Raw genomic sequence first — 57671 nt, 5'->3', positions numbered from 1 at the left:
TGAACAGGGCTTTATCAGCATTGGCTGCCAGCCTTGCACTCGGCCAACACTGCCTGGTCAGCATGAGCGCGAAGGTCGCTGGTGGTGGGAAGAACAAGACGGTAAGGAGTGTGGGTTACACACCCCCAGTGGCAACCTACGTGCTCGACCGAATACAGCCTCCAGCTCACCCAGCTTGCTCTAAACAACCGGACCTGAGCCGCCACCTAGGACCTAGGCTACTCGAGTGTCGGCTAGGTGGCCGGAAACACGTTCTGCGAGTCACTCTGTCTAGAACGTCGGCAGCTCTATTTTATCAAACAGATCTTGCTCGTTGCGTGGCCCTGCCGCTAACGCGGCATCAACCAGGTCACGATCCAAATGGGATGCAAAGCCCTGCAAGAAGTCATACATAAAGCCACGCATGAAGGTGCCTCGACGAATGCCGATCTTGGTCGTTGAGCTTGCAAACAGATGGCTTGCATCCAGTGCCACCAGATCAGTATCCAGCTCTCGGTCTACCGCCATATCAGCGACAATGCCAACCCCCATTCCTAGACGAACATATGTTTTGATGACATCCGCATCAGCAGCAGTCAGTACCACGTTAGGGTTTAAGCCTTCTGCATAAAACGCATCATCGAGCTGTGAGCGCCCAGTAAAGCCAAATACATAGGTCACAATCGGGTATTTAGCCAGCGACGCAAGGCTCAGCGTCGTTTCACTCGCCAGTGGGTGATCGCGCGGCACCAGCACACACCGGTTCCAGCGATAGCATGGCATCAACACAAGGTCACTAAACAGCTCCAGCGATTCGGTAGCGATAGCAAAGTCTGCTTGCCCCTCACTCACCATATGAGCAATTTGACGCGGCGTGCCCTGCTGCATATGCAACGCCACTTCAGGGTAGGTTTGGGTAAAGTTACTGATCACAGGCGGCAGAGCGTAACGTGCCTGGGTGTGAGTCGTGGCAATCGACAAGCTACCGCGACTCTCGTCACTATGCTCCTGGGCAACTTGTTTGATATTTTCCGTTAAGCGCAGTACTTGAGCAGCAAGCTCGATGATCGACTCGCCTGCCGGAGTCACTCTGCTGAGATGCTTGCCGCTGCGTGCAAATATCTCAACGCCAAGCTCATCCTCCAGTAGCCGAACCTGCTTAGATACGCCAGGCTGAGACGTGTAAAGGCTCTTGGCAGTCGCTGACACATTCAGGTTGTTACGGGAAATTTCCCAGATATACTTCAGCTGTTGGAGTTTCATGCACGTACCATCCCTGCTATCGCAGCCTTCACAAGCCAGACATGACAGTGCAAAGGTGCAGGTCAAAAAATATTATGTGATAAAAACTACGGTACAAATTACTCTACAGCATAACAGACCCTATCTAAACAGCATTTTTTTACTCCCCCTCCAATGGTCTGAAATTTGCCAGCCAGCAAGCCGAACGATAACATCAGCCACCACACGGGCTAAATACAGGCCTGTTAGGTGTGCCTAAACTCAACGCTCGATAAAGTATAACGCTGTAACTGGAGAACCCCATGGCCAATAATGTCGATGTCACCAACGCCAACTTCGAGCAGGAAGTACTCAATGCTGAAACACCTGTGCTGTTGAAGTTCTGGGCTCCTTGGTGTGGACCTTGCAAAGCCATGACCCCGGTGGTGGAAGAAGTCGCTGAAGAGCGTCAAGACAGCATCAAGGTGGTCAGTATCAATGTGGATGACGCCCCAGAAATCGCTGCGGAGCAAGGTGTTCGCGGCGTGCCTACGGTCGTACTGTTCAAGTCTGGTGCCAAGGTCGCGTCACTGGTTGGCGCTCAGAAAAAGAACCAACTGAGCCAGTTCATCGACCAGAACCTGTAAAGGACCTGTCACTGTCACAAACGCACCCTTGCGTTAGTCATCTCAGTGAAGGCAGTAACATCGTGCTTCCACGCCAATGGCTGGAGCACGATGTTTCATTTATGCCTCTTACCCCTTAACTCGACCCATTCGTCACCGCGTTTTCCCGCGATCCCAACAAGCGTGCTAGCCAGATAGTTTGAGGGTGGCTTTCCAGCGCGATCTTCAACGTCATCGTCAGCACAACGGATAACAGCATGCCTGCTGTACCAAAAATCCACCCCCACACCACCAAAGAAAGAAACGCCACAAACGTTGACAGCCCCAACGCGCGGCCCATGATTCGCGGCTCTACCAAGTTACCCATCACCACATTAATCACCAAATATGCGCCAGCAAGTATCAGTGCCTTGAGCGCCCCGCTTTCCGGCGACACCATCATTAATAGCACCGGCGGCACCGCCGCAATCGCCGAACCAATATTGGGAATGTAATTCAGTGCAAAAGCCAGCACCGCCCACAGCAGAGGAAACTCAGATCCGGTCAACAGGCAGGCAAACCAAACCAGCACACCCGTGGTTAAACTGACCAGTGTTTTCACTGCCAGGTAACGCTTCAACGTATGATTGAATTGACTGAAGCGGCGTAAGCTCGGGGCTGGGTTATCCAGCGCATTGGCGATCTTTGCTGGAAAACTGAGCATTTCGAACAAAAGAAACATCGCTAACAGGGCCACCAGCAGGCTCTGAACCAACAAATTCCCCATCTGACTAAGCAGCTCTGGTAACCAAGCAACCAGCTGTCCAATATCCATCTCTCCAGCGACCCAGTTAGCATCAATATCCAGGCCGACACTCGATAACTGCGTCAGAGCCGAAAAATAATATTCCTCAAGCGTCGCCTGAATGCCCGGCAAGGCTTCAACAAAGGTATCTACGCTGTTAGCTAATAAAAATGCCAATAAAGAAATCAATGCCCCGAGTACCACCAACGTCAGCCATACCGCCAATCGCGGATGCACCCCCCAGCGCTGCAAAGCATGAATGGGCGCACTACAAACCACAGCAATAAACAATGACAGTAACAGCGGCACGAGCAGATCAGCACCGGCTCTCATGCCAGCAATAATCACCACCAGCGCAGCCAGTGTCAGCATCAGGTTCAGAGGAACCGTAGCAGGTTGTTTCCTTTCAGGGCGGGTCATCGCAACAGGCTCCATCATTTCGTCGGCCTTATGATGCCGACTCCCTCCCCAACCCACAACGCATCTTAACAGCGCACACCAACAAACCGGAGACAGCCTACCGTGCAAACCCATGGAACCTACGGACAATAAAGCGCTCAAAGGGCTATCTCTTTTCACCACACGAACGACACTAGGACAACACCATGCTACCTCTTTCGACTCGCCCATTCTTAAGCGCCAGCATACTGGCCGCCCTGCTAGTTGCTCCGCTAAGTGTCTCGTCTGCTTGGGCAGACAGCCAAGCAGCAACACGCTTAATTGATGTTCAGGCCCATGCAGAGCAGCAGGTCATTCCTGACAAAGCCTCTCTCAGCGCACGACTGTGGGAACGCACCCCAGCCATTGCACAGCGTGATGACACCCAGGCAAATCCAGAAGCACTGGCCAAGGCTCGGACGCGCCTGGAAGAGCGAGCTGCTAACTTAATCCAGCAAATCGAGGCCGCAGGCCTAAGCCGTGATGCAATCACAGCAGGATCGCTGAACGTGCAGCCTGAGATCATCTACGAGCCTTCCAGCAAAGACTCCCAGCAGGACACACCAATGGCTCGCACACGTATCGAGCGGCCTTTCAAACTCGAAATAACCAACCTAGATCAACTGCCCACGCTACTGGATGCCCTGACCGAGGCCGGTGTCAATTCTCTCGATGGCGTCACCTACGACCTGCAAGACCGTGACGCAGCCAGTGACGCCACCCTGAAGATGGCTCTTGAACGCGCGCGCCACAAAGCCGAGCTGATGTCCGATACCCTAGGGGTCAACCTAGGCGCAGTGAACAGTATTAGCGAACAGCAAGTGCCTAACTACCAGCCACGCATGATGGCTATGGCCAGCGACGTCATGGAAAAAAGCGGCGGTGGTGCCGAATATCGCCCCGGCACTATTACCCTAGAATCCACCGTCAATGTCCGCTGGGAAATCAGCGAGTAGCCATAAAAAAACACCCCCTGCCAAAGCCTGTTGGCAGGGGGTGTTTTATGAGCCAGCTTATCGCTGAGAGTTGATCGTTTCGACACCGCCCATATAGCCGCGCAACGCTTCAGGTACATTGATTGAACCATCAGCGTTTTGATGGTTTTCCATCACCGCCACAAGGCAACGCCCAATGGCGAGTCCCGAGCCATTCAGCGTATGCAATAAACGGGGCTTCTTGTCGTCCGGGTGGCGGAAACGCGCCTGCATACGCCGCGCCTGAAAATCCTCACAGTTAGAAATAGACGAAATTTCGCGGTAGGTCTGCTGGCTTGGCATCCAGACTTCCAAGTCATATGTCTTAGCCGCTCCCGCACCCATGTCGCCAGTACACAGAGTCACTACACGATACGGCAATTCCAGCGCCTGAAGGATTGCCTCAGCATGACCACGCATTTCCTCAAGGGCGGCGTAACTGGTCTCTGGGTCAACCAACTGCACCATCTCAACCTTCTCGAACTGATGCTGACGGATCATGCCACGCGTATCGCGGCCATGAGACCCTGCCTCACTACGAAAACATGGGGTATGCGCCGTCAGACGCATTGGCAGCTGGCGATAATCTATAATTTCATCGCGAGCAAAATTGGTCAGCGGCACTTCTGACGTGGGAATCAAGTAGTAACCACGCTCATCGGTTAGCTGGAATAAGTCTTCCCCGAACTTTGGCAACTGGCCAGTGCCAAACAGCGAATCCGCGTTGACCATATAAGGCACATAGCACTCTTCATAGCCGTGCTCCTGGGTTTGCTTATCGAGCATGAACTGCGTCAACGCCCGATGCATACGCGCAATTGGCCCGCGCATGACCGCAAAACGTGCGCCAGTGAGCTTGGCCGCTAGGTCAAAATCAAGGTCTCTATTTTGCGCGCCAAGATCAACGTGGTCACGCACCTCAAAAGTAAAATGTGGCGGCGTGCCCCAGCGGTGCAACTCAATATTATCGTTTTCGTCACGCCCTTGTGGCACCTCGGAATGGGGCAAGTTAGGAATACCAAAAACAATGTCATCCCACTCAGCCTGAACGTCTGCAAGTTGGGTCTTTGCCGCATCCAGCCGCTCCCCAAGATCGCTGACCTCATCCAACAATGGCTGAATATCCTCGCCTGCGGCTTTGGCCTTACCGATAGCTTTGGAGCGAACATTGCGTTCACTCTGCAGCCGTTCTGTATCCGCTTGAAGCTCACGACGACGAGCTTCCAGAGCCGATAGTCGTTCGGTATCAAGCTTGAAGCCCCGTGTAGCCAATCGTTGAGCAACCCCTTCGAGGTCACTGCGCAGCAGTTTTGGATCGAGCATGATATCCAGTCCGTAACAGTGTAAAAACAATATGAATGCAGAAACGCCAACGTCGCGTCATTGTAGCAAAAGAGCACCGCTACGCCACGTACAGAGGTGCGCACAACTGTCATTACGCGGTAGAGTAGGCGTTTTCTTACCTTAATTTGCCCAAATATGCGGCAGCGACTGTGACCAAACGCCAACCATGATCGCACGACTGGACTCTCAGCAAACAAGCACCAACACACACTATTTGCGCTTTCTTACCGCACTCAAGGACACCGGTTTCAAGGGCGAAATTGCCTCGGCGCTTGCCGACCGCACCGTGTTGGCCACGGATAACTCAATCTATCAGCGCCTTCCCCAGGCGGTGGTTTACCCGCGTGATGCCAATGACCTTGAGCGCCTCGCCCGGCTGGCTGGGCACGACGAGTTTAGCGACATCGTACTCGCCCCTCGCGGCGGCGGCACCGGCACCAATGGCCAATCACTGACCGATGGACTGGTGGTGGACGTTTCTCGCCACATGAATGCCATTCTCGACATCGACGTTGAGAATCGCCGCGTGCGTGTGCAGGCAGGCGTGGTCAAAGATCAACTCAACGCTGCACTCAAACCCTTTGGGCTATTTTTCGCACCCGAACTATCTACCTCAAATCGCGCCACTATTGGCGGCATGATCGCCACTGACGCCAGCGGCCAGGGCAGCTGTGAATACGGTAAGACTCGTAATCACGTGCTCGAGCTCGATAGCGTATTGCTAGGCGGCGAGCGACTTCATAGTCGTCCTGTCGATGAAAATGAGCTGACTAACCTGTGCGCACGTAACGACCAGGTTGGCCGGGTTTACCGCCGCGCACGACGCATCATCGACAGCGAGCATGAGCGTATTGCTGACATATTTCCCCCGCTTAACCGCTGCCTCACCGGCTATGATCTGGCGCACCTGAGAACGCCAGACGGTAAGTTTGACCTCAACAGCGTACTGTGTGGCGCCGAGGGTTCGCTTGCTCTGACCAACGAAGCCGTGCTGAACGTGTTGCCAATTCCCGCGCACTCAACGCTGGTCAATGTGCGCTATGCGGGCTTCATGGATGCACTGCGTGATGCCAAAGCGCTAATGGCGAGCGCCTCCGCCCCAACCTCTATAGAAACTGTCGACAGCAAAGTGTTGGGCTTGGCCATGCAGGATGTGGTGTGGGATGGCGTTGCGGAGTTTTTCCCCAGCCAGCCAAACTCACCGACAACCTCTGGCATCAACCTGGTTGAGTTCAACGACGACTGCCCTGAGCGGTTAGCCGAGCGTGTCCACACGTTCTGCGCACATCTGGAAAGCGACTCAAGCGTTACCCGGCTGGGCTATACCCTCGCCAAGGGGCGAGAGCAAATCAGCCGCGTCTACGCTATGCGTAAACGTGCCGTCGGCTTGCTAGGTAACGTGCAAGGTGAAAAACGCCCGATTCCTTTCGTAGAAGATACTGCTGTACCACCGGAGAATCTGGCTGATTATATTGCTGAATTTCGTGCCCTACTTGACGCGCGCGGACTAGAGTACGGCATGTTCGGCCATGTTGATGCTGGCGTCCTTCACGTTCGCCCCGCTATCGACATGAAAGACCCAGCCCAAGAAACGCTCATTCGTGACATTTCTGATGACGTCGCCGCGCTGACCCAAAAGTATCATGGCCTGCTCTGGGGCGAACACGGTAAGGGCGTACGCTCAGAATACGCACCCGCTTTCTTTGGCGAACTGTACCCGAGCCTGCAACGCTTAAAAGCGGCTTTTGATCCGCACAACCAGCTTAATCCCGGTAAAATTGCAACACCGTCCACCCAGCCCGATGCGTCCATAGCGACTGACTCCTATATCAGCACTAATGAGGAGCAGCCTGTTAAGTGGGTCGATGCAGGGCTACTGACCATTGACGGTGTACCCACGCGCGGTCAGCTTGATCGTCAAATCAACGAACGGGTTTGGCAGGCTCACGCTGCTACCGTTTACTGCAACGGCAACGGCGCTTGCTACAACTACGACCCCGATGACGCCATGTGCCCCTCGTGGAAGGCAACCCGCGATCGTATCCACTCACCCAAGGGCCGTGCAAGCCTGGTTCGCGAGTGGCTACGTCGCCAAGGCCTCGCCGGGGTCGACCTGGTCGAAGTCGCCCGCGCACAACGCGCCGGTGGCATTTGGGGCACCATTAAACGCCTTCCCAAGCGTACGCTGAATACTCTGCGCCAAGGCCAACAGGATGACTTCTCGCATCAGGTTTACGATGCCATGGCGGGCTGTCTAGCGTGCAAGTCGTGCGCAGGTCAGTGCCCGGTGAAGGTCAACGTGCCAGACTCGCGCTCACAGTTCCTAGAGGTCTACCACGGCCGCTATCTGCGCCCCGCGCGAGACTATCTGATCGGCAGCCTAGAGTTCATGGTGCCCTCACTGTCTCATGTCGCGCCGCTGTATAACGCAGCCATGAACAACCGCCTAGTTTCACGACTGTTGGCTGGCCCCGTGGGCATGGTTGACAGTCCCAAGCTATCCCGCGCGCAGCTCGCCAAGCAGCTAAAAGCCTGGGGCGTCGCCATGGCAACCCCCACCTCGCTGGGTCGTCTTACTGAAGCTCAGCGCGCCCGCAGCGTGGTGCTGGTACAGGACGCCTTCACCAGTTACTTCGAATCCCAACTGGTGATGGATATTATTGAACTGCTCGGCCGGTTGGATGTTCAGGTATTCGTCGCGCCCTTCTCTCCTAACGGCAAACCGCTACAAGTACAGGGTTTTCTGAGCGCATTCCAACGCACTGCTAAGAAACAGGCCGCCAAACTCAACATGCTCGCTGGCTATGGCGTACCCCTCGTCGGAATCGACCCAGCCATGACCCTGACCTATCGCCAAGAGTACATAAAGGCACTGGGCGCAGACGCGGTACCCGATGTTGAGCTGCTCAGTGAATGGCTGGTAAGACTCGCCCCGCAACTAGGGGTTGACGTCACCGCAGGTAAGTACGCTATTCGCGACCCGCACTACCGGCTGCTAAGCCACTGCACCGAAAAAACCAATGTTCCAGTTGCGCCCAAACAGTGGCAGCAGTTGTTCGCCGCCTTCGGCTTAGAGCTTGAAATCGTCGCTACTGGCTGCTGCGGCATGTCGGGCACCTATGGCCACGAGGCGCGCAATGTCGAAACCTCAAAAACGATCTATGCGCAATCTTGGCAACCGCTGATAGAAGCCCCTGACAACACCGAACGCCTACTGGCCACCGGTTACTCATGCCGCAGCCAAGTTCAGCGGCTCTCAAACACCCAGTTAACACACCCACTTCAAGCGCTGCTCAACGCACTTAATAAACACGAATCGCTGTGACCCGCAGCAGTTCGGCTATTTGGCGCAAAAAAGCACGGCAAGAAACGTCTTGCCGTGCTTCGTCATGTGATCGTTACAGCTCTTGCCTCCCCCTCTCTCAAAGGCTCGGTTACCACGGCTAACTGCTGCCAACTTATTTTTCGAGCAATAAGGCAAGCTCGCATTACTCCCCAAAGTTTTGGCAGTCTCTGGAACCGTTTACCCCTGATCTGTGACCAGAGCTACAGCGCCTTCTTTGAACTCTACCAGGAACCTCACCCCGACCCTGTTGCTTTATCGATACCATCGCCCATTGCCATTGAGTGCCTATGCAAAATGCGCCAAAAAAAGGGCAAAACCAGACGCAAGAAATAAACAAGAACACTTATCATTAAAATAAGCGGTAATATAAAATACTTGTCTAATAGACGCCATTAAGGGGTCGTCTGGGCATCTAAGCCATCGACAAGCGCCTCAGCGAAGCGGAGAGCGGATGGCCAGCCTCCCCAGTGCCAATAATCGACGGCTAACGTCGTTGTGTCTTGGCTAGTTAAGGCGGGCCAATGCTGCCATATTCCCTGCTCCAGCAAAGTTTGTTGTGTGCCTTCGGCGGAGTAAGGACTTTCCAGCATGATCACACGGCCTTCAAGGCCAAATAGCTGCTCGGCGGTGACGGTGGCAAACCCCCACCGATTGACGTCACCCTCCCAGGCATTGTTGATTCCCAGTTGCTCCAGCACTAACCCTTCCAGGCTGCCTAGGCCATATACCCTGGCGTGGCGCTCATCCATCAGGCTCACTAACACTACCGATTGAGCGCTTCGCTCACTATGTTTGCGCTGTTCTGCCAACGCCTCAAATTGCGCTTCAACGCCTATTAGATAGTCGTTAGCGTGTGCTTGATCACCCGTTAACTCGGCTAACTGTGTCGTTAAGTTATTTAGCCGTTGTTGTAGTGCAGGAGGTGTCTCATAAACCACCCACTTTTTTAACATTGCCAAACGGCTAAGTTGGGGGATTAAGTTGGCATGAGCAGGCGGTGAGATAAGAATATGCGAAGGCGCAATGTCTTGTATCAACTCGAGGTTAGGTAAGTGGCGGCTACCCAACTCCATAGCAGTAGAAAGCACTTGGGAATCGCGCCACCATACGCGATAACCTGAGAGGCCGCCCACGGCTTGGGGCGGTTCTCCCAGGGCTTGCAATGTTTCAGCAATCGCATAGTCCAGTGTAACTACTGCCGTGTTAGAAGGTATCTCGCCCTGCCCCAACAACTGCGTGGAAACCATCATCAGCATGGCGGACAAAAACCCGCTCGCAGCCTTTTTCATAGGATGAGACATGCCTAGTTACCTTGGTGTAGCTCAATAAAACTTGCGTTAATAACTGAAGGACAAGGTGCCCTGCACAGTACGGTCGGTGCCCCAATAGCAGCGTGCGGCGTTGTTGCACTCTCCCACATACTGCTTATCGAATAGATTTTCCACGTTGAGGCCTATCCGCCAGTTCGCATCCAAGGCGTAGCCTAGGGAAAGGTCAGCCAAGGTCACCGCTTCGGTGGTCAGCATCTCGCCGTAGGCGAGGCTAGCGTCAGGATAGGAGTGAGAACTCCCCAGATAACGTACCCCTAACCCCACTTCAGCGCCTTGCATGACGCCTTCCAAGAACTCGTAATTCGCCCATAGCGAGGCTTTATGACGGGGCACGCCGACCACCTGATTATCTTCATAACGAGGAAACGCCACATCCTCAACAATACGCGCATCGGTGTAGGTGTAAGCGACGGCTACGCTGAACGCATCGTTAATATCGCTGACCAACTCTAACTCGACCCCATTGGAATCGGTACGCCCCACATTGCGGTAACCACCAATAGCGCTGTCATAGTTAATGTCATTTTTCATCACGATATCGTAGGTCGAAAGCGTAATCGCGGTGTCCATGTCAGGAATGTCGTAGCGCAGGCCCAGCTCATATTGGCGCCCAGTAATGGGATCTAGCGGTTCATTAGTGGTAGCAGAGACCTGGCGAGCTGGTACAAAGGTCGTGGCATAATTCATATAAGGCGATAAACCGGAGTCGAACTGATACATCAAGCCCACTTGCCAACTAAACTCCTCATCAGTCACCGAGAAACCACTACTGGGTGTAAGGTAGTTATTATATTCCGTCTTCGCCGAGTCAAAGCGCCCACCCACTTGGGCAATAAAGCCACCCATTTGGCTATGCAGCTGAGAGTAAATACCGGTTAACGCCTGCACGTCCTTGCCATCCTCAGAACGCTGTAGCGTTTGTGGTGGCGAACTCCACTGGGGGTTAAAGATATTGATCAACTGCGGCGTGCTGAACCCCACGTCCTGTGTCTGCGAAAAAGAGGTTCGGTCATACCCAAATCCGGCGAGCCAAGTGTGCTCAACAACATCGTTACCAAACTTGCCCACTATTCGGTTATCAATCGCCAGCGTTTTGCTATCGTTATCGCGATCACGCCCGTAAGCACCAACGACATTGTCATATCCATCACCTGGGTAGCTCCACCACACCTCCTGACGCTTCACCTGGGAGCGCAAATAGCGCGCGTTTTGTTGGAAACGCCAGTTATCATTGAAAGCATGCTCATACTCGTAACCTAGCGACCAGACTTCTCGATCGAAGGTGTCCCATTCAGGGTGACCTAGATTGGTGCTGCTGCTTAGCGTACCTGAAGGATGATCGAGTAGCGTACCCGCCGCAGGAAGGCCTAATTGCAACTCGCTATCATCTTTCTGGTACATACCCAACACCGTCAAACGATCTTGATCACTCAACTCAAACGTCAACGAAGGGGCTATATAGGTGCGATCATCATTTACGCTATCGATCTGGGTGTCCGACTCACGGTACAGAAATACAACACGCCCCTGTACCGACCCATCAGTATTCAACGGGCCAGAAACATCGGTCGAAATTTGGCGACGGTTATGACTACCATAACTCAGGTTTACTTCTCCCTCATGATCAACAGTAGGCCGCTTGCTGACTAGATTGACCAACCCACCCGGTACGTTTTCACCGTAAAGCGCCGACGTAGGTCCTTTAAATACCTCGACACGTTCCAGTCCATAGGGCTCAGCGGAAGTTGAATAAGCATTAGGTTGAACCCGCAGGCCATCCCGGTAGGTACCGTAGCCATAGTCACGCTGGTTCATGCCACGAATAAAGAAAATGTCCCCTGCCAAGCCGTCACCCACAGGAAAATCACTCGACGAAATACCAGGCACATAGCTAAGAATATTGCTTAGCGTGCGCGGGTTCTGATCGTCAATACGCTCACGTGTGATGACCGACACCGTGCGCGGCGTATCCTCAAGGGCGATATCCGCTTTGGTAGCCGTCAGGCTACGTTCTGCTCGGTAACCATAATCTGGCCCAACAGGAGACGCCCTCAACCGATCGGCTTCGACCTGCATCGTCGACAACGCCACATCCGCAGCCCGCTCTTCCAACCGGTAACTACCATCACCTTGCCGGGCTGCCGTTAAACCCGTTCCATCCAATAGCCGCTCCAGCCCTTCATCGACTCGATACTGGCCTTGCAGGCCGGGGCTTTGGCGCCCTTCCCCCAGCTCGCCAGCGCCGCTAATAAACACACCCGCCTGGGCAGCGAAGCGGTTAATTGTCGTGCTGACCGGACCGCTGGCAATGTCATAGTAGCGTGCTTGCTGCTGGGTGGTTTGTGCGATGGCGGGCTGCGATAGCAGCGGCACGGCTAATAGCCCAGCGGTGGCAAAATGAATCGCCAGCGCCAAGGCGCGGCGGTTAAGCATTGGTTGGGGCTTGGCAGTAAGTGGTCGAAGTGCCGTGCGCTGATGGAGCATGTTGGTTCCCCTTGCAGATACGTTTTACGTGCTTATAAAGGGGATCGCACCAGCACGAAAAAGGGGAACCAGAAAAACCAATTTTTGCTCTTTTTTATTCCTCACTGGAGCTTGCTTCGCCTGCCTCGATTTTGATCCACCAGGGCATGACTTGGCGCACCTTCACCGGTAGCGTGGTTTCGACCATGTTCATAGTGCGTTCTAGATCATCAAGCGGGAAAGCGCCGAGCAGGGTGAGATCCGCCACCTCTGGGTCGACCTCTAGGCGGCCATGGTGGTGACGGCTAAGCGCCGCGGCAAAGTTCTTTAGCGATATGTTCTCGGCTAACAGAACGCCATTGGCCCAGGCTTCCCGGCTGCCGTCGGCGGGGGTGAGCTCCCCGATACGGCCTTCAGTGTAGTGAGCTTGCTGCCCAGCATTGACTACCTGCCGCTGGCTCGCATGCAGAGCATCGCCCTGAGTCTGGATAGCCACAGCGCCATCAAACACCGCCAGCAACTCACCTGAAGGCTGTTCACCCACACTAAAGCGCGTGCCCAAGGGCGTGAGTCGTGCACTGCGGGTATCCAGGTAAAACGGCCGTTCGGCGTCTCTGCCAGTTTCTATCAGCACTTCGCCGGTCACCAGCGCCAAGCGGCGCTGCGCTTGATCGTAATCAACATTGAGTGCTGAAGCGCTGCTCAGCCAGACCTGGGTGCCATCTTCCAGCACGATATGAGTGATTTCACCGGTGGCGGTGTGATAATCAGCACCCCACTGCTGTACGAGTCGTGGCAATGGTGTGCTTTGCCACAGCGCGGTGGAGAGCACAGAAACCAGCGCGAGGCTTGCTAGCCCACCCAACAGGTGACGTCGCCCCCGCCGTCGTTGTCGCGCCAGGCTAATCACACTGTTCGCGGTTTGCCGCTCACCCTTGCCTAGATTGTCAGTGAAGCGGCGGCTGACACCTTCCACTTGCTCCCAGGCCCAGCGATGGGTGTCGTTGGCATCCCGCCATGTTTGCCAGCGTTGACGCTCCGTTGCCGACATCTCTCCCGCCTGCCACTCGGCAAACCATTCAGCAGCCTCTGCCAAGGCACGGCGTTTGGCAGCTTCATCGGGGCTAGCCGCAGAAGCCATTTAGAGGCTCGCCTCGAAGCCCGCTTCGATCAACGCGCACTGCAGCATGGCCTGGGCCATATATTTTTTGACCATGCGTTCGGAAACCCCCAACTCCTCAGCAATTTGCCGATAGGGCTTACCGTGTAGCTGCGAGGCCAAAAAAGCGCTAGCGACTTTTTCGGGCAGCCGCTCCAGCATGCGGTCGATTTCGCACAGTGTCTCGATGACGATTTGCTGGTGTTCGGCAGAGGGCAAGCTCGCCTCGGCGCTGGCCGCTAGAGCTTGCTGCCAAGCGCGCTCAATATCCTGCCGACGCCAGTGATCAACGCACAACCCTTTAGCCATGCGGCTCAGATAAGCCCTGGCACCGTCGAAACTGTCCAGATGGCGAGGCGTTTTCAGCAACCGCACAAACGCATCCTGCGCCAGGTCGGCCGCCGACTCACTGCATCCCAAGCGCCGGCTGAGCAACTGCTGCAACCAAGGCTGATGGTGGTGATACAACTGACCGAGGGAGTCTCGACAGCCAGTGTGATACGCCGAGGGCTTGGCGGGTTGTGGTATCACCGTATCGTTACGCATTACTCAGTCACCCTGGCCACCGCATCGCGACTGGCGGCTTCACGCTGCTCACCGGTAAGCTCGACGAGCTGTCCGCTGCGCATTTCCAGCAGACGGTCGGCCTGGTCGAAGTAGTGGTCGTCATGGCTGATCACCACCAGCGTTTTGCCCAGTGCCCGCAGTTGGGGCAGTAACTCACGGTAGAAAACCCGGCGGAACTGAGGGTCCTGGTCGGCGGCCCACTCATCCAGCAGCAGCAGGTCACGCTGCTCGGCCACGGCCAGCAGCATCGCTAAGCGCTTACGCTGGCCCTGAGAAAGGTTGACGTTGGTGATGCGATCGCCATCGAAGTCAAGCTTACTGTGCATCCCCAGTGCGGCAAGCCATTCCTCAACCAACGCGGGATCGGGTGACTCGCCCGCGGGGCCTATCAGCCGGTCAAATAGATGCAAGTCAGTGTAAATCGCTGAAAAGTGTTGGCGATAGCGTGTCCAGTCCTCTTCACGCAGTGGCATACCATCGACCTGGACGCAGCCGCTTTGCGGTTGATAAAGCCCTGTCAGCAGCCTCGCCAACGTCGACTTGCCACTACCATTACCGCCAATGAGAAACACCACCTCGCCGCGCTTTAAGGTCAAGTCGATAGGGCCGATAGCAAAGCCTGGACGTGTCTCTTCAGCGGGGTAGCGATAGCTGACCTGTTCCAGTGCTAGCACCTGCCAGTCGTGGCGCTGTGCGTCACTATCAAAAGTATCGCGGTGTTCTGCCAGATCGAGCGCACTGATTTTCTCGAATGCCACTCGGGCATTGATCAACGGTGGAAAAGCGCCTATCGCCTGAATAAGTGGCGTACGCAGAAACAGCAGCGTAAGAGAGAAAGTGGTGGCCACCTGAGCCGATGCCCAACCCAGGCCGTTGGCTAAAAAGAACACCACGCCGATGGCCCCCAGCATCATGATATTGAACCAGTTCACCGCGCTTAGATGGTAGGTATCGCCGCGGATGATATGGTGTCGATACGCTTCCGCGTTAGGGGTATAGACGTCGCAATACAACCATTCGGCTCGGTCGCGGTTAAGCGCCAGTTCCTTACGCCCCTCAATCACCGACTGGTAATCTACGTAGAGACGATCTTCAGACTCACGCAGCTTGGCCATATGCTGATAAACCCGAGCCACCAAACGTATGCCAATTAAAACCGTCACGATCACCCAAAGCGCGGTGACACCTAACATGGGAGCTGAAAGCCAACCGAGATAAACCGTGACACCTATCGTCAGCACCCCGCCTTGTACCAACTCTGGCAAACGTACAAAGGCAACGGTGATATAGCGCACATCGCTGGATAAGCTGGCCAGTAAGCGCGCACTACCAATCTGCTCGACCCGCTCGATATTGGTATCCAGAATCCGCTTAATCAATTGCCCCCGCAGCCGGTAGACAAAATAGTGTCCCAAAGTGGTCAGCGCCAATTGCGAGGCCAATGTTATGGCTAATAACAACACAATCAGCCCCAGAAATTCGGGCAAGATGCGCCAGGGATCGGTAAAGGTGCCCAAAAGCCGCTGATTGATAAAGGCGATAACACCGATACCCAGACCTGCACTGGCCAAACTAAGTAGTACCACAGCCAAAAATGGCCAGCGATAATCACGCCATACAATCCTCAACAGCTCCATGAACCGGGCCTCCTGGCACTTCGAAAAGTTAGCCGATATTGAAAAGCTAGCGCTGGCGTTTGGCCGGCTTATTCTCGGGTTTCAGCGGGCAACCACCGCAAAGCGGCTCGCCGGGTAACCGATACCTGATACAACATAGCCGTCGCACTCGGGTGGAGGTCTCACCGCCTAGTTCTAGATAACGCACTGGCTGGTAGAGCGGGTTGCGCCGTCCATCGGGCAACGTCTTGGTGGCCAGGTAATCCAGCAGTGGCTCACCCGCGCCAGCAAGTTCTGGATGTTGCGAGCAGGTTTTTCCCACGAATTCCACGTATTGACCGAGATTGTTCCAGAACACCTTGGCCGAGAGACCGGAGACCGCAGCCAGCACCTCAATGAGTGGCGCACAGTGGTCGTCAAATAGCGTGCTAAAGCGCGCCTGGGATGTTTGAGCGTTAAGCTTCACACCACCGTGTGGTAATAAGATACGCTCGGTCTGACCTTTATCGCCAAGCGCCAGCCGAAGTTCCTTTATGCCCACCGGAAGGTCGTAGCCCAATAGCAGGTTGGCCACCAGCGTCGGGATCGAGACACTACTGAAATGATACTTCGACCATACCGAGGCAACGGCCAGGAAGTCGGCATCGTCACCGTAGCGGCGGCCGAAGCGCGCCAGTTGCTCACTCAAGAAGCCTCGATCCAGCAATGCAACAGCTGCCAGCGTCGGCTCATCAGACTGACCAAACGCTGGAGCTTTCAGGTTATCCAGCGGCGGCTGGCGATAAAGCGCCAACAACGCCTCGGCAGGATCCACCGCAGCCAAAAGCTCACTCGGCTTGGTCGCCACGTTACTCATAGCCGCCGCAGCCCCCACATAAAGTAAGCGCCGCCAATTAGAGAGGCGACCAAACCAGCGGGCATCTCATAGGGGAAGATAATCTGACGCCCCACCCAATCCGCCAACACCATTAATAGCATGCCGATCAACGCGGCCCCCAGCAGGTGCTGCCCTGCCCGAGAGAAGCCGACCAAACGCGCCATATGCGGTGCCAGCAGGCCAATAAACGATAGCGGCCCCACCACCAAGGTGGCGCAGGCGGTTAGCAGTGCGACCAGCAACAGCAGCGCCAGGCGGGCACGGTTCAGCGTTACCCCAAGTGCCTTGGCCGTCGGTGCGCCTAACGGCATGATATCCAGCCAACGGGTAAAGGGTAGCGAGACCAGCGCCAATACCGCAGCGATACCCCCGACCACCACGGCATTGGTGATATCCACGTAATAGGTAGAGCCCGCCAGCCAGGCGATCACCTGCTGGCCACGTGGGTCTCCCCCTGCCAGCATCACGCTACGCACCGCATCAAACAGGGCGCTGACAGCTACCCCGGTAAGCAGCAAGCGCTCAGGGAGATAACCGCTCTTGCGGTTGATGCCCACCAACACCAACAATGTCGCGAAAGCGCCCAGAGTACCGACGCCAATCAGCATCATATTGGTGGGCGCGGGCAGTAAGAAGATCCCCAAAATCAGTGCAATGGCGCAGCCACCACTAATACCCAATACCTCGGGGCTGGCCATGGGGTTGGCGGAAAGGCGCTGAAGAATCGTCCCGGCAATTGCCAGCATTAGCCCACTCGCCGCTGCCGCCATTACCCGCGGCAGGCGCCACTGCATCACGTTCCAGTTATCTGGCGACAGTAAATACCAGCCATCGACCCCCTGCCCCACCAGCAAGCCAAGCAATGTGGCGCCCAGTAGCGCGAGGAGTAACCCCGTTGCTAAACGGGAAGGCGCAGGATGGCGATGGGCAAAAACGCCCGCCCCTTTCGGTGGTTGATCGCCCTGCAGTTTCAAACGTGGAATCAACCACATTAATAGCGGCGCCCCCAGGGCACCGGTAATCGCTCCAGTGGGGATAAAGGCCGCCAACATGCCACCGAAATGTTGCAGCAGTAGATCCGTGGTGACCAACAACACAGCCCCTAGTAACGTCGACCAAAGCAGACGTGGCCCTAAGCGCCGCGCACCGGCCATACGCACAATATTGGGCGCTGCCAAGCCGATAAAACCGATGATACCCACCACGCTGACAATGCTACCAGTAATAAATACCGCCAGCCCCATCCCCGCAAAGCGCAGATAGGTCAGCGAGACGCCGAGGCTCTTGGCACTGGCGTCGTCAAGCTCAAGCACCGCCAAAGGGCGCAGCAAAAACCAGGCGGCGACACAGATAATCGCCAGCCGTGGCCAGAGAACCGCAACGCCATCCCACCCGTTTTGCGCCAGCGAACCAGCGCCCCAAATAAGCAGCCCCGAAAGCGCCTCGTGGTTAAACAGCAGCAGCGCTGTAGAAAGCGCCCCTAAGTACAGATTAACCACCAAGCCCGCCAGCACCACCACGATCGGCGCCAACCCGCGCCGCCACGAGAGCAGGAAAACTAACCCAACCGCCAGCGCACCACCCAACAAGGCGACCCATTCACGCCCGGCGACAAGCAGCCCCGGCGCCAGCAAGGTAGCGGTCATCAACGCCAGGTTAGCGCCCGATGCCACCCCTAGGGTGGTGGGCGAGGCCAACGGGTTGCGCAGTACTTGTTGCATCAGTACACCCGCCAACCCTAAGCCGCCCCCTGCTAGCAGCGCGATCGAGAGACGTGGCCACCACGCATAGTGGAGCAACAACTCGTCAACATTCTCAAAAGAGGGCACTACTAACGCCTGCAACCCCAGTATAAAACCACCCTGCCCCTGCAGACCTAGCCAAAACAGCACCACCATCGGCAAGCTAAGCAATAGGCAAGCTTTTGCAGGCGACATTCCCCCCATTCGCTGGGTAACTTGCGCAGCGCTTAGCATAGCGAACAACCTCTTGTCATAGCCGGGCAGATCGCCACACAGGGCCTGATAGGCAGCAGAGTCATTTTCTTAGCCTTACTCTTTTCTGGAGTTGGTGGTTGAATTACCAACAACGATTCTAAATGATAATAATTAGCACTACAATTGACAGTTTGATTGATAGAGACAGTGAATATGGCATCCAAGCACAGCTATCAGCTTTTCGATATCACCCTCGCTCGGCGGACCCAAGTCAGCGCTTCGTTAGTCAAGTTTACCTTTACGGGCCCAGATGCTAACGCGGAAGGCCCCAAGCAGGGCTACGAGTGGAAGCCCCTCAAGGCGCCAAACCAAGACTGTCCACTGTCATCGCCACGTCATGAGTGGCTCGTTACCTTTATCAAACGATTTGATAACAGCCATACAAGCCCCCAGGAGAAACGACATGCTTGAGAGCGAAAACAGCTTGCTGGAAACAGTTAAGCAAGCAGCCTATGAGGCTGGCGCGCTGTTGCGTGAGGGGTATTCGCAAAAGGGACGGATTACATTTGAGCAAAAGGGAACATCTGATTTCGTTAGCTACTACGATACGGCAGCCGAAAGTATCATTATCGACTGCATCAACAGCGCTTTTCCCGATATCGCTTTCCTTGGCGAAGAAAGTGGCCTGACGCCCACTGATAGCGACTATAACGTGATTATTGACCCCCTTGATGGCACCAGCAATTTTCTACATGGCGTGCCTCACTTCTCGGTATCTATTGCGGTCACCAAAGGTAATGCGCTGATCATCGGTGTTGTCTATCAACCACTGCTTGATGAGATGCTCTGGGCAGGCCAAGGCGCAGGTGCCTTTCTCAATGACCGCCCGTTAACAACACCAGCCCCACGCCCGCTAACCGAGATGCTGGTGAGCACTTGTCTGCCCTATCACGCTAAAGGCGACTGCAGGACAGCGCTAAATCAACTCGCGACATTAATGCCCCAGGTGGCAGGTATCCGCAGCCCTGGCTCAGCGGCACTTGAGATCGCTTATCTCAGCCTAGGCCGGTTTGATGCTTTTTGGTCGCAAGGCGCCGCGCTCGACTTCTGGGATATCGCTGCCGGTATTGTGATAGCTCGGGAAGCTGGATACACCGTCACGGATATCTCTGGTGAGGCAAATCCTGTTCAATGGAACAGCCTAATTGCTGCGCACCCCGAACAGCATAGCCAACTGCTAGCATGTTTAGCCTCTTACTGATAAACGGCAAATGTCACTGCTGAGCTTCCACATTTTCCTGTTTTTTTGAGGCATACAAGCAGCCGCTGTAAACAGCCCACTTATTTTTTGTGCTTGCCGCCCTGTCGCGTTTTAAAGAGCCCCCGCGACATTTGACCTCGTGGCAATCGGGATGGCGGTTCGTGGCTGAGTACTTAGAGAGATTCACACACTGGCGAAAATCTTTTCATTTTTTTATTAAAAATGAGAACCATTAGCACTAGAATAGAGCTATTATTCATCCTATCGCTAGGAGTGATTCATGTTCGAGGTCAAAGGCGCTACCTTTGAAATCCATGGTAAGCAGATTCTAAACCCCATTGACCACAGCTTTCATGAGGGCAAGGTTTACGGCTTGATTGGCCACAATGGCTCGGGAAAGTCGACGCTGATTAAGCTAATGGCCCAGCAGCAACCCACCAGCCAAGGCGAGCTTCACTTTGACCAGCGCCCACTGAGTGACTGGGGAAATCGCGAGTTCGCTCGTCAGGTGGCTTACCTGCCCCAGCATTTGCCCAGTGCTGAAAGCCTGACTGGGCGCGAGCTGGTAGCTTTTGGTCGCTACCCTTGGCACGGCCTGCTCGGTCGCCATAACCAGAAAGACAAAGACGCCATTGATCGCGCCATCGCCCTTACCCACACAGAGGCCTTTGCCGACCGCTTAGTCGATACACTCTCCGGCGGCGAGCGTCAGCGAGTATGGTTGGCCATGCTACTCGCCCAGGGAAGTCGTTTCCTACTGCTCGATGAGCCACTAGCAGCACTGGATATTGCTCACCAAATTGAAGTGCTAGCGCTGGTTCGCAAGCTATGTGATGAGCTGAACCTTGGCGTCATTATTGTATTGCACGATATCAATATGGCATCACGCTACTGTGATGAACTGATGGCACTGCATAGCGGTCGCTTGCTAGCCCATGGCAGTCCGGATGATTTGATGAGCTGCAGCACCTTAGAAGCTATTTATGGCCTACCGATGCAGGTGATGAAACACCCCAATGGGGAGCACAATATTGCCGTGGCTCAATGAGTAAAGGTATGCCAACGCGCTAATGCCAGACGAGATCACTACCCAAATTAGCGCGCCTGTCTAATTGCTCCTTCTTAATACCGGCCTTGCTGGCTGACTCACATCGCACCGGTACAACGTTGTATTTCACCCGCCATTTGGTTAGATAGAAACAGTTCACCCCCTAATAGCAGCTCAGTATTCAGCAGTGAAGTGGCGGCAACAATACACCGTAGCAATGCCATACCGAATGATTCAGACACTACCTCTTACTCATCGGCTGTGGCGCACTGATGTCCTCTGGCTCTAACTCAGAAATTTCGAATCACGCCACGCAACATCTATTGAGTCAGCAGTCTGGAAGCAGACTATGCTAGGGTGGGACCCATGAAGAACCATAAGGTTCTGAAGGTCAAACCCTAGGTTGCCGACAACTAACAATCGGCAACTGTTCTATACGCCCATGCATGAAGGAGACTCAGTTCACTGCGGATCAAGTGTCAGCGGATGTCTCGTTCATCGTCTTTGAACTGGTGAACCACTAGAAAAACAGGTGAACAACAACAGCCCTGTTTGGAGACCTATCTTCAAGACATGAAAACCTCCAACACAGACAGCTACAACCGCGTATTCGTCATCATTCAGTCAGCCGCGGAAAATCAACTGGTATTCAGCGCTGTGGCCACACCTAGCGGGCTTGCGTAGAAATGAACGCTAAAGACCAATTCCAGCACGCTTTAAGCAACATTCAGGGCTCTACGTTGCAAAGACTGAAACTGCACTTGCTGGATGTCACCAACAAGACACTGCTGTACTTCTAGTAAACCGTCTGAACACGAGTGTCCAATGAACATCCGCTCTCTCGAAACCTTTTACTGGCTTGCCAAGCTGGGCAATTTCCGCGCCACCGGTGAGACACTACACGTCTCCCAGCCCACTATTTCTGCTCGTATTTCTGGGCTGGAAGATGAACTAGGGGTGGAGCTGTTCGACCGCTCCGGCCGCAGTGCGGTATTGACCGCAAAAGGCCGGGAGCTGCTGATATACGCTGAGAAAATCCTCGAGCTACATCAGGAGCTCTTGGAAAAAGTCGCCGACCCAGAATCCATCCATGGCACCATCCGGCTAGGCGTCGCAGAAACCATCGCCTATACCTGGCTGCCTAAGCTAATTGAACGGATCAACGAGACCTATCCGGCGATTAACCTTGAGCTGGATGTGGATGTCTCGCCCAGCCTAGCCGAGAAACTCATCAAACGGGAAATTGACATTGCCTTTCTGATTGGCGACGTGCGGCATGAGGGGTTTGTCACCAAACATTTCTGCAGTTATTCCCTGACTTGGGTCGCCAGTAAAAAAATGCCCCTGCCAGAGACACCCCTTAGCCTGTCCTCACTAGCCCGCATTCCTATCATCACCTACCCACGCATGAGTGAGCCGCACACCTATATCCGATCACTGATCCATCCGGTGGGACGCTCTATTCAAATTCACTCCAGCTCCTCGCTTTCCACCATTATCCGGATGACCGTAGACGGTATGGGGGTAAGTGCGCTGCCCAAAGAGATTGTCAGCAGCGAGCTTCAATCAGGAAGGCTACGAGAGCTTGAAGTGGAAGCCAATGTACCTGACTTAGTATTCAACGTCGCGTATATAACGGCTCCCGGCGGCCATATCGTGCGCGCCATTGCCGATCTTTCGCTGGCTCTGGTCGCGTCTAATAACGAATGAAAAATTACAGCCCACAATCGATCAGCTTTTTCGATCATTTTAAATATTAAATATCGATTGGAATTAATCATTGCTTTTGCCTTAACTTAGGAACAAACCATTACAAGGCAAAAAAATGATCAGCCACCCTCCCTCCCCTGCTCGGGCTGTCCGGCTCCAAGCTCGTGATGGTAGCCTCACTGGCCCAACCGCCGGACTAGCCAATGGTTTCGTTCAGGTCAATCTGGTGATCTTGCCGGAAGCCCAAGCGAATGGCTTTTTGCGTTTCTGCCAGGCCAACCCGAAACCATGTCCATTGATTGCCGTCAGTGAACCCGGCCAGCGAGGCTGTGAGATTTTAGCGGAGGATCTGGACATTGCCCGTGACGTACCATCTTACTGTGTCTACCGAGAAGGCGAGTTGGCAGGCACCTCCGGCGATGTGTCTGATCTGTGGCGGAAAGACCTCGTGACCTTTGCCCTAGGTTGCTCATTCAGCTTCGAACATGCACTGATACAGAACGGCGTCGCCGTTCGTCATATTGACGAAAATCGCAACGTGCCGATGTTTAAAACCTCAATTCCACTGCAAGCAGCCGGAGGATTTGCCGGCCAGATGGTGGTATCGATGCGCCCGTTCCTGGCCACTCGAGCCATTCGGGCCATTCAGATTACCACGCGGTACCCGCAGGCCCATGGCGCACCCGTGTACTTTGGCGATCCTGCGCAGATTGGCATTTCTGATCTGATGAAACCGGACTATGGTGATCCAGTATCCATTCATGCTAATGAAACGCCCGTTTTCTGGGCGTGTGGGGTCACGCCCCAACAGGTGCTAATGGATGCCGGTGTGCCATTCGCCATTACCCACAGCCCAGGCCATATGTTGGTAACCGACATTCCCGAGAGTCAGGTTGCCCTGCTGTAGTCCCTAGCAACAAAAAGAGAAGAGGAAACGTTATGATCAACAAAAAACAGACCATCACTGCGGCCGTATTTGTACTTTCTCTGGTGGGCCATGCCTCCGCTCAGGAGATTGATAAAACCAGCTTTGCCTACGTCGGTAGCTGGAGCAGCTTATCGCTGTATCAAAACTTTGAGAACCCGTTCTGGAGCAAGCACATTCCTGAAGCGTCTGGTGACAACCTGTCCACTACTGTGACCACCTTTGATCAGATGGGGTTAGGCGGTGGCGAAGTCTATCGCCTCATGGCCCGCAACGTCATAGAGGTTACGTCCACGGTTGCGGACTATGCGGTTCAGGATGCGCCAGAACTGGAAGGCCTAGACATGCCCATGATGGCACCTGATGTAGAGACGGCCCGTAAAGTAGCCGAAGCCTATTGGCCAGTTCTAGACGAAGCCTTCAGCGAACGCTTCGACGGTGCCAAAGTGCTGGCAGTAGTTCCCTATCCTTCCCAGGTTGTCTTCTGCAATGCTGAAATCAACAGCCTTTCTGATCTGGCAGGCAAGAAAGTACGTGCCAGTGGCCGGACAACCGCAGAGTTTCTGGAAGCGGTGGGCGCTGAGGGCATCACTCTGAACTACAGCGAAGTACCCGGCGCTCTTCAGCGCGGCGTCATTGACTGCGCGGTGACCGGCTCGCTCTCCGGTTACAGCTCCGGGTGGTACGAAGTAGCTACGCACCTATACCCGCTCCCAGTGGGAGGCTGGGATCATGTGGTCACCGCCATGAACGGCAAAAAATGGAACTCTCTGTCGCCGGAAACCCAAGAATGGCTGCTCAAGGAAGTAAAGGAAAATTACGAAACACCCGTCTGGGCCTCTGCAGTTGACGAAACCAAAGAAGGTATCGCTTGCCTGACCGGCGAGGGAACGTGCTCCCGCGGCGAGCCTGGCAACATGGTTCTGGTTGAGGCCACGGACAACGATTTCGAACAGGTATCCCGTCACTTGGAAGAAACCCTGCTGCCAAGCTGGGCGGCCCGGGTTGATCAGCGCTGGGTAGACCGCTGGAACGAAACAATCGGCAGCGTTACCGGCCTCAAAGCCTCCAAGTAACCCCTTACTATTGCAGAAACAAAGAACGGACTGCGCACACCAGTCCGTTCTGGAGACTCCTATGTTGGAACAGATAAATTCCGGACTCGACCGGATTCTCCAGAGAATCCAGTCCGGCTCGCTCTGGCTGGCCCGAGCGGGCGGCGTTCTGATTCTGCTTACAGTGATCCTAGTAACCGCCGAGATCGTGTTGCGGCAGTTGCTTGGCCGCTCAAATCTGCATGCGACCGAAATCACCGGTTATGTGATGGCCATCAGTACAAGCTGGGCGTTTGCATACACTCTGATGCGAAAAGCTCACATCAGAATTGATGCACTCTACCTGAAACTGCCGGTCAGCGCTCGGGGGGTACTGGACCTGATTGCCTTACTCTCTCTGGCATTGTTTTGCGTACTGGTGGTGGGTGCTGCCTTTGAGGTTGCTGAACACTCCTACAGTGGTGGGGCCCGAGCCAACACCCCGCTGGGAACACCGGTCTGGATTCCTCAGGCGTTATGGCTTCTGGGTTTGGTCTGGTTTTCCATTGCGGTTGTGCTGATGTCACTTCGCGTCCTCCTCGGATTACTTAGTGGCCAAGTGAACGACGTCCAGCGCCTGGCAGGTAGCCCAACGCTGGATCAACAGATCAGCGAAGAGAACAAGGAAACTAACTGATGATTCTGATCACTCTGGCCGTACTGCTGGTGTTGCTCCTGCTGAGTGTTCCAGTGGCCGCGACCCTGATTGTACTGGGGCTATTTCTGGACGAGTTCTTCTCACCATTCCCTCTAGTCAATGCAATGGGAGACGTTCTCTGGTCTGCCTCAAATAGCTTTCTACTGATTGCCATTCCCCTGTTTATTCTGTTAGGCGAGATCCTGGTACGCACAGGCATCGCCAAAGGTACTTACCGGGCTCTTGAAAGCTGGTTCTCCTGGCTTCCCGGTGGCCTGCTGCACGCCAACATAGGTACCGCAACGCTGTTCTCCGCCACCTCTGGCTCAAGCGTCGCGACAGCTGCCACCATTGGCACCGTTGCCATTCCACAGGGCAAAGATCTGAAGTATGACCAGCGCCTGTTTACCGGGTCCATCGCGGCTGGCGGCACCCTCGGCATCATGATTCCGCCGTCGATCAACCTCATTGTGTACGGCTTTCTGACCGAAACCTCCATCCCCCAGCTGTTCGCAGCGGGCATGATTCCCGGGCTGTTACTGGCCTTACTGTTCATCGTCGGCACCGCACTCATCTGCTTGTGGCGCCCCTCTCTGGGAGGGCCAAGCACCCATCACTCGTGGGGAGAGCGGCTCTCGGGCCTGAAGCATCTGGTCCCAGTTCTAGTGCTGTTTGGCATTGTGGTGGGATCAATCTACGCAGGCTGGGCAACTCCCACAGAAGCCGCTTCCCTTGGTGTCATCGGCGCCATGATGATTGCTGCGATTATGGGCAAACTGAGTAAATCAGTGATCTTGGAGGCCTTGGAAGGCACCATGCGAACCACCGGCATGATTATGCTGATCATCATGGCGTCGTACTTCCTGAATTTTGTACTGGCATCTGCTGGGATCACACAAGAGCTGACCTCATTCCTGGAATCCGCAGGCTTGGGTCCCTACTCAACGCTGCTACTAGTCATCTCCCTGTACATCATCTTGGGTTTCTTCATCGAAACCCTGTCGTTGATGGTAATCACCATTCCGATTGTGGCACCGATTATCATCGGCATGGGCTTTGACCCTGTCTGGTTCGGCATCCTTCTGATCCTGTTGATTGAGATGGCACTGATTACACCACCCGTCGGGCTCAACCTTTATGTGGTTCAGGGGGTACGTCAAGGCGGTTCCTTCAACGACGTGATGGTCGGAGCACTGCCATACGTCGCGATGATGCTTCTGATGGCGGTCGCGCTGGTGCTTTTCCCCTCAATCGCGCTATTCCTCCCAGAACTGCTGAATTAACCCTGATCAACGTATAACAACAGGAGACCCGTGATGACTGAATTTCAACTGGCTGAGACTGGCGAAACACTAAACGTTGCCATCAACGAGCTGATTATTGCTGGCTGGGCCGGGCGTGAGCAGGCCGGCATTGATGAGCATATTGAAGAACTCAAAGCCATCGGGGTTGCACCACCATCCAGCACCCCGCTGTTCTACCGAGCCTCGGCGAAGCTGGCCACGAACGACGGAAATGTTCAGTTTCTGGGCAACGAAACCAGCGGCGAAATAGAGGTGCTACTGATTGGCACCGAGCGTGGCACTCTCGTTGGGATCGGCTCTGACCACACCGACCGAGAAGCCGAAGCCTGGTCGGTCGCCCACTCCAAACAGGTGTGTGCCAAGCCGATCGGTCGTCAGGTTTGGTGGCTGGCCGATGTGATTGAACATTGGGATCAATTGCAGATGGCATCATTCGCAACCATCAATGGTCAGGAAGTGCCGTATCAGAAAGGTAGCGTGACGGGCCTGCTCCACCCTGAAGACCTGCTCTGCCGGTTCGGCCTAAACAAAACCGAACTGGCCCCGGGCCAGGCCATGCTCTGCGGGACGCTGCCCGTGATAGGCGGCGTTCGCCCAGCTCAGGTATTCCGGATGGTGCTGACAGACCCGGTCAAAGGCCGCGCTCTATCACACGCTTACACCATTGAAACACTATCGGTGGTGAAATGACGTTCAGGCCCGAGCATCTCAAACCGTTACCGGCGGAGTCACTCGCAGATCTGCTGAACGGCCTGGCAGCCGGCCAGTGGCAGGCCATCGACCTTTTGGAAACCTGCCTAGACAACATCAACCGCGGCGATGACCCAGTCCAGCAGATCTACACCGGGCGGTTTGACCGGCAGGCGGTCGCGGAAGCCCAGGCGGTGGATACGCTGCGGAGCGCCCAAGCTCCAGTAGGCGAGTTGGCTGGTCTACCCATCGCTCTGAAAGTGCTGTTCGACGTTGCTGGAGAGGTCACCCACGCCGGCAGCCAATGGTGGAAAACGCCCGCCAAAGCCGATGCCCTTATCGTATCTCGCCTGCGTAGCGCGGGAGCGGTAATCACCGGACACACCAACATGACCGAGTTTGCCTATTCCGGGCTGGGCATCAACCCTCACTATGGCACCCCCGACAACCCCATCGCGCCAGGCCGGATTCCTGGGGGCTCCTCCTCAGGGGCGGCGGTGGCGGTGGCCCGCAATATGGCCGCAGCAGCCATCGGATCTGACACGGGCGGCTCAGTTCGCATTCCATCAGCCTTCTGTGGCCTAGTCGGTTTCAAACCGTCACAGCAACGCATCCCTCGCAACGGCTCATTCCCGCTGTCCGACAGCCTAGATTCAATCGGCCCGATAGCCCGAACCGTGCACTGCTGCGCCCGGCTTGATGCCGTCCTAGCCGGCCAGCGTGCTCAAACACTAACTCCGCGCTCACTGGCCGGCCTGCGCTTTGCCGTACCATCGAATTACATGCTCGACGACGTTTCGCAGGAAATTGCAGAACCCTTCATCGCGAGCCTGAAGCGGCTTCGCGCGGCCGGTGCGCGCATCGACGAAGTAGTGGTTCCTGTGCTCAATAGCTTACCGGAACTGCTGGAAGGTGGCGGCTTTACTGCCGCAGAAAGTTACCACCTTCACAAGGAATGGCTAACCCCGCACGGAAACCAATACGACCCACGGGTTCGCGTCCGAATCGAACGTGGCGCCACTCTCAGCGCCACCGATTACATTGAATTACTCCAGCGTCGGCAACGTCGCACTCAACAGGCAGACCAATGGCTGTCAACCTACGACGGACTGCTTGCGCCCACCGTGCCAGTTGCGCCTCCCCGCGTTGAGGATCTCATTCAGGACGAAGATTATGGCCGCCTGAATCTGCTGGTGCTGCGCAATCCAACTGTCGCCAACCTGCTCGATTTGTGCGCAATTACCATCCCGAACCACGAACCGAGAGCGCTGCCATCAGGCCTGATGCTGATTGGCCGGAACGGCGCGGACAGGGACATACTCGCCATCGCAGCCGGAATTGAGGAGACTCTCGAAACCATATGCTGAGCGTTCTGGTTGCAAAACTGGTGGCGACCGCCGCGGTGGTTATCGGCGTGTCGGTGGCCGTCGGCAGAATGGGCCCACGGCTTGGCGGCATTCTGGCAGGGACGCCGATCATTCTGGGCCCTGGTTATTTCTTCATGTTGCAAGAACGTTCGACCGACTTCCTGCAGGCCGCTGCCCTGTCGACGCTGCATGCGCTCATTGCCACCCTGGTGTTTGTCATCATCTTTGTCCTAGCCGCCGGACGCTTTGGCATTGTCACCAGCTTGGTCCTGGCAACGGGCAGCTGGATACCCTCCTCCCTGTTGTTTTCTTTGCTTCCCGGGGGAGTATGGGGAGGCCTCTTGGTCTATGGGCTAGTTCTCCTGTCTGCCGAAATAATCCGCCGCCGATTGAACCTAGTGCAAACCGTAGTGGTTGCCAGATCCGGCTGGTTTGATTTACTACTGAGAGGCTTGCTGGCCGGTATCTTGGTGAGCATTGCAACCACTGTGGCGGCACAGTCCGGGCCTTTCCTTTCCGGTATATTGGTTGGGTTTCCGGTGGGGCTGTTCACCATTGGCTGGACACTGTACGAACGTTACGGCCCCGCCGTCGCGAGGGCGACCATGAGCATGGCTCAGAAAGGCATGCTCAGCCTCGTGGCCTTTACGGTGGCACTGGCTCTGACCGTGGAGACTCTGCCGCCCACGGCCACCTTCGCCACGTCCCTGCTGGCTTCCATCGCGGTGAGCCTGGGTATTTTTGTCATCAGCCAATGGCGTTACCGCGCACTGTAGACAGGAGAGGGTATATGAAAACGCTTTTAATCAATGCCGATATGGGCGAAAGCTTTGGCCCCTGGGTCATGGGTATGGATGAGCACGTGATGCCCCATGTCGACTTAGCCAATGTGGCCTGCGGCTTTCACGCTTCCGACCCCCACGTTATCCGGCGTACCGTGCGCTTGGCCAAGGCCTATCAGGTGAAAGTTGGCGCTCATCCATCCTATCCGGATCTGGTTGGTTTTGGCCGACGCTCTATCGCCTGCTCGCCGGACGAAGTGGAAGACCTAGTGCTGTACCAGATTGGTGCCTTGTCCGGGCTCTGTCGGGCCGAAGGCCTACAGCTTCATTACGTGAAACCTCACGGTGCACTCTATAACGACATGACCCGCGATCCCGAGCTGCTCGGAGCGGTGGTCAGAGCGGTCAAAGATTTCGATGATTCCCTGCCGTTAATGACGATGGCAGCCTGCGACACCTCAATGGCACAAGCCATTGCCGACCAGCACGGGGTCACCCTATGGTTTGAAGCCTTCGCAGACCGAGCCTACGACCCTCACGGCCACCTGGTCTCTCGACGGCTGCCGGGGGCGGTCCACGAAGATCCAGATGAAATCCTGGCGCAAGCCATCAAAATCGCCAAAGGCGAGCCACTGACCACCAGCGACGGCAGCAAGATTGTATTAAATGCTGACACACTCTGCGTGCATGGCGACAACAGCGAGTCCATTGCCGCAATCCAGTCCATCCGTGAAGCCATTCAGTCACTGAGAACTCAGCCATGAGCCTGCAGGCCGCGACAACCTTACCCCGGCTGGAGTCTGCAGGACTGGACGGCTGGATGGTTAGACTGTTCGACACCATTGATGAAGCCAACCTGCCTTGGATCACCGCGCTGCTGCAGCGCTGCGAATCAGCATTCGGAAAGGCAGTGGTAGACTTGGTGCCCTCCTACACTACCTTGTTGGTGGTTTTCGACCCCCTGCAGCTGAGCCCGTTTGAAGCGCAGCAGAAGATCATCAGCCTGCTGACGGGCCTGACACCGGAAGGTGGCACCGGCACCAGCCAGATACATGAACTGCCAACGTTCTACCACCCCAGCGTTGGACCAGACCTTGAGCGGGTCGCAAAAAACACAGGCCTATCAGTGGCCGACGTCATCGCGTGCCACAGCCAGAAAACTTACCGTGTTTTTGCCCTGGGTTTTGCGCCAGGCTTTGCCTTCATGGGCCTAACGAGCCCTCAGCTGGAGTGCCCAAGGCTCGACACACCCCGCAAAAGAGTCCCAGTGGGCAGCGTTGCCATTGCGGCACGCCAAACCGCTGCCTATCCCACAGCCACCCCGGGCGGCTGGAACCTTCTGGGTCGAACTAGTGCACGCTTGTTTGACCGTGAAAGAGAGGGTTTCAGTCTGCTGAACGTAGGCGATCAAGTACGCTTTGCCCCCGTCTCTCGCGACGCATTTGAACGCAACGGAGGCGATACCACACCCATAGAGGCTGCCCGATGACCACCCTCCCCCCGACTGATATCGCCATTCGAGTTCGCCAGGCTGGGTCGCTTACACTGCTTCAGGACCGGGGCCGCTTTGGCGTCCGGCATCTGGGGGTCACTCAGGGCGGTCCGGCTGACCTGTATTCCTGGGCCTGGGCCAACCACCTGGCCGGTAACCCCTGGGGCTCGGCAAGCCTAGAAATCACCTTTGGCGGGCTGCAGCTGGTGGCCGAGCGTGACCTTGAAATCGCCATTGCCGGGGCTGATCTTGGTGCTACTCTAGAGGGTAAACCGGCCCCGCTTTGGCGACGGATACGCTGGCCCGAGGGTCAGTCTCTGGTATTTAACACCCCAGTTAGCGGCCTGCGTGCTTACCTCTCCGTTCACGGCGGCTTTGCCGCTCCCCCTGCCATGGGCAGCGTGGCCTGTGTGGCCCGAGAGCAACTGGGCGGCTTCGATGGCTACGGCCGAAAACTGGCCGACGATGACCAATTGCGCATTTTCACACCAACCACCCCCGCAACACTGGGGATTACCGAAGCCCCGGCCCACGCCCGCCCGGATTTTCAAGAGCCGCCGCAGCTCGACCTGCTGCCAGGCGCTCAAATTGCCGAGTTCACCGGCAACAGTCTGTTTGATGCGTTCAACGCCTGGTGGCGGGTGGATGATCGGGCAGACCGCATGGGAGTGCGCCTGAAAGGCCCCAAATTAGAGTGTCGAACCCGCTCCCTGATTTCAGAGGGTATCAACCTCGGAAGTCTCCAGGTGCCACCCGATGGCCAGCCGATCGCGCTGCTCAACGACCGCCAGACCATCGGGGGCTATCCAAGACTGGGCGCGCTTTCACCGCTGGCCGCGTCCCGGCTGGGCCAGTGCCTCCCCGGGCAAGAAGTCAGGCTGATCGCCCGCAGCAGTGAAGCGGTGCTCCGAGAATACCGCGCATTTCTGGCCGCGTTTAACACCTGACTCCGCTGAGCCGAAGTCCCGTTACCTCACCCTAACACACTGCATGTCTGGGGCATCATACCCCCACACGATTGTGGCTTGTCCCTGATGTTCCCAGAACATTTCATTGCGCCCCTGATACTTGCTTCCGCTGGCGCTCGGTTGCAAGTACATGAGCGACACACTATCACCACGCTCGGCAACCAACGTCGATGGCTCGGTCTCAAAGAAGGTCACAATCACCTCATTGGCGGGATTGCCATCACAAGCGAAACGGACCGGTCCCTTGGATGGAACCAACTGATAGCTGGCCTGAAGTTCGGCAATGCGCTGCTGGTACGCATAGGCCACGCACTCAGACTGATCCTCCGCTTTCCAGCAATCATTGCGCCCTTTGATCCAGCCTCGCTGCTCTGCTTTGAGCACAGGAGGCTGCTGATTTCCCGCTTTTTCCAAAGCAGCGGCATAGACTCCCGAGAGCTCTCTGTCGAGCGCCGATAAACGCTCACTGGCACAAATCATCGCCTCGGTGCTTCCTGCCTCAACCCCCTCACAGGAAAAAGACGGTTGTGACTCTGCTTCCACCCGGCTGGTTTCGCCCGTGGCTGACTCCTGAGCCAATGACTCGATGTGACGGCACCAAGCGTCCGTGTCTCGTGCCGGGACGCCATCTTGGCCCCGAATGCCGAGTCGGAACTCAACCACCGACTTCCACTCATCTGAACCAATATCCGGACCGTGACCCTGGCCGTCGCCAGTGGGCACCTGGTTTTCAATGGCTTCGTACCCTGCCTCAGAACAGAGCCCGCTCTCACGCAACTCCGATTCCGAGCTGCCACCATTCAGGCTGGCACAACCTGCGCCAGCAGCCAGAATTACCAACAGGCTCAGCCTAGTTGCCATTGTTCTCACGTTAATACTTGCTTTTCCTAACATGGCCTTAACTCCTGTGTTTTTCCATAGATATGAGGGGGTCAGACTCGAGGCATCCTATTACTCTCTTCAGCAGAGCAGTCAGACGGGAGGCTTTTTCCACCCAGTTATCCAGAGGTTAAAATTTCGAGCAACAACGACTTACCCGCAGACACGTGTGCCAGCCAAGATGTTATCGCCGACATTGAGTGACATTCAGAAAAACATCCGCCGTAATGCTTCGCCGGGGTTGTTCTCACGCATAAAGGCTTCGCCCACGAGAAAACCATTAACACCATTCTCACGCATACGCAGCACATCGTTGCTGGTATGAATGCCCGATTCGGTAATCACCGTAACGCCTGCCGGTATGCGCTTGAGCAGCTCAAGGGTTGTTTCAAGCCGTGTATCAAAAGTGTGCAAGTCGCGATTGTTGATACCCACCATATCAATGTCCAGCGCCAGCGCACGGTCTAGTTCTGAGGCATCGTGCACTTCAACCAGCACGTCCATTCCAAGAGCATTCGCTTGAGCGTGCAGGTCGTGCAAACGCGCATCATCCAGTGCAGCAACTATCAGCAGAATACAGTCTGCGCCAATAGCCCGAGCTTCACTCACCTGATAGCCATGGCTGATAAAGTCCTTGCGAATCACCGGCAAGGAACAGGCCTCACGCGCTTCAATCAGAAAATCTTCATGGCCCTGAAAGAAGTCGGCATCCGTTAACACTGACAAACAAGCCGCACCACTTTCAGCATATTGACGGGCAATATTGCCGGGGGAAAAATCGTCCCGAATGACACCCTTAGACGGCGACGCCTTCTTTATTTCAGCAATAATCGCCGGATCATGCTCAGCAATGCGCTCAACCAGAGCTGCCACAAAGCCACGGGGGGCCGACTGCTGATCCGCCAAGCGCAACAGCTCAGCCTCACTAACCGCCAAACGACGCTCAGCAACTTCGGCATCTTTGCGCGCCATGATGCGGGTCAGGATAGTCGGGAGTTGATCTGAAGTGCTCATTTTACCCTCCTCGGGCGAATCACTGGGCAAACACACGGGTAAAGTGGGAAAGCTCTCTGAGCTTTTCCAGCGGAAGCTTTGAAGCCTGGGCGTCCTGAGCCATCGCCACGCCCTCCTTGAGGCTATCCGCCACGCCAGACACATAGAGCGCACCACCGGCATTCATTGCCACGATATCAGCTGCCGCCCCCTCTCCCACCAATGCCTGCTCAACCATTTTCAGGCTGCCTGCGGCAGAGTCCACCTTAAGCACATCCAGAGACTGACGCTCAATACCGAAGTCTTCCGGCGCAATGCGGTACTGGTGAATGTCACCGTCTTTTAGCTCGGCAACCTGTGTGGGTGCAGCCAGTGAGATTTCATCAAGGCCGTCTTCGGCATAAACCACCAAGACATGACGACTGCCAAGCCGACGCAGTACCTCTGCCATCAGCGGCACCAGTTCAGCAGAGTACACGCCCAACAATTGATTGGGGGCCTTGGCAGGGTTAGTCAGCGGGCCAAGAATATTAAACAGGGTACGCACACCCATTTCCCGGCGCGGCCCAATGGCGTAACGCATTGCCGGGTGGTGATTAGGCGCAAACATGAAGCCTACGCCCACTTCTTCGATGCAGCGCCTAACCTGCTCAGTCTGTAAGTCCAGCACGATATCAGCAGCAGCAAATAGATCCGCACTGCCAGACGCCGACGAAACGCCGCGCCCACCATGCTTAGCAACATGAGCGCCACCAGCGGCGGCCACAAAGCTGGCCGCGGTAGAGACATTGAACAGGTTGGCCCCATCACCTCCCGTACCAACAATATCCACAACGTTGTCACAGCTCAACGGCACGTCTTTCATTAGCTCGCGCATGACGCTAGCCGCCGCACTAATTTCCTCTGCCGTTTCACCCTTCATGGCCATACCCATTAAAAAGGCAGCCATTTGAGCATCACTGGCCTCACCAACCATGATCGTACGCATGACCTGATAGGTGGTCTCAAAGCTCAGGTTTTCATGGCGCATCACCGCGCCGATCACGTCTCGCATCTGCATGACTGTTTTGTCCTTTGGCGGCTCAGTGTCGTTTCAAGAAATTAGCCAGCAATTCGTGGCCTTGGTGCGAGAGTATGGACTCAGGGTGAAACTGTACGCCCTCAATATCCAATGTCCGGTGGCGCAACCCCATGATAAGTCCAGGTGTCACGTCATCATCGTCGGTCCAAGCGGTCACCTCCAAACACTCGGGCAAACTGTCCTGCGCCACCACCAGCGAGTGATAACGCGTCACTGACAACGGGTCATCAAGACCCTTAAACACACCCTGGCCCTGATGCCGAATGGCCGACGTTTTGCCGTGCATCACCTGAGGCGCTCGCACCACTTGACCGCCATATACTTGACCAATGGCTTGGTGCCCAAGGCAAACCCCAAGAATTGGCAACTGCCCAGCACAATGCCGAATAGCATCCAGAGAAATTCCCGCCTCATTGGGCGTACAAGGCCCCGGCGAGATAACCAAGTGGCTCGGTGCCAGCGCTTTAATCTCTGCGAGACTGATAGCGTCATTGCGGCGCGTCACTACCTCTGCGCCCAGCTCACCCAGGTACTGCACCACGTTGTAGGTGAAGCTATCATAATTGTCGATCATCAATACTTTGCTCAATTCAACCTCCCGAGTCATATTTCCTGCGTCTCTATACAGGTTGAACAAGCTATTGCTTGAGATTGTCCAGACCACGCTCAGCCATGGCAACGGCGCGAAACACCGCGCGCCCTTTATTCAATGTTTCCTGCCATTCAAGCTCCGGCACCGAGTCGGCCACAACGCCCGCACCAGCCTGAACATGTAGCTGGCCATCCTTGATAACTGCCGTACGGATGGCGATAGCGGTATCCATATTGCCGTGCCAGGAAAGATAGCCAACAGCACCCGAGTAAACGCCACGCTTGACGGGCTCCAGCTCATCAATAATTTCCAATGCGCGCACCTTGGGCGCCCCAGAAAGGGTCCCTGCAGGAAACGTCGCACGCAGCGCATCCATGGCAGAAAGGCCGGGTTTAAGCTTCCCGGTTACGTTAGACACGATATGCATAACGTGGGAGTAACGCTCCACCGCCATCTGATCAGTAACTTGTACCGACCCCGTTTCGCAGATGCGCCCCACGTCGTTGCGCCCCAGGTCTATCAGCATGAGATGCTCAGCAATTTCTTTGGGATCTGCCAGAAGCTCAGCCTCCAACGCCAAGTCTTCCTGTTCGGTAGCACCGCGAACTCGAGTACCGGCGATCGGCCTCAAGGTAACTTCGCCATCCTCAAGTCGCGTCAAAATCTCTGGTGAAGAGCCAACGACCTGATGGTCGCCAAGGTTAAGAAAAAACATGTAAGGCGACGGATTAAGGCTGCGTAACGCGCGGTATAAATCTAGCGGTGGTGCCTGGTAAGGAATCGACATCCGTTGAGACGGCACGCATTGCATGACATCACCAGCCAACACATATTCTTTGATGGTTTCAACGGCTGACTTAAAACCGTCTTCGGTAAAGCCAGACGTAAAGTCCCCTTCCTCCACACTGACACCGCCGCCACCAGGGCTGCTGGCATCTATCGTGGCGCTGCGGAGTCTAGCCTCCAACCTTTCAAGACGCTGCACTGACAGCTCATACGCACCTTCATCACTTGGGTCGGCATGCGTCCAGAGAGTCAGACGACCAGAAAGATTGTCAAACACCACCAGCTCATCACAGACCATCAGCAGAATGTCCGGCACGCCAATCGGGTCGGGTTTATTCTGCGCGTTGCTATTGCGGAGACGCGGCTCAATATAGCGAATGATGTCGTAACCAAAATAGCCGACCAAACCGCCATCAAAACGTGGTTGATCATCCAGCCGAGGCACCTTGAAACGCGTCTGGAAATCTTCGATCCAATCTAATGGGTCATCAACGCTGGCCGTTCCCACCACGTCATTATCAATATAGTGACGGACTTCGAAACCATGCACTTCAATGCGCTCGCGGCATGGCAAACCAATAATTGAGTACCGCCCCCATTTTTCACCGCCCTGCACAGATTCCAGCAAAAAGGTCCAGGGCACATCGGCCAGCTTTAAGTAAGTTGACAGCGGCGTGTCAAGGTCAGCCAAAACGTCGCGGGTAACGGGAATACGGTTATAGCCAGCTTCAGCCAGCTGATGAAAACGCTCAAATGTCATCATGATGCAGTGATCGCCTTGCCAAAAAATTGATGGAAATGCCACATACCGGCGACAAGCCGGAGACGAGCATCACCATCGCCAGCCAGCACGATAGAAACTCAACGTGGAATGAGTTGGTGTGGGGCAAAGCAGCATTGCTTGCATCATGAGATATCCTTCACCGAATAAAATCTATTACAGACGTTTATAGCAGCAAGCTATGGTAAAACGTTACCCAATAACCTGCCGTAAGAAACGCTAAACGAGTTGCGCCAGCGATTCAAGCACACCATCCGGATGGCTCAACTCCACCGACTCACCATGATTATACCCGTAAGGCACCGCAAGCGTACGAAAGCCAGCCGCTTTGCCCGCTACGATGTCATGACGTGAGTCACCAATCATGACGCAGCGCGATGGCGCTATTGAAAAAAACTCTGCCGCGTAGAGCAGCGGCATGGGGTCTGGCTTGCGCTGGGCCAGGCTGTCGCCGCCTAAACATAAAGAAAAGTGCTGCTGGAGGTTTACGTGGGCTAACAACGGAGCAATAAAGGCTGTTGGTTTATTGGTAATCAGCACGAGAGTCAGCCCCGCATCGCGCAAGCCATCTAGCGCGCCTTTCACGCCAGGATAAAGGCAGGTCTGTTGGCAAGAAGCACGCGCATAGTGCACGAGAAAAGCCGCATACGCCTGATCTAGCCACGCCTCGCTAGCCGCTTCGCCCACCGCATCAGCCAAAGCGCGTTGCATCAGTACTTGAGCCCCATTGCCCACCCAGTGACGCACTTTCACCACACCTGGCGCTGGCAAACCCAGCTGAGTCATCGCAGCGTCAACCGCAGTTGCCATATCAGGCACAGAATCAATCAAGGTGCCATCGAGATCAAAGGCAATCAGCTGGGCATTCTTAAGCAGTGGGTGCATCCGTCGTATTCCATGGCAAAGAGTGGGCATATCACGCCTGCCCGATGATAGGCTAGAAACCAGTTTTCAACGATACCCATCACGTTTCAATTAATGAGCTTCCAATGAGGAGTTGCGCATGAACAAACCAACTATCGTTGTTGTCGGTGGCGGCGCTGGCGGCCTTGAACTAGTAACCAAGCTCGGGCGACGGCTCGGGCGACGCCAACGAGCCAATATTGTGTTGGTGGATCGCAACGCAACCCATATTTGGAAACCCTTGCTGCATGAAGTAGCAACCGGCGTATTGGACTCAGGAGTTAACGAGGTCTCGTACCAAGGACATGCACTCAACAATGGCTACCACTTCCAGCGTGGCACACTGACAAACCTGGACCGCGAAGCACAACGCCTCACCTTGGCCCCAGTGATGGACGAGGGAGAGGAAATTCTGCCCTCTCGCACGCTTCACTATGACCACTTGGTACTGGCCATTGGCAGTGTTAGCAACGACTTTGGCACCCCCGGTGTCACGCAGTTCTGTCATTTTCTCGATAGCCTTCAGCAAGCCGAAGGCTTTCGTAAAGACATGTTAAATACTTTTCTGCGCTACCGCTCAGCTGAACAGGACTCTGGCTCTCAGATGACGGTCGGTATCATCGGCGCGGGCGCCACAGGCATTGAACTGGCCGCAGAGTTATATGAAGCTACAGGCATGCTACATACCTACGGGTTTACCCAGCTGGATAGCGACCACCTCAATGTTCATCTGATCGAAGCATCACCCACGTTGCTGGGTATGCTGCCTGAACGAATCGGTAATGCCGTGCGTAAAGAACTTGAAAAACTCGGTGTCACCATCCACCTCAACACCCGTGTCACCGAAGTCACAGAAAACAGCATCATAACGGCAGAAGGTGATGAGCTGAAGGTCGACCTGGCGGTCTGGTCGGCGGGCATCAAAGCACCTGATTTTTTGTCAAAACTAGGGCTGAGCACTGAGCGCAACAACCGCATAAAAGTTCACGATACATTGCAAAGCATTGATGATGAAAACATCTTTGTTCTTGGTGACTGTGCAAGCTGCCCACAGGGCGAAGACCGTACCGTCCCTCCCCGGGCTCAGGCCGCGCATCAGCAAGCTAGTCTGTTATACACCAACTTACGCGCAAAACTGGCAGGCAAGCCGCTAAAATCATTCACTTTTCATGATCACGGCTCGCTAATTTCTTTGGCTCACTTTGAAGCAATCGGCAACCTAATGGGCGGAAAGTCAGCACGCAGCCTGTTCGTTGAGGGCCATCTCGCGCGGTTCTTTTATGCCTCTCTGTATCGTATGCACCAACGTGCTATTTTCGGCACCACCAGAACAGGGCTGATCGTTTTAGTCGACCGCTTAAACCGCTACCTCAAGCCGCGGCTCAAGCTGCACTAATACCTGATCAAACAGAACCGCCACCACGGCGAGTCAACCAGGATCGCTTATTAGCCGCCGTCAGCGCTTTGACGGCGGCTTCAAGCTTAAGCGCCTCGCTGCGCGTTCCCACTTTTTCATGATGTACCAAAGCAAGCGGCCCTTTGCCGCGCAGCGCTTTCGCTCCTCGGCCAGCCGAGTGCTCCGCCAAACGCCGCTGCACATCGGTAGTAATGCCGGTGTACAGCGCCCCCGACGCCATCTCGATTACATAAAGATGCCAGATAACGTCGGGCTGCTGGCTCAAGACAACGCAGCCAACTGCTTATGAAACGCGTCTATCACGCTGTTATAACGGTTTGGGTCCGTTTCATTACGTGCGTTAAATACTGCTGAGCCAGCCACAAAAGTATCCGCCCCGGCAGCAGCAATTTCGGCAATATTTTCAACTTTTACGCCGCCATCTACTTCTAAACGAATATCACGCCCACTGGCATCAATCCGGCGACGCACCTCACGTAACTTGTCCAGCGTTGCAGGAATAAACGACTGGCCACCAAACCCAGGGTTGACGCTCATCAGCAAAATCATGTCGACCTTGTCCATCACATAGTCCAGATACGACAGCGGCGTCGCCGGATTAAAGACCAGCCCCGCCTGACAACCGCCATCACGGATCAGCTGCAGTGAACGGTCGATATGATCAGAAGCTTCCGGATGAAACGTCACGTAACTGGCACCCGCATCAATGAAGTCGCCAATCAATTGGTCCACGGGGCGCACCATTAAGTGCACATCAATCGGCGCAGTAACGCCATGCTGACGCAGCGCCTCACAAACCATGGGGCCAATGGTCAGGTTAGGCACATAATGATTGTCCATTACATCGAAATGAACGATATCCGCACCAGAAGCAAGCACATCATCCACTTCTTCGCCCAAGCGAGCGAAGTTGGCCGAAAGAATCGAGGGCGCAAGGCGGTAATCGGGGCAAGAGCCAGTCATAGCGGGGCATTTCCTGTTAGTCGCTGAGCCAAAAACAGCTATTTTAACAGCTCACACACACTGACTGGTGAAACTTGTTTCAGTCACCCTGATCTTCTGATAATACTGAGAGCGGCATTTCTATCACTTTCGGATAACAACAAGGATCGACTCATGTCTCGATACTCCGTTGCGGCTCTCTCTTCGACACAGCGCCCGATGCAAACACTCAAGCGCCTATCAGCGGGCGTACTGGCTGGCACTCTGCTACTGTCACCGTTAGCGATAGCTCAGCAAGCCATTCTTGAAGGTGAGCGTTTTCATCCACAGGAAAGTGCTTATGGCATGGTGTCCACCAGCCACTTTCTGGCCTCGGAAATATCCCGCGACGTGCTGGCCAAGGGGGGTAACGCAGTGGACGCTGCCGTCACTGCTGGCTTTGCACTGGCGGTAACCCAGCCGCGCTCAGGTAACATCGGCGGCGGCGGCTTCATGTTGATTTCTGATGAGTCCAGCGGTGAAGTCATCGCTATCGACTATCGTGAAACCGCACCCGACTCGGCCACCGAAACCATGTTTCAAGACGAGGACGGCAACGCCGTCACCGAGCGCTCACGCTATACGCACCTCGCCGCAGGAGTGCCTGGCACAGTCGCCGGCCTTGCCCTAGCGCTTGAAGAGTACGGCACCATGAGCCTGGCTGACGCACTAGCACCAGCCATTCGCTTGGCGGAAGACGGTTTTGCCGTGCCATTACGTTTCGTCAAGGGGCTTGATGATGCCCGCGAACGTTTCGAGCCTTGGGATACCAGCATGGCGACTTTCTTTAAGCAAGATGGCTCGTCTTACGCCGTGGGCGACGTCTTCCGCCAACCTGCGTTGGCCGCCACCCTCAAGCGAATTGCCGAGCACGGTGCCAGCGAGTTTTATGAAGGGGAAACCGCTCGCCTGATCGTCGCAGAAATGGATAAGCATGGTGGCTTAATGACCATGGAAGATCTGGCCAGCTACGAACCCGTGCTTCGTGAACCCAGCCACGGCACCTACCGCGGCTATGATGTCTATGCCATGAGCCCGCCCTCTTCGGGTGGTGCCCACATCGTTCAAATGCTCAATATCCTTGAAGAGTACCCAATTGGCGAAATGGGCTTTGGTGCCGCCGACACCATGCATGTAATGGCTGAGGCCATGAAGCGCGCCTATGCAGACCGTTCTGAATTTCTTGGTGACACCGACTTCGTTGATGTACCCCTCGCAGGCATTACGTCTAAACAATATGCTGACGAACTACGCGATCAGATCACCATGGATCAGGCCACGCCTAGCGACACCATCAAAGCAGGCAACCCTACGGCCTATGAGTCCAACGAAACCACTCACTTCTCAATTGCCGATAACAATGGCTTAGCGGTGTCCAATACCTACACCATCAATTTCAGCTATGGTTCTGGCATCGTGGTAGAGGGTGCAGGCTTCCTGCTCAACAATGAAATGGACGACTTCTCAGCCAAACCCGGCGTGCCCAATGCTTACGGCCTGATTGGTGGCGAAGCCAATAAGGTGGAGCCTGGCAAGCGCATGCTGTCATCAATGACGCCCACCATTGTCAAAAAAGATGGCAGTAATTTTCTCGTCACCGGCAGTCCGGGGGGCTCGCGTATTATCACCACCACCCTACAGGTGTTGATGAACGTCATCGACCACGACATGAACATTCAATCAGCAGTTAGCGCACCACGTATGCACCATCAGTGGCTACCTGACGAAATCCGCGTTGAATCAGGCTTCAGCCCAGACACCTTAAAACTGCTGGAACAGCGAGGCCATGTCATCAGTTTGGAACCTGCCATGGGTGCTGCTCAATCCATCGTCATTGATAACGACGTCTTTTACGGCGGCGCAGACCCGCGGCGTTCTACATCTTCGGCGATCGGCCTGTAACCTGGTCTATCGGCATTAGCTAGAAAAGCAGCGCTATTGACTGACCGTTCAACGGCCTTTCAATAGCGCTGCACTCTTGAAACTACCTTAGAAACGCCATGTCAGCCCAAGCATTGGTCCGTGCATATTCCAGTTTAACTCGGTGCCACCACTGCGATAATCAAAATCCAGAAAACGATAGCCCCCAGACACAAACAAGCTATCGCTCATGTGGTAGTTAGCTGTCAGCACGCCTTGAACAGTGTGCTCCGACCCCACGCCAAAACCGCCAACATCAAGATAAGCAATTGTTGACCAGCGCGGCGCCAGCTGGATATTGCCGCGCAGTGCCACAATGGGGTCAGTAAAATTCTTTTCGATACCTGCCCCAAATGCTCCTGCAACCTTAATGCTGGAGCGGATATTCCAGTGCCTTGCTCCAGCCAGCGCATCCAGAGCCCAAGTCTCTTCTTGTAGAACGCGCCACCCAGCGGCCAGTGTCATTGAGCGCTGTTTCAGCTCACCCTCGGCTGAAATACCAGGCCGGATATTCCCATCTCGAGAACTGGATGAGTAGCTGATATCTGCCAGCATTACCAAGCGATTCTTCCGCGCAAAACCTGACAGGAAAAAAGCCCCATCAACATCTTTTCTGCTTTCAGAAAAACTCCTGCTGAAAGAGAGGCTCGGCCCATTCTTGAAGGGGGTAAGGTCTCCGCTAACACCAATTGCCCAGACATAAGGTGTAACTTGCCCAACCCATTCGTCTTGCGCGGCCACAGGGATAGCAGACACCATCGAAAACAACGCAAACACACATGACGTTACAAGTTTATTCGACACAAACCACCTCATTAAAAGAATTGGTATTCTGGGTTTATAGAGTCATTGCAGCATTTTGACTTAATAACAGAGACACCGCCAAGAAGGCTTTTCATTAAATCTGCTTTTTCTTTATCAAAATTGCTGGAAGCAATAGCAAAATAAGAAACACGCCGAAACTCTCCTGGAAAAACATCAGGAAAGAACACCCACACTCCTGCTGCTGACACTGACCCCAATACACATATTCTAAAATAGAATAAAAAACATATAATCAATTTCTTTTAAGGCTGATATGGTAGGCCATCACTTGCCCCCTGCCTTGAGGTTCTTATGCCAACGTCATTGTCTGTTACACGCACCCTCCCCAGTCTAGCCATTGCGCTCGGGCTGACATTGTCGGCGGCAGCACCTGCCATGGCAGAAGACCGCGAGCTGCTTAACTCGTCCTACGATATTGCTCGCGAGCTGTTTGCCGAGGTCAATCCGCTATTCAAAGCCAACTGGGAAGCCCAGAACGAAGGCGATACCTTGACCATCAAACAGTCTCATGGTGGCTCATCAGCCCAGGCGCGCGCCATTATGCAGGGCTTACGCGCTGACGTAGTAACCTACAACCAGGTTACCGATGTTCAGGTACTGGCTGACGACGGCATGGTGGCAGAAAACTGGCAGCAACAGCTCGACAACAACGCCTCGCCCTATTACTCCACCACCGCCTTTTTGGTACGCAAAGGCAACCCTAAGGGCATCGAAAGCTGGGACGATCTGGCTGCCGAAGGTGTCGAGCTGGTTTTCCCCAACCCCAAAACATCCGGCAACGGACGTTACACCTACCTGGCGGCCTGGGGCTCAGCCAATGAGCAGTTCGACGGCAATGAAGAACAAATACAGGCGTTCATGAGCGACTTTCTTGGCAATGTAAAAGTGTTTGACACCGGCGGCCGCGGCGCGACTACCAGCTTCATTGAACGTGGTATTGGCGATGTTCTGATCAGCTTTGAGTCTGAGGTCAACAACATTCGCGGCGAGTACGGCAGCGACGATTACGAGGTTATTGTGCCGCCCGTCAGCATTCTTGCAGAATTCCCGGTGGCAGTTGTGGAAGAAAATGCCGAGCGCAATGACAACCTCGACTTGGCTCGTGACTATCTGGATTTTTTGTATAGTGAAGAGGCCCAACGTCTGCTAGCCGGATTCAATTACCGAGTCAACAATCAAACCGTCGTCGAAGAGTTCGCCGACCAGTTCCCAGACACTCAACTGTTCAAAGTCGAAGATGTGTTCGGTGGTTGGGATCAGGCCATGAAAACCCATTTCGCCAGCGGTGGTCAGCTCGACCAGTTGCAGCGTCGCTAAGCCTGAGTAGCGCAGCCCATGAGTCCTTCCACTCTCTCCTTCATCTCGGCGCGCCCCATGCGGGTGCTGCCGGGATTTGGCCTGTCGTTAGGTATCAGCCTGACCTTTGTCTCGCTGGTACTATTGCTCCCTCTGACGGGTCTGGTAGGCCAACTCTCCAAGCTATCGTTGGCTGAGTACTGGCATGTCATCACCGAGCCTCGCGTGGTAGCCAGCTATGTCACTACCATAGGAGCAGCCGCCGCGGCGGCTTTGATTAATGCCGCCTTTGGACTGCTATTAGCATGGGTGCTGGTGCGCTATGAGTTTCCCGGCAAACGCCTGCTGGATGCCTTGATGGATTTGCCTTTTGCGTTACCCACCGCAGTCGCCGGGATCACCTTGGCCACACTGTATTCCAGCAGTGGCTGGATGGGTAAAGCACTAGCACCATTTGGCATCGAGGTCTCCTACACCTGGGTTGGCATCGCTCTGGCCATGGCATTTACCAGTATTCCGTTTGTGGTGCGCACGGTGCAGCCAATACTCGAAGACCTCCCCGCCGAGGTGGACGAAGCCGCCATGACCCTAGGCGCTCGGGATGGCGTAGCCTTTCGCCGCGTGATTTTGCCACATTTGTGGCCAGCCCTCGTCACCGGCACAGGGCTGGCCTTTGTGCGCTCGCTAGGTGAGTTCGGTGCCGTTATTTTCATTGCCGGAAATATGCCGTTTGAAACCGAGATCACCTCGCTGATGATTTTCGTCAAACTGCAAGAGTACGACTATGCCGGAGCCTCAGCCATCGCCTCAGTAGTGCTGGCAACGTCTCTCGGGCTGCTACTGGCAATCAACCTGTGGCAAGGCCGTTTCATTCGCCGACTGCACGGAGGAAATAGCTGATGCAACGGATCGGTGATGCACCGGCGCTGCGCCGGCTACTGATTGGCAGCGCCGTCATATTAGCAGCCTTGTTTCTGCTGCTTCCGCTGGTGGCTATTTTCAGCCAAGCCTTCGCCAAAGGCTTAGGCACGTTCATGGTCAACATCACCGACACCTATACACTGTCGGCCATCGGCCTGACGCTGTTCATTACCGTGCTGACCATTCCCGTCAACTTGGTATTTGGCGTCATGCTGGCTTGGCTAGTCACCCGGTTCACTTTCCCTGGGCGACGGCTACTACAAACGTTGATCGATATTCCGTTTGCCATTTCACCCGTCGTCGCAGGTTTGGTCTATCTGCTGCTGTACGGACGCAATGGCTGGATCGGTAGTTGGCTTGACACCCACGACATTCAGTTGATGTTCGCTTGGCCCGGCATTCTGATGGTCACGATATTTGTCACCTGCCCCTTCGTGGCACGCGAGCTGATTCCATTGATGCAGGCTCAAGGGTCGCGGGATGAAGAGGCGGCAGTCACTCTAGGTGCCTCGGGGTTCACCTTGTTTCGCCGGGTGACGCTACCCAACATTCGCTGGGCGCTGTTGTATGGCGTGATTCTCACCAACGCCCGCGCGGTGGGCGAGTTCGGTGCAGTATCAGTGGTGTCGGGTGCCATTCGCGGCCAAACCAACACCCTGCCGTTACACGTTGAACTGCTATACCAGGACTACAACACCGTCGGCGCTTTTGCCTGCGCCGCCCTGCTAGCCTTAATTGCCCTGCTTACACTGGCCGCAAAAGCTGGCCTGGAATGGCGCACTGCGCGCCGGGAGAGCGTGTCATGAGCATTCGCATCGAGAATATCCAGAAGCACTTCGGTCGCTCACGCGCCCTGTCGCCGATCGACCTGGACATCCGCGACGGCGAGTTAATCGGGCTGCTGGGCCCATCCGGTTCGGGTAAGACCACGCTACTGCGTATTCTTGCCGGGCTTGAAAACGCCGACCCACACCCATCGGCACGCATTCACTTTGGTGAGCGAGACGTCACCCGGGTGCATGTCCGTGACCGACGCATCGGCTTTGTTTTTCAGCATTACGCGCTATTTCGCCACATGACAGTGGCCGACAACGTGGCTTTTGGTCTAACAGTTATGCCACGTAAATCACGCCCTTCCAGCGCTGAGATTCGTAGCCGAGTCTATCAGCTGCTGGAAATGGTACAGCTCGCACACTTGGCCGACCGCTATCCCGCCCAGCTATCAGGCGGCCAACAGCAGCGCGTCGCCTTGGCCCGAGCCTTAGCGCTGCGCCCTGATGTTCTGTTACTTGATGAGCCTTTCGGTGCTCTGGACGCCAAAGTACGCCAAGAACTCCGCCGCTGGTTGCGACACCTCCACGACGAACTGAATTTCACCAGTGTTTTCGTGACCCACGATCAAGAAGAAGCGTTAGAGCTGTCAGACCGCGTCGTAGTGATGAGCGAGGGTCGCATTGAACAAATCGATACACCCGAAGCGCTATATCGTGCACCGGCTAACCGCTTCGTATTTGAGTTCCTAGGTGATGTGAACACCCTGGAAGGCGACGTACGCAATGGCGTTCTGACCTGTGGCGACGCCCGACTCAACGCCGAGCTGCCCCAGGGCCCGCAAACACTCTTGATGCGCCCTCATGAGCTGACACTAGGCCACGCCCCGACATCAGATGCTCATCTGCCAGTGACGGTTACTGCCGTGGTTCCAGTCGGTGCCGACCTTCGCGTTGAGCTAAGCGCCGACTGGCTACCCGCACCTTGGTTAGTCAGCGCGCGCCACAGCGATGTGGCCGAACTATCACCCCAGCGTGGACAGCGCCTATATGCCAGACCGCTGCAATGGCATCGCTTTGATGCCGACGGGCAGCGTTTAGACGCCCCGGAAGAGCTGCGCCTGAGCGCTTGAGAAACAGTAACACCGAGATAACGCAAGACAGTTAGCCAGCCGACTGCTAGGCTCATTTTCTAACGAAAACCTGCGCGTAGAAGGACGTTTTATGGCTCCACGACGTTTTGCCTTACTGGCCTGCCTTGCCATCACAGTGATCATCAGCGGCTGCGCCAGCCCTCACTACCTACAACCCATGCCCACACGAACCGTTGCGGTTCCGCTGGTTGGTCAAGGGCAAATGGTTGCGGTCTCTACAATATATGAACCTCAGAGTCGCATTATCGGCACGCGCACCGGCAATGCGATGTCAACGTCGACCATCACTATTGAACCGGCTCAGCTCAAGGCCAGCTTACAGGCAGAAGCCGAGCGTGCAGTGAGCGACATGGGCTTCACCCCCAGCGCCACCAGTTCAGCCAGCGGACCCAAGCTCACCTTGACGTTAGAGACTCTTGGCTACGAACGCGGGGCTGGGCGCGCACTGATTGACGAAGCCAGCATTCAGGCGGTATTGATTGCCGAGGCAGCCAACCAAGGCACCACTTACACCGGCACTTATACCGTCACCCGTAACCAAAGCTTTGCGGTGGGCATGCGACCAAGCAAAAAAAGCAATTTACAAATGATCGAAGCGCTACTTGCTGACGCCCTAAACCGTGCGTTCAGCGACCCAAAACTGGCGGGCGTACTAGCCAGGTAATCGTCAAGTCGCTAGAACGCTCTCTGCTGAGGACCACGCCGCACCAGCGACCAGACATGTTCGCGAAATCCGCTGCCAGGTTCCTCAGCACCATCACTCAGGTGTTCAAGACGAAAATTAGGCGCAAACAGTTGCTCCATTTCCGCATGGCTCACCGAGTAAGGTGGGCCACCCGCATCACCTGCCGGACGCGTTAGCCCAACAACTAGGCCTTTGGCACCAGGCGGCAGCAACTGGGCCAGATGAAAGGCATAGCGCTGACGAGCAGCTTCAGGTAAGGCAACCAGCGCAGCACGGTCGTAGAAAGCGCCCACACGGGCGGCTTCACGGATGTGGAAATGAAAAATATCCCCACACCACAACTCCACACTGCCCTGACGGCTAACGTCAAAACTGTTATGGCGGTAGCGGGAAATCTCACCTTCACCATCAGCCAGAAATTGCTCAATAGCCTGAGATGCCAGCTCAATGCCAAGCACTGGGTAGCCCTGCTTGGCCAACCAGCGCATATCCAGACTTTTTCCACACAGTGGCACCAGCACACCGCTAGTCGGTGGCACCTGCAACTCAGGCCAATAGCGCACTAAGGCAGGGTGCACTTGAGTACGATGAAAACCGATACGCCCTTCTTCCCAACGCTTAAACCATTCATCACTCATAGCATCAGAACCAGTTACTGCTACGACGGCGACGGCGTGGCAAGTGCGGCACAATTAACCCCAACACAAGTCCGGCTCCCGCTACGCCACCGCCATACATGAAGTAGCGCATCAGCAAATCATTTTCTTCCGTATTAAGATGAGCTTCCAGCTGACGCACTCGAGCTTGCGCGGCCTCAGCTTCTGTAGCCAATGCATTATTTTGCGTTTCCAACTGCGCAATACGCTTCTCACGGATTTCCAACGTCTCGTTTAGTGAGCCAAGACGCCCATCCCACGTGCTATTGATACCAGCCAACTCACTCGTCAAGGTATCAACCCGCGCCTCAAGCTCTGGCACCCGAGCCTGAGCACTAGGCGTCTGCTGAATATCGCTGCTAGGAACCCATACCTCGTCTCCACTTTCACTGCGAACGTGCGTGTAATCCCCGCTAACCTCCAACACTGTCACAGGAGCACCAGCTTCCAAGCGGCCAACGATACGATAACCATCCGTGGGGCCGCTGCGCACGAACGTTGTAATTTCGTCAGACACCCAGCCCTTGTCAGAGCTGTCCTGCTGAGCTTGAAGCGGAAGCGCCAGGGTCAAGGTCAACATTCCTAGCCCGATTGTCTTAATATATTGCCTCATGATTGCGTCGTCCTGATGTTTTCTTGCCTATCCAAGGCATATCACGCATGCCTCTGTGCTGAACTGACACGCGCCTACTTTATGGCGAAAATTAGCGCTTGGGCCATGCTAACAAAACACGCCACACACCCTTGGCAATTTCAAGTAGCTGACAGCGCTGGCCAAGGCCCTTACGGTTTACCCACAGCTTCTGTGGATAAACGGCAGGAAAACTCATGCACACATTGCCCAGGCCCGCATACCAACACGCCTTGCCGAAGTTGCTCAATTTTTGATCACTCGCGTTTTATTTTTCTACCCTGCCGCGCCATTAGAGCATCTGTTCTGGCGGGAAGCGTAGCATAACAGCAGTGGACTCTGCCGCTTTCAAACTAGCCCCCAGCGCAAGCCCTGCGTATAATATGTGGCCTTGTCGATGAAGGCGCTCGGCCTTCCAGAAACTCCAAGACTCAATACCGAGAATTTTATCAAGCCTATCCACTTGCTGTTGGCGCACCTCAAGATGTGCCATGGCCCGGTTCTTATGACAGTGACAGCGATATGACGAAGAAGCTCTTCATCAAAACCCACGGCTGCCAGATGAACGAGTACGACTCCGCTCGTATGGCGGACCTACTCGGCGAGTCTCATCAGCTTGAAATTACCGATAACGAACAGGAAGCTGATGTCATCCTGCTCAACACCTGCTCAATCCGTGAGAAGGCGCAGGAGAAGGTATTTCATCAACTGGGGCGCTGGAAAAAGCTTAAAGCAGCCAACCCTGACCTAGTGATTGGCGTAGGCGGCTGTGTCGCCAGTCAGGAAGGTGATGCCATTCGCAAGCGAGCCCCCCACGTCGACCTGGTATTTGGCCCCCAGACGCTACACCGCGTTCCAACCATGCTGGATGCCAGCCGTAACGACCAGATTTCCGTCGTTGATGTGACCTTTCCCGAGATCGAGAAGTTTGATCATTTGCCCAAGCCCAGCTCCGATGGCGCAACGGCGTTTGTATCAATTATGGAAGGCTGCTCAAAATACTGCACCTTCTGCGTGGTGCCCTACACCCGAGGCGAAGAAGTCTCTCGGCCGTTTGAAAACGTCATGGACGAAATCATTCACCTAGCCGATCAAGGCGTACGCGAAGTCAACCTGCTTGGCCAGAACGTTAATGCTTATCGTGGTGAAAACATGATGGGCGACGAAATCGACCTAGCCGAATTAATCAGCTGTGTTGCAGCAGTGGATGGCATCGACCGAGTACGCTTTACCACCTCTCATCCGGTGGAGTTTACCGAAAGCCTTGTCGACGCCTATTTAGACATTCCTGAACTGGTCAGCCATCTACACCTGCCAGTGCAGTCGGGCTCTAACCGCATTCTGAGCGCCATGAAACGCGGCCACAGCGTTGAAGAATACATCGATAAGATGGAGCGCATCCGCGCCAATCGCCCAGATATCAGTTTCTCATCCGACTTTATCATCGGCTTTCCAGGCGAAACCGAGGAAGACTTTGAAGCCACGATGGACCTGATCCATCGCATCGGCTTTGATCACTCGTTCAGTTTTGTCTATTCACCACGCCCTGGCACCCCTGCGGCTGAGCTTGAAGATGAAACGCCTGAAGAGGTAAAAAAGCAGCGCTTGGCCATTTTGCAGGCACGCATCATCCAGCAGACCGCGCAAATCAGTCGGCGCATGGTGGGAACAACTCAGCGTATCCTGGTCACTGGGTTCTCACCCAAAGACCCGGGCCAGCTCTCTGGACGCACTGAAAATAATCGGGTGGTGAATTTTCGAGCAGCTAACCCAACCGAATTAATCGGCCACTTTGTTGATGTAGTCATCAACGAGGCCTTTCCCAACTCACTACGCGCTGAGCTAGCCTCACCCGAACGTTTTTGAGTCTCTGCGCGGCTGCAACACACTATTCCATGCTGAGCACATTGCCCCAACACCCGTTGGGGCAGTAAGCTGGACGCCACTACACTCCTATTCATGGGCAGCCTGTCTTGAGTCAGTCAACTACTCCAGCCAATCGTGTCACTACTCTCAACCTGGAACCCAACGACCCGCGTCGTTTGGCCAACCTATGCGGGCAACGCGACGAACACTTGCGCCTAATCGAATCGCGCCTAGGTATTACCCTACGCAATCGCGGTAATGCATTTCAATTAGCTGGGCCAGCTCACCGGCTCAGAGCAGGTGCCAACTTGCTTGAACACCTGTATCGCGAGACCGAGTCCAGCGACCTCAGCCCCGAAACACTGCACCTTTATTTGCAGGAGTCAGGGGTCGAAGCATTGGAAGATGATGAAGGCAGTTTGGACGCCGACGTGCTTCTGCGCACACCGAAAATGTTGATCAAACCCCGCGGTATCAACCAACAGTCCTACGTCACCAGCGTACGCGCCCACGATATCAACTTCGGTATTGGGCCGGCGGGTACCGGCAAAACTTATCTGGCCGTCGCAGCAGCAGTGGAAGCACTGAATCAACAGCAGGTACGCCGTATTCTGTTGGTGCGCCCCGCCGTTGAAGCGGGGGAAAAACTCGGCTTCTTGCCTGGCGACCTGGCTCAGAAAATTGATCCCTACCTGCGCCCGCTATATGACGCCTTGTATGAAATGATTGGTTTCGAGCAGGTCGCCAAGCTAATCGAGCGCCAAATCATCGAGATAGCTCCACTGGCCTACATGCGCGGCCGTACCCTTAACAACGCCTTCATCATTCTTGATGAGAGTCAGAATACGACTCGCGAGCAGATGAAGATGTTTCTGACCCGCATTGGCTTTGGTTCTACCGCAGTGATTACCGGAGATATTACCCAGGTTGACCTGCCCAGAGGCCAGAGTTCAGGGCTCATCCAGGTACTTGATGTACTGCGTGAAACACCCGGCATTAGCATGACCCATTTTTCGGCCAAGGACGTCGTACGCCACCCACTGGTACAGCGCATCATTGAAGCATACGACGTATTCGAGGCCGAGCAGGAAGCTCAGGAACGTGCCCAGAAAGAAACGCGCCAACAAGAGCGCGACGCACGCCGCCTGAGGCGCGAGCGCGATGAGGATGCCAACCCGTGAATGCTGTGCAGATTGACCGCCAACACGCCAGCGGCACTGGCGACATTCCAACAACTGAAGCTCTAGAGCGTTGGCTGATGGCCGTGCTGGGCCACCACCCTGACGAGCAACGTAATGAGCTAACGGTGCGCTTTGTGGATGAGGAAGAGAGTCACCACCTGAACCACACTTATCGGGGCAAGCCGTCTTCCACTAATGTTCTGTCTTTTCCTTTTGACGGCCCACCCGGCCTTGCGTTACCACTACTGGGTGACTTGGTTATCTGCGTACCAGTGATTCAACGCGAAGCTCAGGAACAAGCCAAAAACCTATGCGACCACTACGCCCATATGGTCGTACATGGCACACTGCATTTAATGGGTTACGATCATGTGGGGGATGACGAAGCCAACGCCATGGAGGCATTGGAATGCGTTATTCTTGCCGAGCTGGGCATTGCCTCTCCTTATCAGGCACCCACAACAGAATCAGCCCCCGATACCGAGGATAAGAGAAACAACTCATGAGCGAAGACCGACCGAGTGGCCAGGGCAATAAAAACTGGTTCGACAAGTTGTTCAGTGCACTTTCCGGCGACAGTGATGAACCTAGCTCTCGGGCTGAGTTGCTGGAGTTCCTGCGACAGGCCGGTAGTCGCTTGAAGCTTGAGCAGGACGCTATCACCATTATTGAAGGTGCGTTCAACATTAGCGACCAGCAGGTACGTGAAGTACTGGTACCTCGCTCTCAGGTCACCGCTATCACACTCGATCAACCGCTGGACGAATACCTCTCGGTCATACTGGAAGCTGGGCATTCTCGTTACCCTGTCATCGGTGAAAACCTTGATGAAGTCAAAGGTGTCTTGCTGGCCAAGGACTTACTGCCTTTGCTACAGAGCAACAGCAGCAATACTCCCCTGCCCTTTACGTTGCAGGATGTCTTGCGCCCCGCCATGTTTGTGCCCGAGTCCAAACGGCTCAATAGTTTATTGAAAGAGTTTCGCGACACACATAATCATATGGCGATTGTGGTGGATGAGTACGGCGGCACTGCCGGCATCGTCACCATTGAAGATATTCTTGAAGAAATTGTCGGTGATATCGAAGACGAACATGATGCTGACGACGAAGACGATATTCGCGCCCTAGGGGAAGGCCGCTATGCCATCCGCGCACTAACCCCCATCGATGACTTCAATGAACGCTTCAGTACTGACTTCTCTGATGAAGAGTTTGATACTGTCGGCGGCCTAATGATGCAAAGCCTTGGCCATCTGCCTAGCCGCGGTGAACACACTGAAATCGATGGCTGGCGCTTTACCGTGCTCAATGCAGACAATCGCCGCATTCGGTTGGTTGAAGCAGAGCGCCACACCAGTGACACAGACACAACCGCTTAGCAGCCCTATCGAGAAGCCCATGACTGCCTTTCTTTATCGCCCAGTGGCGAGTTATCTGGCGGCCCTAATTGCTGGGCTACTGACGACACTGTCTGCTGCCCCCTTTCACCTGTGGTGGCTGGCGCCTATAGCTGCTGGTTTGGTCTATGTCGGGCTAGGGCAACTAACCCCCCGCCAGGCTGGATTTAAAGGCTGGTGCTACGGCTTAGGGTTGTTCGGCTCAGGTGCGTCTTGGGTCTATGTGTCAATTCATGATTACGGCTATACCGGCATGCCGCTGGCATTAGCACTCACCACCCTGTTTGTTACCGCCATGGCGCTATTCATTGCCGTACCACTGTGGCTTTATCGGCGCTTCACAGGAAGCCGACTTTCTGTTCTAACATTTGCTGGTGTCTGGGTGCTGAGTGAAGCACTACGTACGTGGCTATTTACTGGCTTTCCGTGGTTGTTGCTGGGTAGCGGCCAACTGGACGGTCCTCTGGCGGCATGGACACCGATTGGCGGCGTTTATTTACTCTCACTTGTGACAGCATTAAGCGGTACCTTAGGTGTCACTTTACTACGCCGCCATTACTGGGCTGCGCTACCTCTGACAACACTTTGGCTACTACCACTAAGCCTCTCCCTCTCCAGCGTGCCGCCCTGGACCCACCCTACTGGCGAGCCCGTGCGCGTTGCTCTACTACAGGGCAACCTTGATCAGGCCATTAAGTGGACCCAAGAAGGCCAGCGCACTGCTGCCAACACCTATCTGACACTAACGGCAAACCTCAATGAACCCGTTGAGCTGGTTATCTGGCCAGAAGCAGCGCTGCCTATGCTACAGAGCCAGGCTCAACCCGTTTTTGAGCGCGCAACACAATTGTTACCAGAAGGCAGTGGGTTAATTTCAGGCATTCTGCGCCGAGATGCACAAGGTAACATCTATAACAGCGTTATCAGCATGGGCGCTGCCCAGGGCAGTTATGACAAACGCCATTTGGTGCCTTTCGGCGAATATCTGCCACTGGATAACCTGCTGCGCGGAACGCTTGATTTTTTTGATCTGCCGCTCCCCGTCGTTACGCCCGGCCAGAGTTATCAGCCCGTTATGCACGCAGGCGAGACCCGCATCGGCAATGCTATCTGCTACGAAATCATCTATGCCGACCTCGTGGCCAAACAGGCCCGCCACAGCGACGTTATCTTAACGCTATCCAATGACAGCTGGTTTGGTGGCTCTATCGGCCCGCTACAACACCTGCAAATGGCTCGACTGCGCGCATTAGAAAATGGCCGCTATGTCGTGCGTGCCACCAGCAATGGTGTAACCGCTATTATTGATTCCCAAGGCAACATTACTCAGCAGCTTCCCCAGTTTGAAATGGCCACACTGATTGGTGAGTTTCAACCCATGCAGGGGCTGACGCCATTTTCACGAACAGGCAGTTGGCCAGTATGGTTGATGGCGGCATTAATGCTGCTGCCTGGGCTGCGTTTGCGGCATAACGCGTAGAGTGAAACCAGAAAGCGCCCAGCCGACTTATCGACTGGGCGCTTTATCTAACGAGGCACTGTCATCTCACCAGGTGCCTCCTGCGTTACGGCGAAGCCTGGGCTTCCCCTATGATCTCTGGAATCGACACCTTCACATAGCGCCCCGGCGCAGCTTCTAGAATATCTAGCTGACCATCGCCGGGCTGACGCGCATCTACCATCTTTTTAGGGTCTGCATCAGCATAACCATTGCTGGTCATCCAGTTCTGCCAGTGTGGCCACCAGCTTCCCTCGTGGGCCTCTGCCCCCTCAAGCCACTGCTCATGCGTCTCGGGCAGCTCGTCATTAGTCCAGTAACCGTATTTGTTCTTGTGCGGCGGGTTAACAATACCGGCAATATGCCCTGACCCTCCCAACACAAAGGTCACTGGCCCTTTAGGCAGCAACGCGCCGTAATAGGTGCTATTCCACTTGGCGATGTGGTCTTCCTTGGTCGAAATAAAATAGCTCGGCGCAGACACCTTTCGCAGGTCAATTTTGACGCCATCAAGCTCAACGCCCCCCGGCTCCACCAAGCGGTTCTCTACATACATATGCCGCAAGTACCAACCATGAATCGCAGCGGCTAAGTTGGTGCTGTCGGTATTCCAGTACAGTAAATCAAAGGGCTTGGGCACTTCACCCTTCAAATAGTTGTTGATGTAGTACGACCAAAAAAGATCATTTTCACGCAGCAAGTTAAACGAGTAGGCCATGGACCGACCATCCAGGTAGCCCGTTTTCGCCATTTCTTCATCAAGCCAGTCAAGCACAGGTGAAGATAACAACACGCCGATTTCACCTGGGTCACGAAAATCCTGCAGTGTCGTCATGTAGGTCACCGACTTCACTTTACGACCACGGCGAGTACTGGTGAGGTAAGCAACCGTCGACGCAGCTAACGTTCCACCCACACAGTAACTCAGTAGGTTGACCGATTTTTCACCGGTGGCTTGCTCAATCGCCTCAATGGCTCTGATTGGCCCCATCTGCATATAGTCGGCCCAGGTTAAATCACCCTGCTCAGGCCCGGGGTTACGCCAAGAAATCAGAAATACTGTATGACCTTGGTCAACCAGCCATTTGACCATCGAGTTATCTTCACGCAGATCTAAAATGTAGTATTTATTAATCCAAGGCGGCACCATCAACAAAGGTGTTTTAAACACTTTTTCGGTCGTTGGTGTGTACTGAATCAGTTGAATCAGCTCGTTTTCAAAAACAATTGAGCCTGGCGTGACCGCTACGTTACGGCCGACCTCGAAAGCACTACGGTCCGTCATTGACACGTTAAGACCGCCCGCAACAGAGTTACTCAAATCGTGGCGCAGTTGCGCCAACCCATTCACTAAGCTATGCCCCCGCGTTTCTACCAGCTGACGCACTGCCTCAGGATTCGTAGCAAGAAAGTTGGTCGGTGACATCGCGCTGACGATCTGCCGCAGATAAAACGCCAAGTTGCGCTGTTGGTCCGGGTCCATACCTTCCATGCCATCAACCAGCTCATCGACCGTCTTTGAAAACAGTAGGTATTGCTGCATCAGCGATGAATAGGCTGGGTCCTGGCTCCAGGCATCATCCTTGAACCGGCGATCACCACGTGACGGCGTGATCAGCGGCTCAACGCTTTCTCCCGCCAACCCTCGCATGCTGTGCTGCCAAAGCTGCATCTGATCCTGGACCAGCCCCGACTGGACCTGCCAGAGCCGTGCAGGGTCAGCCATTAACGACTCGGCACCAAGCTGGAGTTTTTCACGCATGTCTTCATTGATTGCCTCACTAAGCCCTGGCGGCATCATCTGCCCAAGCGCCTCGCTTATCAGCGCACAATACTCCTCTCCCGCTTGCTGGAGTTGCGTCGTCCACTCTACCATTTCAGCTTGGGTAGGCATTTCAGTCTTTTGCTGCATTGCTCCCTCCTGAGGCGCTGGCCATGAGATGCCAACGCCAGATAGCACAACCTGCCAGTTACGCTGCTCAAGTAACACCGGCGGAATGATCACTGCCTCAGCACAACCCAGCGATAAACAGTCCGCAATATATGATTAACGGCTCTTTTTGTTGCTACTGGAAGGCTTGCTGCTAGATTGGGCTGCCGGTTTAACCTGCTCAACCGGCACACTGGCTTCATCGTTCGCCGCACTGGCTAACTGTTCAAATACTTTAACCTGCTCCAAAAACAGTGTCTCAAGCTCTGATTTGAACTGTAAATTCATTTCGGAAAATGCATTGGCATCCTCCATCAGCTGCTGCGAGAGTTCACTCATCACCTCTGCCTGACGGGCACTCAGCGCCTTAACGCCCTGCTCGCTCATGGCCGGCTTATCGCTAAGTTGAGCGGCAGCATCACGCATACGCTCAGTGCCCATTTGGCTATAGCGCTGCATGCTCTCCATCTGATACTCAGTCATGCGCTGCATGTTACTCAGCATCAAGGAGTTGAGTTTGCGCATCGGCTCAAAAAGCTGGCGAGTTTGATCATTCAGGTTATCAATCATCGTATTTTGCATGGCC

General features: G+C 55.0%; 54 protein-coding genes (1 of these 54 only partly in view). 29 read left to right on the top strand and 25 right to left on the bottom strand.

Annotated features, from left to right (window positions below; translation table 11 throughout):
- Positions 1-184, top strand: partial view of a phosphoadenylyl-sulfate reductase gene (locus H616_RS14195; protein ID WP_051233972.1) — the 3' end only. Its footprint begins 587 nt before the window's first position; 184 of the gene's 771 nt are visible here — the last part of the coding sequence; its start codon lies beyond the left edge, outside the window; its stop codon occupies positions 182-184.
- A gap of 86 nt (positions 185-270) precedes the next feature.
- Here H616_RS14195 and cysB read toward each other — a convergent pair whose 3' ends face one another.
- Positions 271-1242: an HTH-type transcriptional regulator CysB gene (gene cysB / locus H616_RS0104730; RefSeq protein WP_027966332.1), complete on the bottom strand. Its 972-nt coding sequence runs from the start codon at positions 1240-1242 to the stop codon at positions 271-273.
- A 281-nt stretch (positions 1243-1523) separates the two neighbouring features.
- On the opposite strand from cysB, the gene trxA reads away from it, so the two are divergent.
- Positions 1524-1847, top strand: a complete 324-nt coding sequence (gene trxA / locus H616_RS0104725) for a thioredoxin (protein WP_027966331.1) — start codon at positions 1524-1526, stop codon at positions 1845-1847.
- Between the two features lie 115 nt (positions 1848-1962).
- On the opposite strand, the gene H616_RS14190 is transcribed toward trxA, so the two are convergent.
- Entirely contained in the window at positions 1963-3030 is a 1068-nt protein-coding gene (locus tag H616_RS14190) for an AI-2E family transporter (protein WP_051233970.1), read from the bottom strand.
- 185 nt (positions 3031-3215) lie between these two features.
- On the opposite strand from H616_RS14190, the gene H616_RS0104715 reads away from it, so the two are divergent.
- Complete coding sequence (locus tag H616_RS0104715; protein WP_027966330.1) at positions 3216-4004, top strand: SIMPL domain-containing protein; 789 nt, start codon at positions 3216-3218, stop codon at positions 4002-4004.
- Between the two features lie 57 nt (positions 4005-4061).
- Here H616_RS0104715 and serS read toward each other — a convergent pair whose 3' ends face one another.
- Complete coding sequence (gene serS, locus H616_RS0104710) at positions 4062-5345, bottom strand: serine--tRNA ligase (RefSeq protein WP_027966329.1); 1284 nt, start codon at positions 5343-5345, stop codon at positions 4062-4064.
- Positions 5346-5532: 187 nt separating this feature from the next.
- On the opposite strand from serS, the gene ydiJ reads away from it, so the two are divergent.
- Positions 5533-8691 (top strand): D-2-hydroxyglutarate dehydrogenase YdiJ, encoded by a 3159-nt coding sequence (ydiJ, locus tag H616_RS0104705; RefSeq protein ID WP_027966328.1) that lies wholly within the window; start codon positions 5533-5535, stop codon positions 8689-8691.
- 413 nt (positions 8692-9104) lie between these two features.
- On the opposite strand, the gene H616_RS0104700 is transcribed toward ydiJ, so the two are convergent.
- From H616_RS0104700 to fhuB, 7 genes are all read right to left on the bottom strand, one after another.
- Complete coding sequence (locus tag H616_RS0104700) at positions 9105-10013, bottom strand: ABC transporter substrate-binding protein (RefSeq protein ID WP_027966327.1); 909 nt, start codon at positions 10011-10013, stop codon at positions 9105-9107.
- 36 nt (positions 10014-10049) lie between these two features.
- Positions 10050-12527, bottom strand: coding sequence for a TonB-dependent siderophore receptor (locus H616_RS0104695; protein ID WP_084155714.1), 2478 nt, complete (start codon positions 12525-12527; stop codon positions 10050-10052).
- A gap of 94 nt (positions 12528-12621) precedes the next feature.
- Positions 12622-13647 (bottom strand): FecR domain-containing protein, encoded by a 1026-nt coding sequence (locus tag H616_RS0104690; RefSeq protein ID WP_027966325.1) that lies wholly within the window; start codon positions 13645-13647, stop codon positions 12622-12624.
- Positions 13648-14211: a sigma-70 family RNA polymerase sigma factor gene (locus tag H616_RS0104685; RefSeq protein ID WP_035572567.1), complete on the bottom strand. Its 564-nt coding sequence runs from the start codon at positions 14209-14211 to the stop codon at positions 13648-13650.
- Positions 14211-15869: a multidrug ABC transporter permease/ATP-binding protein gene (locus H616_RS0104680; RefSeq protein ID WP_027966323.1), complete on the bottom strand. Its 1659-nt coding sequence runs from the start codon at positions 15867-15869 to the stop codon at positions 14211-14213. Before H616_RS0104680 ends, H616_RS0104685 begins: the two co-directional genes overlap by 1 nt.
- A 46-nt stretch (positions 15870-15915) precedes the next feature.
- Complete coding sequence (fhuF, locus tag H616_RS0104675) at positions 15916-16704, bottom strand: siderophore-iron reductase FhuF (protein ID WP_027966322.1); 789 nt, start codon at positions 16702-16704, stop codon at positions 15916-15918.
- Positions 16701-18701 (bottom strand): Fe(3+)-hydroxamate ABC transporter permease FhuB, encoded by a 2001-nt coding sequence (fhuB, locus tag H616_RS0104670; protein ID WP_027966321.1) that lies wholly within the window; start codon positions 18699-18701, stop codon positions 16701-16703. The genes fhuF and fhuB overlap by 4 nt, the downstream gene beginning before the upstream one ends.
- A 424-nt stretch (positions 18702-19125) precedes the next feature.
- On the opposite strand from fhuB, the gene H616_RS0104660 reads away from it, so the two are divergent.
- From H616_RS0104660 to H616_RS0104590, 13 genes are all read left to right on the top strand, one after another.
- On the top strand, positions 19126-19923 hold the full coding sequence (locus tag H616_RS0104660) for an inositol monophosphatase family protein (RefSeq protein ID WP_027966319.1): 798 nt from the start codon (positions 19126-19128) through the stop codon (positions 19921-19923).
- A gap of 280 nt (positions 19924-20203) precedes the next feature.
- On the top strand, positions 20204-20971 hold the full coding sequence (locus H616_RS0104655; RefSeq protein WP_027966318.1) for an ABC transporter ATP-binding protein: 768 nt from the start codon (positions 20204-20206) through the stop codon (positions 20969-20971).
- Positions 20972-21796: 825 nt separating this feature from the next.
- Complete coding sequence (locus tag H616_RS14185) at positions 21797-22681, top strand: LysR family transcriptional regulator (RefSeq protein ID WP_035572563.1); 885 nt, start codon at positions 21797-21799, stop codon at positions 22679-22681.
- Between the two features lie 115 nt (positions 22682-22796).
- Positions 22797-23588, top strand: a complete 792-nt coding sequence (locus tag H616_RS0104635; protein ID WP_035572561.1) for a putative hydro-lyase — start codon at positions 22797-22799, stop codon at positions 23586-23588.
- 32 nt (positions 23589-23620) lie between these two features.
- Positions 23621-24682, top strand: a complete 1062-nt coding sequence (locus H616_RS0104630) for a TRAP transporter substrate-binding protein (protein ID WP_027966316.1) — start codon at positions 23621-23623, stop codon at positions 24680-24682.
- Between the two features lie 61 nt (positions 24683-24743).
- A complete protein-coding gene (locus H616_RS0104625) occupies positions 24744-25337 on the top strand; it encodes a TRAP transporter small permease subunit (protein ID WP_027966315.1) in 594 nt (197 codons plus the stop codon).
- Complete coding sequence (locus tag H616_RS0104620; protein ID WP_027966314.1) at positions 25337-26620, top strand: TRAP transporter large permease; 1284 nt, start codon at positions 25337-25339, stop codon at positions 26618-26620. The genes H616_RS0104625 and H616_RS0104620 overlap by 1 nt, the downstream gene beginning before the upstream one ends.
- A gap of 33 nt (positions 26621-26653) precedes the next feature.
- Positions 26654-27331, top strand: coding sequence for a DUF2848 domain-containing protein (locus H616_RS0104615; RefSeq protein WP_027966313.1), 678 nt, complete (start codon positions 26654-26656; stop codon positions 27329-27331).
- Positions 27328-28698, top strand: a complete 1371-nt coding sequence (locus H616_RS0104610) for an amidase (protein ID WP_027966312.1) — start codon at positions 27328-27330, stop codon at positions 28696-28698. Before H616_RS0104615 ends, H616_RS0104610 begins: the two co-directional genes overlap by 4 nt.
- A 20-nt stretch (positions 28699-28718) precedes the next feature.
- Positions 28719-29474: a hypothetical protein gene (locus H616_RS0104605; RefSeq protein WP_156906416.1), complete on the top strand. Its 756-nt coding sequence runs from the start codon at positions 28719-28721 to the stop codon at positions 29472-29474.
- Between the two features lie 14 nt (positions 29475-29488).
- Positions 29489-30244 (top strand): 5-oxoprolinase subunit PxpA, encoded by a 756-nt coding sequence (locus H616_RS0104600; protein WP_027966310.1) that lies wholly within the window; start codon positions 29489-29491, stop codon positions 30242-30244.
- On the top strand, positions 30241-30969 hold the full coding sequence (locus H616_RS0104595; protein WP_027966309.1) for a 5-oxoprolinase subunit B family protein: 729 nt from the start codon (positions 30241-30243) through the stop codon (positions 30967-30969). The genes H616_RS0104600 and H616_RS0104595 overlap by 4 nt, the downstream gene beginning before the upstream one ends.
- A complete protein-coding gene (locus tag H616_RS0104590) occupies positions 30966-31919 on the top strand; it encodes a 5-oxoprolinase subunit C family protein (protein WP_205619057.1) in 954 nt (317 codons plus the stop codon). Before H616_RS0104595 ends, H616_RS0104590 begins: the two co-directional genes overlap by 4 nt.
- Before the next feature lie 21 nt (positions 31920-31940).
- Here H616_RS0104590 and H616_RS0104585 read toward each other — a convergent pair whose 3' ends face one another.
- The 6 genes from H616_RS0104585 to H616_RS0104560 form a co-directional block, all read right to left on the bottom strand.
- Positions 31941-32801, bottom strand: a complete 861-nt coding sequence (locus tag H616_RS0104585; protein WP_027966307.1) for an MliC family protein — start codon at positions 32799-32801, stop codon at positions 31941-31943.
- A gap of 225 nt (positions 32802-33026) precedes the next feature.
- Positions 33027-33833 (bottom strand): indole-3-glycerol phosphate synthase TrpC, encoded by an 807-nt coding sequence (trpC, locus tag H616_RS0104580; RefSeq protein WP_027966306.1) that lies wholly within the window; start codon positions 33831-33833, stop codon positions 33027-33029.
- 19 nt (positions 33834-33852) lie between these two features.
- Positions 33853-34872, bottom strand: a complete 1020-nt coding sequence (gene trpD / locus H616_RS0104575; protein ID WP_027966305.1) for an anthranilate phosphoribosyltransferase — start codon at positions 34870-34872, stop codon at positions 33853-33855.
- Between the two features lie 22 nt (positions 34873-34894).
- Complete coding sequence (locus H616_RS0104570; RefSeq protein WP_205619058.1) at positions 34895-35467, bottom strand: anthranilate synthase component II; 573 nt, start codon at positions 35465-35467, stop codon at positions 34895-34897.
- Between the two features lie 64 nt (positions 35468-35531).
- Positions 35532-37031 carry an anthranilate synthase component I gene (gene trpE, locus H616_RS0104565; RefSeq protein ID WP_035572592.1) on the bottom strand — a complete coding sequence of 500 codons (1500 nt, stop codon included), beginning with the start codon at positions 37029-37031 and terminating at the stop codon, positions 35532-35534.
- Between the two features lie 240 nt (positions 37032-37271).
- The gene (locus H616_RS0104560) at positions 37272-37937 is read right to left on the bottom strand and encodes a phosphoglycolate phosphatase (RefSeq protein WP_027966302.1); all 666 of its coding nucleotides are present in this window, start codon (positions 37935-37937) and stop codon (positions 37272-37274) included.
- Positions 37938-38055: 118 nt separating this feature from the next.
- Here H616_RS0104560 and H616_RS0104555 point away from each other — a divergent pair, with 118 nt between their 5' ends.
- Positions 38056-39351 (top strand): NAD(P)/FAD-dependent oxidoreductase, encoded by a 1296-nt coding sequence (locus tag H616_RS0104555; RefSeq protein ID WP_027966301.1) that lies wholly within the window; start codon positions 38056-38058, stop codon positions 39349-39351.
- Positions 39352-39358: 7 nt separating this feature from the next.
- Here H616_RS0104555 and H616_RS0104550 read toward each other — a convergent pair whose 3' ends face one another.
- Together H616_RS0104550 and rpe are read right to left on the bottom strand one after the other, a co-directional pair.
- The gene (locus H616_RS0104550; RefSeq protein ID WP_027966300.1) at positions 39359-39637 is read right to left on the bottom strand and encodes a GIY-YIG nuclease family protein; all 279 of its coding nucleotides are present in this window, start codon (positions 39635-39637) and stop codon (positions 39359-39361) included.
- Positions 39634-40335, bottom strand: a complete 702-nt coding sequence (gene rpe / locus H616_RS0104545) for a ribulose-phosphate 3-epimerase (RefSeq protein WP_035572558.1) — start codon at positions 40333-40335, stop codon at positions 39634-39636. The genes H616_RS0104550 and rpe overlap by 4 nt, the downstream gene beginning before the upstream one ends.
- A gap of 198 nt (positions 40336-40533) precedes the next feature.
- Between rpe and ggt the strand changes: the two genes are divergently transcribed.
- Complete coding sequence (gene ggt, locus H616_RS0104540) at positions 40534-42255, top strand: gamma-glutamyltransferase (protein WP_027966298.1); 1722 nt, start codon at positions 40534-40536, stop codon at positions 42253-42255.
- Between the two features lie 87 nt (positions 42256-42342).
- Here ggt and H616_RS0104535 read toward each other — a convergent pair whose 3' ends face one another.
- Together H616_RS0104535 and H616_RS15515 are read right to left on the bottom strand one after the other, a co-directional pair.
- Positions 42343-43077 carry a hypothetical protein gene (locus H616_RS0104535; RefSeq protein WP_205619056.1) on the bottom strand — a complete coding sequence of 245 codons (735 nt, stop codon included), beginning with the start codon at positions 43075-43077 and terminating at the stop codon, positions 42343-42345.
- A gap of 11 nt (positions 43078-43088) precedes the next feature.
- On the bottom strand, positions 43089-43265 hold the full coding sequence (locus H616_RS15515; RefSeq protein ID WP_156906415.1) for a hypothetical protein: 177 nt from the start codon (positions 43263-43265) through the stop codon (positions 43089-43091).
- 124 nt (positions 43266-43389) lie between these two features.
- On the opposite strand from H616_RS15515, the gene cysP reads away from it, so the two are divergent.
- The 5 genes from cysP to H616_RS0104505 all read left to right on the top strand — a co-directional run bounded on the left by cysP (position 43390) and on the right by H616_RS0104505 (position 47903).
- On the top strand, positions 43390-44415 hold the full coding sequence (gene cysP / locus H616_RS0104525; RefSeq protein WP_035572550.1) for a thiosulfate ABC transporter substrate-binding protein CysP: 1026 nt from the start codon (positions 43390-43392) through the stop codon (positions 44413-44415).
- A gap of 18 nt (positions 44416-44433) precedes the next feature.
- On the top strand, positions 44434-45294 hold the full coding sequence (cysT, locus tag H616_RS0104520) for a sulfate ABC transporter permease subunit CysT (RefSeq protein ID WP_051233969.1): 861 nt from the start codon (positions 44434-44436) through the stop codon (positions 45292-45294).
- On the top strand, positions 45294-46121 hold the full coding sequence (cysW, locus tag H616_RS0104515) for a sulfate ABC transporter permease subunit CysW (RefSeq protein ID WP_027966294.1): 828 nt from the start codon (positions 45294-45296) through the stop codon (positions 46119-46121). The genes cysT and cysW overlap by 1 nt, the downstream gene beginning before the upstream one ends.
- Positions 46118-47218: a sulfate/molybdate ABC transporter ATP-binding protein gene (locus H616_RS0104510; protein ID WP_027966293.1), complete on the top strand. Its 1101-nt coding sequence runs from the start codon at positions 46118-46120 to the stop codon at positions 47216-47218. The genes cysW and H616_RS0104510 overlap by 4 nt, the downstream gene beginning before the upstream one ends.
- A 91-nt stretch (positions 47219-47309) precedes the next feature.
- On the top strand, positions 47310-47903 hold the full coding sequence (locus tag H616_RS0104505; RefSeq protein ID WP_027966292.1) for a YajG family lipoprotein: 594 nt from the start codon (positions 47310-47312) through the stop codon (positions 47901-47903).
- 11 nt (positions 47904-47914) lie between these two features.
- Here the strand turns inward: H616_RS0104505 and H616_RS0104500 are convergent, their stop codons facing one another.
- From H616_RS0104500 to H616_RS0104485, 3 genes are all read right to left on the bottom strand, one after another.
- The gene (locus H616_RS0104500) at positions 47915-48562 is read right to left on the bottom strand and encodes a thiopurine S-methyltransferase (RefSeq protein WP_027966291.1); all 648 of its coding nucleotides are present in this window, start codon (positions 48560-48562) and stop codon (positions 47915-47917) included.
- A 4-nt stretch (positions 48563-48566) separates the two neighbouring features.
- Positions 48567-49193, bottom strand: coding sequence for a TIGR04211 family SH3 domain-containing protein (locus H616_RS0104495; protein WP_027966290.1), 627 nt, complete (start codon positions 49191-49193; stop codon positions 48567-48569).
- A gap of 310 nt (positions 49194-49503) precedes the next feature.
- On the bottom strand, positions 49504-49704 hold the full coding sequence (locus H616_RS0104485) for a hypothetical protein (protein ID WP_027966289.1): 201 nt from the start codon (positions 49702-49704) through the stop codon (positions 49504-49506).
- Positions 49705-49733: 29 nt separating this feature from the next.
- On the opposite strand from H616_RS0104485, the gene miaB reads away from it, so the two are divergent.
- The 5 genes from miaB to lnt all read left to right on the top strand — a co-directional run bounded on the left by miaB (position 49734) and on the right by lnt (position 55137).
- Complete coding sequence (miaB, locus tag H616_RS0104480; RefSeq protein ID WP_027966288.1) at positions 49734-51077, top strand: tRNA (N6-isopentenyl adenosine(37)-C2)-methylthiotransferase MiaB; 1344 nt, start codon at positions 49734-49736, stop codon at positions 51075-51077.
- Positions 51078-51184: 107 nt separating this feature from the next.
- Positions 51185-52258 (top strand): PhoH family protein, encoded by a 1074-nt coding sequence (locus H616_RS0104475; protein ID WP_027966287.1) that lies wholly within the window; start codon positions 51185-51187, stop codon positions 52256-52258.
- Entirely contained in the window at positions 52255-52764 is a 510-nt protein-coding gene (gene ybeY / locus H616_RS0104470; RefSeq protein ID WP_027966286.1) for an rRNA maturation RNase YbeY, read from the top strand. Before H616_RS0104475 ends, ybeY begins: the two co-directional genes overlap by 4 nt.
- Positions 52761-53639, top strand: coding sequence for an HlyC/CorC family transporter (locus H616_RS0104465; protein ID WP_027966285.1), 879 nt, complete (start codon positions 52761-52763; stop codon positions 53637-53639). The genes ybeY and H616_RS0104465 overlap by 4 nt, the downstream gene beginning before the upstream one ends.
- A 19-nt stretch (positions 53640-53658) precedes the next feature.
- Complete coding sequence (gene lnt / locus H616_RS0104460; protein ID WP_051233966.1) at positions 53659-55137, top strand: apolipoprotein N-acyltransferase; 1479 nt, start codon at positions 53659-53661, stop codon at positions 55135-55137.
- 85 nt (positions 55138-55222) lie between these two features.
- On the opposite strand, the gene phaC is transcribed toward lnt, so the two are convergent.
- Together phaC and H616_RS0104450 are read right to left on the bottom strand one after the other, a co-directional pair.
- On the bottom strand, positions 55223-57067 hold the full coding sequence (phaC, locus tag H616_RS0104455; RefSeq protein WP_027966283.1) for a class I poly(R)-hydroxyalkanoic acid synthase: 1845 nt from the start codon (positions 57065-57067) through the stop codon (positions 55223-55225).
- Positions 57068-57202: 135 nt separating this feature from the next.
- On the bottom strand, positions 57203-57667 hold the full coding sequence (locus H616_RS0104450) for a phasin family protein (RefSeq protein WP_027966282.1): 465 nt from the start codon (positions 57665-57667) through the stop codon (positions 57203-57205).
- Positions 57668-57671 lie beyond the last annotated feature (4 nt).

It is taken from the genome of Halomonas halocynthiae DSM 14573, from assembly GCF_000425725.1.
GTDB lineage: Bacteria > Pseudomonadota > Gammaproteobacteria > Pseudomonadales > Halomonadaceae > Halomonas > Halomonas halocynthiae.
This window is presented reverse-complemented; position numbering and strand designations above follow the sequence as displayed.

Bases quoted from the DNA above. Each gene is read 5' to 3' on its own strand.
- trpD (WP_027966305.1), bottom strand. From the start codon at position 34,872: ATGCAGATGCGAGACGTGATCGGCGCGGTGATGCGCCATGAAAACCTG.
- H616_RS0104505 (WP_027966292.1), top strand. From the start codon at position 47,310: ATGGCTCCACGACGTTTTGCCTTACTGGCCTGCCTTGCCATCACAGTG.
- H616_RS0104610 (WP_027966312.1), top strand. From the start codon at position 27,328: ATGACGTTCAGGCCCGAGCATCTCAAACCGTTACCGGCGGAGTCACTC.
- H616_RS0104555 (WP_027966301.1), top strand. From the start codon at position 38,056: ATGAACAAACCAACTATCGTTGTTGTCGGTGGCGGCGCTGGCGGCCTT.
- ydiJ (WP_027966328.1), top strand. From the start codon at position 5,533: ATGATCGCACGACTGGACTCTCAGCAAACAAGCACCAACACACACTAT.
- rpe (WP_035572558.1), bottom strand. From the start codon at position 40,335: ATGACTGGCTCTTGCCCCGATTACCGCCTTGCGCCCTCGATTCTTTCG.
- miaB (WP_027966288.1), top strand. From the start codon at position 49,734: ATGACGAAGAAGCTCTTCATCAAAACCCACGGCTGCCAGATGAACGAG.
- H616_RS0104700 (WP_027966327.1), bottom strand. From the start codon at position 10,013: ATGTCTCATCCTATGAAAAAGGCTGCGAGCGGGTTTTTGTCCGCCATG.
- H616_RS0104655 (WP_027966318.1), top strand. From the start codon at position 20,204: ATGTTCGAGGTCAAAGGCGCTACCTTTGAAATCCATGGTAAGCAGATT.
- H616_RS0104465 (WP_027966285.1), top strand. From the start codon at position 52,761: ATGAGCGAAGACCGACCGAGTGGCCAGGGCAATAAAAACTGGTTCGAC.
- H616_RS0104510 (WP_027966293.1), top strand. From the start codon at position 46,118: ATGAGCATTCGCATCGAGAATATCCAGAAGCACTTCGGTCGCTCACGC.
- H616_RS0104450 (WP_027966282.1), bottom strand. From the start codon at position 57,667: ATGCAAAATACGATGATTGATAACCTGAATGATCAAACTCGCCAGCTT.
- H616_RS0104570 (WP_205619058.1), bottom strand. From the start codon at position 35,467: ATGATCGACAATTATGATAGCTTCACCTACAACGTGGTGCAGTACCTG.
- fhuF (WP_027966322.1), bottom strand. From the start codon at position 16,704: ATGAGTAACGTGGCGACCAAGCCGAGTGAGCTTTTGGCTGCGGTGGAT.
- H616_RS0104615 (WP_027966313.1), top strand. From the start codon at position 26,654: ATGACTGAATTTCAACTGGCTGAGACTGGCGAAACACTAAACGTTGCC.
- H616_RS0104600 (WP_027966310.1), top strand. From the start codon at position 29,489: ATGAAAACGCTTTTAATCAATGCCGATATGGGCGAAAGCTTTGGCCCC.
- H616_RS0104680 (WP_027966323.1), bottom strand. From the start codon at position 15,869: ATGGAGCTGTTGAGGATTGTATGGCGTGATTATCGCTGGCCATTTTTG.
- H616_RS0104620 (WP_027966314.1), top strand. From the start codon at position 25,337: ATGATTCTGATCACTCTGGCCGTACTGCTGGTGTTGCTCCTGCTGAGT.
- cysP (WP_035572550.1), top strand. From the start codon at position 43,390: ATGCCAACGTCATTGTCTGTTACACGCACCCTCCCCAGTCTAGCCATT.
- H616_RS14185 (WP_035572563.1), top strand. From the start codon at position 21,797: ATGAACATCCGCTCTCTCGAAACCTTTTACTGGCTTGCCAAGCTGGGC.
- phaC (WP_027966283.1), bottom strand. From the start codon at position 57,067: ATGCAGCAAAAGACTGAAATGCCTACCCAAGCTGAAATGGTAGAGTGG.
- H616_RS0104715 (WP_027966330.1), top strand. From the start codon at position 3,216: ATGCTACCTCTTTCGACTCGCCCATTCTTAAGCGCCAGCATACTGGCC.
- H616_RS0104595 (WP_027966309.1), top strand. From the start codon at position 30,241: ATGAGCCTGCAGGCCGCGACAACCTTACCCCGGCTGGAGTCTGCAGGA.
- fhuB (WP_027966321.1), bottom strand. From the start codon at position 18,701: ATGCTAAGCGCTGCGCAAGTTACCCAGCGAATGGGGGGAATGTCGCCT.
- H616_RS0104690 (WP_027966325.1), bottom strand. From the start codon at position 13,647: ATGGCTTCTGCGGCTAGCCCCGATGAAGCTGCCAAACGCCGTGCCTTG.
- H616_RS0104495 (WP_027966290.1), bottom strand. From the start codon at position 49,193: ATGAGGCAATATATTAAGACAATCGGGCTAGGAATGTTGACCTTGACC.
- H616_RS14190 (WP_051233970.1), bottom strand. From the start codon at position 3,030: ATGACCCGCCCTGAAAGGAAACAACCTGCTACGGTTCCTCTGAACCTG.
- trpC (WP_027966306.1), bottom strand. From the start codon at position 33,833: ATGAGCACTTCAGATCAACTCCCGACTATCCTGACCCGCATCATGGCG.
- H616_RS0104590 (WP_205619057.1), top strand. From the start codon at position 30,966: ATGACCACCCTCCCCCCGACTGATATCGCCATTCGAGTTCGCCAGGCT.
- H616_RS0104630 (WP_027966316.1), top strand. From the start codon at position 23,621: ATGATCAACAAAAAACAGACCATCACTGCGGCCGTATTTGTACTTTCT.
- H616_RS0104660 (WP_027966319.1), top strand. From the start codon at position 19,126: ATGCTTGAGAGCGAAAACAGCTTGCTGGAAACAGTTAAGCAAGCAGCC.
- H616_RS0104500 (WP_027966291.1), bottom strand. From the start codon at position 48,562: ATGAGTGATGAATGGTTTAAGCGTTGGGAAGAAGGGCGTATCGGTTTT.
- H616_RS0104695 (WP_084155714.1), bottom strand. From the start codon at position 12,527: ATGCTCCATCAGCGCACGGCACTTCGACCACTTACTGCCAAGCCCCAA.
- H616_RS0104485 (WP_027966289.1), bottom strand. From the start codon at position 49,704: ATGGCACATCTTGAGGTGCGCCAACAGCAAGTGGATAGGCTTGATAAA.
- lnt (WP_051233966.1), top strand. From the start codon at position 53,659: ATGACTGCCTTTCTTTATCGCCCAGTGGCGAGTTATCTGGCGGCCCTA.
- ggt (WP_027966298.1), top strand. From the start codon at position 40,534: ATGCAAACACTCAAGCGCCTATCAGCGGGCGTACTGGCTGGCACTCTG.
- cysW (WP_027966294.1), top strand. From the start codon at position 45,294: ATGCAACGGATCGGTGATGCACCGGCGCTGCGCCGGCTACTGATTGGC.
- cysB (WP_027966332.1), bottom strand. From the start codon at position 1,242: ATGAAACTCCAACAGCTGAAGTATATCTGGGAAATTTCCCGTAACAAC.
- serS (WP_027966329.1), bottom strand. From the start codon at position 5,345: ATGCTCGATCCAAAACTGCTGCGCAGTGACCTCGAAGGGGTTGCTCAA.
- H616_RS0104560 (WP_027966302.1), bottom strand. From the start codon at position 37,937: ATGCACCCACTGCTTAAGAATGCCCAGCTGATTGCCTTTGATCTCGAT.
- H616_RS0104685 (WP_035572567.1), bottom strand. From the start codon at position 14,211: ATGCGTAACGATACGGTGATACCACAACCCGCCAAGCCCTCGGCGTAT.
- trxA (WP_027966331.1), top strand. From the start codon at position 1,524: ATGGCCAATAATGTCGATGTCACCAACGCCAACTTCGAGCAGGAAGTA.
- cysT (WP_051233969.1), top strand. From the start codon at position 44,434: ATGAGTCCTTCCACTCTCTCCTTCATCTCGGCGCGCCCCATGCGGGTG.
- H616_RS0104585 (WP_027966307.1), bottom strand. From the start codon at position 32,801: ATGGCAACTAGGCTGAGCCTGTTGGTAATTCTGGCTGCTGGCGCAGGT.
- trpE (WP_035572592.1), bottom strand. From the start codon at position 37,031: ATGACATTTGAGCGTTTTCATCAGCTGGCTGAAGCTGGCTATAACCGT.
- H616_RS0104625 (WP_027966315.1), top strand. From the start codon at position 24,744: ATGTTGGAACAGATAAATTCCGGACTCGACCGGATTCTCCAGAGAATC.
- H616_RS0104635 (WP_035572561.1), top strand. From the start codon at position 22,797: ATGATCAGCCACCCTCCCTCCCCTGCTCGGGCTGTCCGGCTCCAAGCT.